This window comes from Amycolatopsis sp. NPDC003861, from assembly GCF_053605405.1.
On the sequence record NZ_JBSGJD010000002.1, the window covers coordinates 57672 to 112754 of the forward strand.

Consider the following 55083-nt stretch of genomic DNA (forward strand, 5'->3'; position numbering starts at 1 on the left):
GACGTCACCATCGAGCGGGAGGAACTCGTCGCCCACGTCGCCTCGTTCCGCCCCGCCACCGCGACCAACCGGTCCGGTGACGAGGCGAAGGCCGTCAACGCGGTCGAAAGCCTCCTCAAGGCGAAGGTCCTCGCTCGGACCAACGACCCCACCCGTTTGCGGGTCTCACCGGTCATCGCGGTGCTGCTGCCGCTGCCCCGGTTGCACGAGCTGTGGGAATGGCTCATCGACGAGAACCGTGCCGATGCCGCTGTGGCGGAGAGTGAGGTGACGTCGTGACGGCCGATGCGACCCAGCCTTCGGTCCGGTACCTGCCCGGAGCCGGTGAGGGAACGCCGCAGTGGAAAGTCGAGACGCTGCAACTGGTCAACTGGGGAGGGTTCCACGGCCACTGCACCGTCGAGTTCGCGAGCACCACGACGCTGCTCTCCGGCGCGTCGGGCACTGGTAAGTCGACGCTGCTCGACGGCTACGTCGCGCTCGTCATGGACGCGAACACGCCGTTCAACGGGGCGTCGAACGACGCCACCGTCGGCCGGGCGCGCAGCGCCGACCAACGCAGCCTAGTGTCGTACCTGCGAGGCAAACTGGACACCGGCAGGGACGCCGGCACCGGCGAGCTCTCCGACCAGGTTCTGCGCGGCCGTGACTCGGCGACCTGGGGCGCCCTCGCGGTGACCTTCATCGACGACAGCGAACGTCGCTACACCCTCGCGCGGCTGTACTACGTACCGCGGTCCGCTGCACGAGACAGCGATCTGACGCGCAAGATGTGCACCATCGACGGCGCCATCGACCTGCGGGAACTCGAGCAGTTCGCCGAGGGCAAGTTCGACAAACGTGCGGTGACCGCCCGGTTCCCGAACTTGAAGATGCACGAATCCTACGGCGCCTTCTCCCAAGCGTTCTTCACGCGGCTCGGTATCGGGGCTCAAGGTGACGGTGCCAAGGCCGTCCGGCTGCTCGCCCGAATCCAAGGTGGGCAGCAGGTTCGCACCGTCGACGACCTGTACAAGTCGATGGTCATCGAGACACCGGGAACCTACCAGGCGGCCGACGCGGCGATCGGTCACTTCAAGGACCTCGAAGACGCCTACGAAGCCATGGCGACCGAAGCGAAGAAGGCCGAGGCGCTGGCGCGGGTGCCAGAACTCTGCGAAGAACGGGAAAAAGCGCTCGCGGATGCCCGGCTCATCGACACCTTCGGGATCCACCGCACCGGGGACAGCCCGTTCGAGCTGTGGAAGCTGACCACCGAGGACGCCTTGCTGGAGGAAGCCGAGGACGGCCTTCGTGACCAGCGCAAGCGGACGTCCGAACAGAAGTCCGATGCGGAGAAGCGGGAGGCCCGGCTTCTCAAGGAGAAGCTGGCCGTCGAGGTCGACCTCGGTGACAACGAATCCCAAGCGACGCTCGAGCGGATCGATGCGGACGTCGCTGTGTTGGAGCAGGATTTCCTGGCTGCCGAAGTACAGCGTGGCAGCTTCGACCGGTTGACTGCCTGTCTCGGCGCGCGGATCGACACGGAGGCGGAATTCGGTGCGGCGCAGGAGCGAGCGAATGACTTCCTTGGCGGGTTAGGGTCTGCGCTTGAAGCAGTCGAGAAACGCCGAAGTGCGCTTTACACCGACCTGTACGAGCCCAGCAACGAGAAAAAAGAGCTCGGCGAAGAACTCAGGTCACTGCAGGATCGCGACGGCCGCATGGACCCGGGCCTGCACAAGGCCCGAATGCTGATCGCCGAAGCGACCGGCATCGAACCGAAGAACCTCCCGTTCGCCGGAGAGCTCATCGACGTCCGACCCGAGCACAAGCAGTGGCGCAAGGCCGTCGAAACGACGCTGTTCGGCGTCGCCCGGATTCTGCTCGTCGACGTACGGCACCTCGACCGGGTTTCCCGCCTGATCGACGGCATCAGACTGCCGCGGCGGGTCAACTTCGAAGGGATCGACCTCGCACAGTTCGAACCGGAGGACATGGACCCGCGGTTCGTGTCGGGCAAGCTCGCCTTCAAGAACACGCCCTTCACCACATGGGTGCAGGACCGCATCACCGCTTCGAACACGGACGCGCTGTGCGTCGAAACCGCCGAAGAACTCGGTCGCGGGGGACGCCGGGTCACGGTCAACGGCCAGACCCGGCAAGGCCGTTCCGGAGCTCATGGTGAGCTCAGCGGCCCGTATGTGATCGGATTTTCGAAGGAAGAGCGGGTCGCCGAGATCAAGCAACGGCTCGGCGAACTCGAGGGCATCCTCCATGACCTGGACCGGCGACGACAAGCCGTGGAGATCGAGTTCAACGGCCTTCACACCGAGAAGGCAGCACATGAGCTCGTGCTGGCGACCGTGTGGCGCAGTATCGATCCGGACAGCATCCGAGCGGATATCGAACGACTTCATGAGCAGAAGAAGCTTCTTCTCGAGTCGGATGACGCGCTACGGGCGCTCAGCGAGGAACTCGAGCGCCTCAAGGACGCGTTGACGAGCGTCGGCCGGGAAATTGGTGCCCTCGAAGTCGGACTCGAGAAGTTGGAAGCGGAACGCGGCAAAGTCATCAAGCGCAAGGACCACGTCGTCGGCGAGATCCAGCGCATCGAGCGTGAACAGGTCGTCACCCTGACCGAAGAACAGGCTGAGCTCCTGACCGCCGAGTTCGCGCTGGTAGCGACGGTCGATGACCGGGTCGGGTTCCAGATCGGTGCCGGCCGGCTGAAAAGCAAGCTCGCCGATCGCGGTAAGGAGGCCCGTGACAAGGCGGGCAACGCGGCCCGCTCGCTTGAGGAGACGTTCCGCAACTACCTCGAACGGTGGCCCGACCCCAGCCTCTCGACCTCGGTCGAGGACCACCCGTCGTTCCGGCGCATCCTCGACACGATCACCGCGACCGGATTGCACGAACGCCGCCGGGAGTGGACGAAGCGGCTCACCGACTGGTCCGGCCAGGACCTCGTGCCGCTCGCCGGCGCCTTCAGCCTCGCGGTCGAGGACATCCGCAACCGGCTCGAACCGGTCAACGCGATCCTCGCCCGGCTCCCGTTCGGCGCCCACCGGTACCGGCTCAAGATCGACCTCCGGGAGCTGCGCCGTGACGACGTCGTCAAGTTCAAGAGAGAACTCAACGTCCTCTCCCGGGCTGACACCGACACCTTCAGCGACGAGCAGGTCCAGAACTGGTTCACCCGGCTTCGCCGCTTCATGCGACACATCCGCACAGACGTCCCCGGCAAATCCCACCGCGACTACTTCCTCGACGTGCGCAAGCACATCGAGATCACCGCGGTGTCCTACGACGACGAAGGCCGCGAACGGTCGACCTACGCAGCTCTCGGGGGCAAGTCCGGCGGGGAGACCCAGGAACTGGTCGCCTTCATCGTCGGAGCCGCGCTCCGGTTCCAGCTGGGCGACGAAGCCTACGCCCGTCCCCGGTTCGCGCCGGTGTTCCTGGACGAAGGGTTCGTCAAGGCCGACAGCGAGTTCGCTGGCCGGGCCGTCGACGCGTGGAAGGGGCTCGGTTTCCAGCTGATCATCGGAGCGCCGTACGGCCAGTTCACCGCACTCGAACCACACGCCGACCACGTGCTCTACATGGCGAAGAGCACCAGCGGCTACTCGTCGGTGAAGCCACTGCCACCGACGACCCGCCGGGCCGTGCGTGCACTGGCGGCGGAGGAGTCCGCGTGAAGGCGCCCACCGCCGTCGCAGCTGACATCCGCAGGAGGCTCGGCAACACGTGGGCTACTGACCTCACGGGGACGACCGTGTCTTGGCCACACCGCTTCTCCCTGGGAGCGACTACGAAGACCGCGCTGGAGAACGAGTGGCAAACCACCTACGAACCGCTGCGGCGGGAGTGGCGCGAATGGGTGAGCGGTCGCCCGGCTCGGCTGCTCACGGCTCCGAAACGCGTGTACAGCACAACTCAGGACATCCCCACCCACGTCGAAATCGACTCGATCGAGGCGGCGGCCTCCGTTGCCGGGGACGGCTGGGATGTCAAGCTGCGCCGGGCTGAAGAACGGCTTGCGCGCTTGACCGACGCGTTCCCGGCGACGGAGAACCTCGCCACTGTGATCCGGGCCGTACACGAATACAGTAACGTCGACTTCGACCTGCTCCAGACCGTCGCTCGCTGGTTCCAGGTGAACGACGCCGCGGGGCTCACCCCGCGGCAAGTGCCCGTGCCCGGGGTGCATGCCAAGTGGTTGAACACCCATCAGTCCTTGATCACGGCGCTCAGCTGCCAGGAGAGCCTTGGCCTGCTGCCTCCGCATCCAGCTCGGATCCACTTCACCTACCTGGATTCTGAATACCGGAAGTCCGGCCGGCGCCACCACGACAGCGCTACGGTCGGCGACGCTTTCGCACCGCCCTACCGCCCCGAGGTCGTCGTGATCTCCGAAAACAAGGACACCGCCCTCCACTTCCCGCCGGTCGAGGGCGGTATCGCGGTGGAGGGCGACGGCTTCGGCGGCAAGACGGCGGCCGCGTTCCCATGGCTGACCGGCGCGTCCCGCCTCTGCTACTGGGGCGACATCGACACACACGGCTACGAGATCCTGAACGGCTGGCGCGAGGATGGCGTCGAGGTCGACAGCATTCTGATGGATCTGGCGACTTACGAGACCTACGAGCGATTCGGCACCGACACAGACCAGAAGGGCGTGCCGCTGAAACCGGCCACCCCCAAAGCCCTGCCGTTGCTCGCGCCGGGGGAACGCGACGTGTACAACTTGCTGTTGTGCCCCGACCTGCGCGGTCATCGGCGGGTCGAGCAGGAACGCCTACCGCTGTCGTTGGCTGCTGACGCGGTAGCGGCGCTGCGTGAGGTAGCCCGGATGCGAGCGACCTAGACCCGCCATCATGCATGACCGACGAACACCGAGCTGGCACCGGACCGCGCGGGACTTCGCCGAGGAGGTGGTACAGCTTCGGTGTCGCTTAGAGCGATACGCCAAGCGCATAATCAACCAGCTCCGGCCAGTTCACCACGACTCGGCGCGCTCGCTAGTCCAGCCGTCGGAGGAGTTCAAGGCGCTGGTCGAGTTCTCGGTGCTTGAATCGCTTGTCTATGCGGCATCGACCCGGCGGAAGTTCGATGGATCACGTCGATGGTCCCCGACGTAGTCAGGATCACTTCACGCGAAAACACACCGAAGGTCCTAGGGTCGCGACCGATACCTAGCGGTTGGGACAACTCGTGTAGCGTGAATCCGCCTTGGCATGAGCCGACATTCGAGAGGCGGGCATCGTTGTTCTCACCTGACCTGCAAGCAACGGCGGAGAAGTACTTCAGGTCGCTGGAGGTGTCGCAGCGTCTCATCGCCTTGCATCCCCGGGACGCAGGCGGTTCGGGCAACTCTGCCGCGCTTGCTCCAGCCGTGACGCTCTCGGTGATCGCCGCGTTTGAGGGCTTCGTTGAGGAGTTCCTCGCGGTTGTTCTTCTGTTGCAGGGGCACGGGTTCGCCCAGGTGGCCAAGAAAGTCACGATGAACAACCCCACCGTGCGGTTGTTCAGCTCGAAAGTTGCCGCTGAGGTCCCGGCGTTGAAATCAAAGCTGGGGCGGGACTTTTCCCTTCAGGTGTGGAACATCCCGGGCGTCAGCGGTCGCCCCGCAACCGAGACGATCGGCTGGGATGAGACCGTGTCCCGAGCAGACGGCTGGATGGAGGTGCGTCACTGCCTGACGCACGGCCTGGTCAGCGGCTGGCGCAGTGAAGTGTGGCCGGGCCCGGTGAAGGGAACCGGCGTCGCGACGGCCAGCAGTGTCTTGCGTGCCAAGCCGGGCGGGAAGCACTCCATCGGGTTGACCGGCGCGCTCTCCTGCGCCCGTATCCATTTTTACGCGGCTCGCCACATCGCCACTCTTGCCGCGGAGGAGCTGAACGAAGAGATCAACTGGTCGAACGGTCCGCTGTACCCGCTCAAGAAGGAGTGACCGGGTGACGTGTCGACCGCCGACCGCATCCCGCTGTGGCACCGGGCGATCCGGTCGACGAGCCTCGGCGTTCAGCTCAGCAGCCCGGCCGCCAGTTCGTCGGTGACGAGTTGGTCGCGCTCGGCGGGGTCGAGCCAGCGCGCCTGGCTGCCGCCTGGGGTGCGGGTGACCAGCAAGACGTCGTCGAAGTTCTCGGCGACGTCGCGCATGTGGCTGATCACGGCGACCAGCCGGCCGTCGTCGGCTTGACGGGCGAGCGCGTCGAGGGCATCTCCCAGGACGGTGGAGTCCAGGGATCCGAACCCTTCGTCGAGGAACAGGGCCTCGACGCGCCCGCCGCCCCGGGAGGTAAGTTCCACCAGCCCCAAGGCCAAAGCGAGGCTCGCCAGGAACGTTTCTCCGCCGGAGAGCGTCCGGACGTCGCGGGGCTGTGCGGTGTGGCCGTCAACGATGCGGAAGTCGGCGGAGAACGCGAACCGGTCCCTCGTCATCGATCGGAGCAGCCTCGACGCGTGTTCCAGCAACGCCCTCTGTCGCCGCTTGACGACCATCGCGGGGAACTTCCCATCGGCGAGGAGCCCGTCCAGCTCGTGCAAGCTTTCGACGACGGGCTTGGCGGTGGCGATCCGGCTGTCCAGTTCGGCGCACAGTGGTTGCAGGCCGATGGCGGTTTCCCGGTCCCGCGTGGCCTCGCGGGCGTCCGTTCGAGCGTTGGTCAACCGCCCTTCGAGCTGGGCTTCGTCGGGGAGCCCGGCCGTGGCGAGTGCCTCGGCGACGCGGGATTGTGCAGCCAGCACCTGGCCGTCCTGAGCGGCCGCCGCGCTGCGACAGCCTTCTACGATCTTCGTGGCGGCAGCCAGGACATCGCGTGCCCACTGCGCGTCGCCGAGGATCGACGGCGGAGCCGGACGGTCCCCCGGGGCGGGCATTTCGGTCAGTTCGGCCGCTGCGGCGGACCGGGTGGCGATGGTCTGCACGAGCAGGTTCAGCTGCGTGGCGGGTTGCCCCACCTCGCTGTCCCGCCTCTCGGCCAGGCCTTTCTTCTTGTCGCGCAGCAGCTTCGCCTGTTTCTGGACGGTACCGAGCCGGGTTGTGATGCGATCGAGTTCTTCCTTGCGTTGCTTGGCTTTCTCTACACCCAGGTCGATCGCCGCGTCGGTCGGCTCGGGGGCGGACCGGTAGGGTTCGGGGACGGCGGAGTAGAGCGTCGCGACCTTCTCCTTCCTGCGGTCGAGGGCCGATAGGTTCTTCTCGAGCGCTTTCTCGCGTTGCGTGACGGCCGGGTCCGTGTGGCGCAAGTAGGCGTCATTGTCCTTCATCGCATCCTGCGCCGCCTTCGCGTCGACGGCGATTGTCTCCCGGGCCTCGGCGGCGCGGCGGACCTGCTCTTCGACCTCTTGAAGGATTGTCTCGTCGTCAAGGGCGAAGTCCACCGCCCCGAGCGCTTCGAAAGCCGCCGAGCAGGCTGAGTCCCGCTCTTCACACAACTCGTCGGTGAGCTTGATCGCTTCTTCCAGGCGCACCTGGGCGGCCGTTCGCGAGTTCTGGGCTTCGACGAGTTCGGCACCTACTGCTTCGGTCTCCTGCTCGGCCTGCGTGCGTTCGGTCTTGGCTTGCTCGGTCCCAGCAGTGGTGGGAGGGGCGAAGTCAACGGGCAGGGGGCGTACGCAGATCGGGCACGGGTCGCCGGGATGGCTTTCACCGGCCGCGTGGGCCGCGGAGTTCTTACGGTGCAGGGTGTCGAGGTCTTTGGTGGCGCGACCGAGACGTTTCTTGGCGTCTTTCACGGCCTGCTCGGCGTCTGTGACATCGCTCGTACGCTCGCGCAGTGCTTGTCGGAGTTGCGGCAATGCTGCGGTCGCGTTCGAGGCCGAAGTCGTGGCGCGTCGGGCTTCGGTGAGCAGGTCGCGGCACTGGCTCAGCTTCGTCCCCGCATCGCTGTGCGCCGTTTCGGCGAGCCGTGCTTCAGCCGCGATCGTCCCGGCCTTCGTGACGAGGTCGGCGTGGCCGATGCGGCGCTCTCGCAGCTCGGCCCGGGCCGAGTCGAGCGCCGTTTTTTCCTCGGCCAGTTCGGTCTCCTGAACGGAGACCTCAGCGAGTTGGCCTCGCAGGGCCTCGAGGCCGGTCAACGTCGACGCGACCCCGGACACGCCGGTTCCGGCCAGGTCCGCTTCAGCGAGAAACGTCTGAAGACGGGTCTCTTCGCCCTCGGTCTCTTCGAGCTCCCGTTCGGCGACGGTGATTTCGCCGGCGAGTTCGGTGTCCAGCTTGATCAGGCTGGCGTAGTGGTCGGCAAGGTCCGCCGGGAGGTCGTCGGCCAGCCGCTTCGCCGCGGTCCGGTACTTGCCGGCGAGCTGAGCGTGGTCGTCGGCGTCCTTGCGGGCGAGGGTTATCACGGACGTCAGGTCGCTCAGCTGCTCGACCTGCGCCGCAGCTGCGGAAAGCCGCTCGTCGGCGTCGGCGATGGCGGCTGCGGGGTCAGCTGGCAATGGTGCGCGGCGCCGCTCCAGCTCCAGCAGCTGCGGAGCGAGCCGGTGAAATTCGGCGGCGGCTTGCCGCCGGACCTCGGCCAACTCGTCGAGGCCGAGGACGCTCTTCAGGATCGAGGTGCGTTCGGTCGCCTTGGCCTGGAGCAGTTCCTGGAACTTCCCCTGCGGCAGCACCACCGCGCGGAGAAAGGCCTTGTGGCCGAGGCCGACGAGTTGCTGGACGGCGTCATTTACGGCTTGGAATCCGACGACGTCCGAGGAGTCGCTCAGTCCTTCGAGTCGGTTCTTCGCCGGCGGCGACGAACCGGCTGACGTGGTCCGTGTGACGCGCCAGGTCTTGCCTCGGGCTCGGAAGACGAGCTCGACCCGGAGGGTGCCGTCGCCGCCGTCGGTAATCAGGTCCTTGCCGCTGTTACCGTTCCACGTGCAGACTCCGTAGAGCGCGAAGCACAGTCCTTCGAGGATCGAGGACTTGCCGGCGCCCGTGTCACCGACGATCGCCATGAGGCTTACGTCGGTGAAGTCGATCTCCTGCTCGCCGCGGTAGGAGCGCAGGCCGGCGAACTTCAGGGTCACGGGCCTCATCGCGGCACCTCCTCGGTCGTGCGGTCGGCCTCCAGCGGCGCCGTGAGCAGCGCCTTCTCCGGGAGCTCGATCGGCTGTTGTTCCTCGACGGCGGTGAGTACCCGCCCGAATGTCTCCATGACCCGGTCCGCGCCGACCTTCGAGGTGCCCACTTCGGTCAGGAAGTCGCGGAAGAGCTCCCGCATGCCGGGTTCGGCGTCGGCGGCGCCCGCCGCCGGGGAGAGCACCTCGAGCCGCTGGTCCGCGCGTACCTCGGTGACCTGGAGGACGACGGCGTCCGGGAGGAGGTCGTGGACCAGCTCAGCCAGTGCCGGCTGGTGTGTCTCGGTGTGCACGGTGACCTGGCACAACGCCCGGCCGACCGACGAGGCGAGCCCCCGAAGATCGTCTAAGGTGCCTTCGAGCAAGCGCAGAGGCCTGCCGCCGCTCAGCTCGACGGTGTCGATCTCGGCGGGACGGCCGGGCTGCAGGTCGGCGAGCACGACGCTTTTGCGTTCACCGGCCTCGCCGAAGTCCAGCTGGATCGGCGATCCGGCGTACCGGCCAGTCACGCCCTTGCCGGGCAGCTTCTGCGGCTTGTGAATGTGACCGAACGCTGCGTAGTTGACGCCCGGCAGTTCGTCGGTCGTGGTGGCGTAGTAGTCGGAAGCGTGCACCGGCCGTTCGCTGCCCGCGAAGTTCGCACCGCCAACGTGCAGGTGGGCGGCGAAGATCGCGATGTCGCGACGGTCGTCGAAGTCGCGCAGCAGCTCGGCCGCGAGGGCTCGTTCCATCCTGCCGACGCGCTCGGCGTAAGTCGCGCGCCAGCTGTCGGGGTCCTCGAAGGCATCGACGAGCCGGTTGGCGTTGACAAACGGTAGGACGGCGAGCCGCGCCACGGAGCCGCCTTCCATCGGGAAGTGGAGCACCCCGCCCTTGCGCGGGTCGCGCGGCGCGTCGACGAGCTGAATCCTGCTGCCGGGGCCCAGGATCTGTGAGAAGACTCGGAACAGCGACGGCGAGTCGTGGTTGCCGCCCACGACGACCACGGGCGCGACGATCGCGAGTTCCTGCAGGGCGGTGAAGGCCCTGCTCATGTCCACATGGGACGGCCGAGCGTGATCGAAGAGGTCGCCCGAGTGCACGATCAGGTCAGGCTTCGCGCGGTGCGTGATGTCGATCGTCTCGGCCAGCACGGCGTCGTGGTCGACGGCCCGGGGTTCGTTGTAGGTGACCCGGCCGAGGTGCCAATCGGAAATGTGGAGAAGTTTCATGGGCTATCCCGCCGTCACTCGGTGGTCGCGGAGGTGTGTGAGCATGGCCTGATTGGCTTCCCAGCCGTCTGGGAACTTCGCGGGCACACCCAGGTGCATGGGCTCGGTGGGCGGGTGCGCGTCCAGCAGTTCTTGGATCCCGGCACGGGCCACCACGATGCAGGCATGGCGGTGCCTGGAGGTCAGGACGCATAGTCGTCCGGACTCGAGGTGGAACTCGGTTGCGTCGCGGCGGCCAGACAGCGGGTGCAGCACGAGGACCAAGTCGTACTCGCTGCCCTGCAGTCGGTTCGCGGTGTCGACCTTGATCGCCGGGAAGCCGCGTGTGGTGAGGGTCCGCCGGATCGCGGCGACCTGGTCACGGTGCGCGGCGCCGATCGCGATGCGGTCGGTCGACAGTGGGGTCTCCTCCGGCGTGGCTTCGGACCAGGTGGTGGCTCCGCGCTGGAGGGCGCGTTCGGCGAGGCCGACGATCGCGTCGACGGCCTGGGTGTCGGTGCGCAGGGTGTGCCGGGCCGGCAGTTCGTGGAACGCCCACCCCGTCCGCGCCGCGGTTTCGAGCGTCTCGTCGGCCGGACCACCGAACCCCCGAGTCCGATAGTCCATGCGACGCTCGCCAGGGCCGGTAGCCGCCTGAAACCCGGTGAACGGGTAGAAGGCCGCCGACACCGGCGGGGCGGCCGACGCCGAGAGGCGCCACGAGACCGGAAGCTGGTGGACGGGCAGGTCGGGGTTGTGCCGGAGCAAGGCCGCGACAGCGCTCTGCATCGGATCCCAGGTGAGCCCGGTCCAGCGGTCGACCTCGATGATCGAGAACGGGTCGAGCTGACCGGGATCGCCGACGAACAGGGCACGCTCGAACCGGCCGGCGACGCGCAAGAGCGTGTCCGACCTCATCTGGTACGCCTCGTCGATGATCGCCCACGGCCACGGCGGGCACGTGACGTGCATCCACTTGGCTGCCGTGCCGGCCACGATGTGCGGGTCGTTCAGGTCCTCGAGCCGCCCGGCGACGGTGACCCCAGGGTGGGCGACCCGCGGTGTGGGCTCATAGGTCGTTGCGGACAACCTGCCGATCCGCAGCTCGGGTGCTTGTCGCGCGATCCGGTCGATGAGCGCGTCGACCTGCTCGTTGGTCTGGGCCACCAGCATCACGGGCTCGCCTCGGCGGCCGATCTCGACGGCGGCCCTGGCGACGAGGGTGGACTTACCGGCGCCGGGCGGGGAGTCCACGACGACGCCCCGGCCGCCACCGTTCGTGAAGTCGGACAGCACCGCGCCGACCACCTGTTCGGCCTCTTCGGCGGCATCGGTCATGACCACTCCTCGTTGCCGTCGTCGTTCCTCGGAGCCGGCGGGGCGGGCGGACCGCCGTGCGTCCACGGTGTGTCTTCGCGCGCGGGGAAGTTCCCGCGCTGCTGGTAGGAGTCGGTGAGAGAGCTGAAGCACACCTGGTCTCCGGCCAGCGGAACCGTCCCAGCCGGCGCGGTCAGGCCGCGTCCGGTCCCACCCGCCAGCTCAAGGGTGATTTCGAGGTCGCCGAGCTCGCCCGTGACGGTGAGAATCTGCCCCGCCTGCCGAGGGCGCGTCCGGTCGGTCACTGCGGCGTCGCCGGGCACGAGGCGGACCGGATCGGACGTCGACACGGTGATCAGCGGGCGGAGCTTGGCGCGTTGGCCGACACCGACCCGGCGGTCGGGCACGACCGAGGTCACGGTGCCCGCGAAGGCCTCACCCGTGATCCGGTGTTCCGCCATGACCAGCGGGTCGTCGAAGGCCCGCTGGGCGTCGTAGGCGGCCTTGTACCGCTCGAGCTCGTTGAGCCGCAACGCCGAGATCACCGCGCTGTCCCGCTTGGGCTGCGGGCGGCCACCGTCCGCGAGGTAGGTGTGGAAGCGCAGGTAGGCGTCCTTGTCCTGGTCCCAGCGGGCTGCGACGTGCCCGCCCGGCGGCAGGGCGCGGAGCAGGTCGATGGCCTGCCACAGCAGCGTCCAGGTCGGCGCGAGCTGATCCCGCAGGGCCGCCTCCAACCTGGCCGTGGCCCGGCGGTGCTGAGCGGGACCCGTCGCCCGGTCGTACTCGGCGATGGCCGGCGCGAGCACCTCGCGGTCGAACGTCGGATCCGTCGCGGGGCCTGCTGGTGGGCTGAGCAGCGGGTCCTCGGCCAGCCGGGCCGCCGCAGCGCCGGTCATCCTCGTCGGCGGGGCGATCCAGCCCAGCAGGGCGGCGAGGTTCTGGTCCTCGATCGCGCTCTGCCCGGTGGCCCAGTGCTGGGTGAGGACGTCGGTGGCGGCCAGGAAGAGCGACGAGCCGGGGTACTCGGCTCGCTCCCCGAGGAACGTGAGCCACTTGCCCACGGTCGGGACGGACAGCTCGACCGCATGCGGCCCGGTCGTGCTGCGGAACCGTGTGGAACGCCCGAGCAGCCGCAGGAAGTCGATCCCGCCGTGGTTCGGCACCCACAGCTGTGGCGCGTCGATCGGGCGGGCCTTGGGCGGGCCACCTCGCCGGGCGACGTTCTGCGTCGCGCCTGCGAAGGACCCCACGTAGTGGAGCATCACCAGCGCGAAGGAATGGACGAAGCCGAACCGCAGCGCCCGGTTGCGGGGCTGGGGGACGATCAGCACGCGGGGCGCGTCACGGTCGTCGCCGATCATGACGGCCAGCGGCGCGTTGGCCTCGCCGGCCATCGCCAGCGGCACACACACGAGCGGCCGCGCGCTGATGTGCGCGTGGCACACCGTGGCGATCGGCTGGGCGAGGCCGCGGTCGACCGCGTACGCGCGGGCGAGTGAGGTCAGTGCGCTCACGCGGCACCTCCGAGGGCTTCACGGCGCAGGCGCTCGGCGAGCTGGAGCACCCGGGCCGCCTCGAGCTCGTGTTCGCCCGGCGCGCGCGAGCCGTCGGCCAGCCCGATCGCCGCGCGGAGGCTGTCGACGCCGCCGAGATCCTCCTGGACCGAGCGGCCGAGCGCCGCGGCATGCCCCGCGGCGCCGGCCCGGCAGTACCGGGCCATCTCGCAGGTGTCCAGGCACTCCGGCGCGTACCGCGCGTCGATGGCATCCAGGGCCGTGCGCAGCTCCGCGACCGGGCGCGTCGCCACGCCCGTCTCGTCCGATCGTAGGTCCAGGGTCAAACCGGCGGGCAGCTCCGCGACGAGGCCGCCGATGTCGGCCAGCCTGGTGAGCTGGCGCCGCACCACCGTCACCTGCTTGCGCACGTCGACCAGCGCGGCCGTCGGACGGTTCGCGAAGTTCTCCGGGCACACGAGGAAGACATCGTGAGAGACGATCCCCGGATCACCTCCGAGCTCCGCGACGAGCTCGCGCAGAGCCAGGACATAGACGGCGGACTGAGTCGCGGCCGCGGCGACCTTGCCGGCGTCGGCCCGGCCGTCGATCACCGGGAACGACTTGATCTCGACGACGTGGAAGCGGCCGCGCAGACGGAACGCGACTAGGTCGGGCTCCAGGTACACCGGCTGGCCTGCAATGGTCAGCCGGAGCAATGGGTGGTCGAACAGGGTGCCGGCGTCGTCGCCGGAGCGCAGGGCACGGCTCAGCAGCTGGCGGGTGCGCAGGTGGCGTGCTTCGAGGGTCTCGCGACCACCGACGGTGTTCAGATCGTCGTAGGAAACCTCGGGCAGGGGTAGGCCGAGGTGTTCTCGCAGCAACCGCAGCAGCTCGGCGCAGCCGTGGGCTTTGACGTAGCCCTCGAAGGAGTTGCCGCGGGCGATGGCGAAGGTGGACATACCGAACGGGGCGGGATTGCCGAGGTGCTCGGACAATGCTTGCTTGTCTACTGCCGCCGCGTCGAGCACGCTCCGCCGGGCACAGCCGGGGTTGCTAGTCAGCGCGGCGATGGTCCTCGCGTTGTGGGCCTTCGGCGTGGCCGTCCCGCGGATGGCGTCCAGCCGGATGTCGATGTCGTTCACAGTTTCTTCCTCGCGGGGGAGCGCGGGCAGGAAGTCCGCTCAATCCTTGGTCTTGGTCCGGGGTAGTGCCTTGAGGGCTGAGCCGAACAGCTGATGGATCTCATCGAGCTGGGCCCGGGCCCGGTCGGCGGCCGCCTGGCGATGTGCCTGGTCGGCTTGTTCGTGGATCGCCAGTTCCGCACGCGCGGCCTCGGCGACCTTCTCCGGTCGCATGGCGCCGAACGACTCGGCCGCACCGGGGATGTTCGTGGCGAACCGCCACAGCAGGCTCAATGCCGGCAGGGTCGGTTCATTCAGCCAGCTGACTTGGTCGGCGAGGCCGATGGCTCCGGTGAGGAAGTCGACGCGCGGGCTGAGCGGGCCGATCATTCGACGGGCCGTCGGCCACGTCGACACGGCAAGCAGCCCGCGAGCCGGCACCAGCCGGTCCGCCGTCAGCGCACTGCACAGGTAATACGGGCGGGCGTGCGGTGACGACCGGAATGACCGCTCCTCGTCGCGTCGCAGGCTGGTCAGTCGCGCCGCTGCCATACCGCTGCCGAAGAAGGCGTCCTGAACGGCGACGATCAGCTTGGGCGCGGCGGGAGCGTTGAGCAGGGTGAGTGCCCGGTGTACTTGGTCGCGAAGCGGCAGTACGGATTCGCCGGGAGCGACCGGCTCGATGTCCTGCTCGGCTGTCGTGAGTGCGGAGAGTGCGTCGTCCCAGGCGAGTTCCGCCCGGCGGAGATCGGCTCGGAGAACGCGAGCGCCAGCCAGGTCGCCGGACGTCACCGCCCGACGCACCTCGGTGCGCAAGGCGTCGATCCGACGCTCCAGGTTCTCCAACGACTCCGCCATGTGGGGAGCGTAACAGAGTTCCAGTGTTTTCCAGCAATTGCCACACTTAAGAGTGATTTGGCAGGTAAACGGCCTTCCTCGATGATCGAGCTGGCCGACTTGGTCCCCGATTCCTAGGCCCGGCCCGAGTCACTGCCGACCCCAGGAGGCACCGTGCCCGACGCGCCAGCGTTGCCGAGTTATGCCTCGGGGATCTCCGATACCCCGCTTCTGGGTGACATGATCGGTGAGAACTTCGACCGCACCGTCGCCGCGTTCCCGGACCAGGATGCGCTGGTCGACCGGTATGCAAGCCGCCGGTGGACCAACCGGGATCTCGCGACCGAGGTGAACCGTCCAAGTCGCGTCGACCTCGCCAGTACCGGGCGCCGTCGGCAAGGCGGGGCCGGGCATACGCCATGACCACGGCCCCCGGCGGCGCCACCTCCCAGGACGGCATCAGCCGATGTCCCTCAGCGGCCGTCGAGGACGTTCAGCTGCCGTCGCCACGGTCGGTCGCGCCCCGGGTCAGCACGTCACATGCCGCGCTGATCCTCGCCGCCACCTGCTGGACATCTGCACCATCAACGAGAACCCACAGTTCGCCGTCCGGCCCCGCCGTAAGCGTCACCAAAACCCGGCTGGCTACCGGCGCAGCAGGCCCATCACGTCCCTCGCCCGGTCCGAGTATCGAGTCGGTCGACATTTCTTCCCAATCACCTCACCCGCGCACCCACAGGCTTCCGACGCGCGGTCACCCAGCTGGCGCTGCGCCAGGGACGGTCCCTGCGTTCATAGGGACTGTTCCAAGATCGGTGTTTCCGGCCCGACACGCCGGGCCGAGGTCCGGCGGGATGGGCACTGTGAGTGATGACATCGGAACTTGTGAGTCCACGCAAACGTGAGTCCAAGCCGGCGCGGGAGCTGTCGCCGGAGCAGGCCGCCGCGGCGGCGATGGTGGCCGAGGCGAAGGCCCGCGGGCTGGCACTGACCGGACCGAACGGGCTGCTGAAGCTGTTCACCAAGAACGTGCTGGAAACGGCGCTCAACGAGGAGATGACCGAGCACCTCGGCCATGAGAAGAACCAGGCCGACCCGGATCGTGAGTCGACGAATGTGCGCAACGGCGCCCGGCCGAAAACGGTGGTCTCGGATGCCGCGGGCGAGGTCGGGATCAATGTGCAGCGGGATCGGGAGAGCACGTTCGAGCCGCAGATCGTGAAGAAGCGACAGCGTCGGCTGACCGAGGTGGATGAGATCGTGCTGTCGCTGTATGCGAAAGGGATGACGACCGGGGATATTTCGGCGCATTTCGCCGAGATCTACGGTTCCTCGGTCAGCATGGAAACGATCTCGCGGATCACCGACAAGGTCGTTGCCGAGATGAACGACTGGGCCAACCGTCCACTGGATTCGGTGTACGTGGCCGTGTTCATCGACGCGATCCACGTCAAGGTCCGCGACGGCCAGGTCGCCAACCGGCCCGTCTACGCCGCCATCGGCGTCACCGTGGACGGCCGCAAGGACGTCCTGGGCCTGCGGATGGGCACCGGCGGCGAGGGCGCGAAGTTCTGGATGAGCGTGCTCATCGATCTGAAGAACCGCGGGGTCCGGGACGTGTTCTTCCTCGTCTGTGACGGCCTCAAAGGTCTGCCCGACGTTGTGACGAACGTGTGGCCGCGAACCGTCGTGCAGACCTGTATTGTCCACTTGATCCGCAACACCTTCCGGCTCGTGTCCCGCCGGGACTGGGATGCGGTGAAGCGCGATATCAAATCTATCTATACCGCACCGAGCCCGGACGCCGCGGCGGCCGCTCTGGATGAATTTGAGGAGAAATGGGGTGCGAAGCACGCAGCGGTGATTCGTTTGTGGCGCAACGCTTGGGATGAGTTCACGCCGTTCCTTGACTACGACGTCGAGATCCGGACGATGATCTGCTCCACGAACGCGATCGAGTCGCTGAACGCCCGCTACCGGCGGGCAATCCGTGCACGTGGACATTTCCCGACCGAGCAGGCCGCGATGAAGTGCCTGTACCTTGTGACCCGCAGCCTGGACCCGACCGGGACCGGCCGCGCTCGATGGGCGATGCGCTGGAAGCCAGTGATCAACGCGTTCGCCATCACCTTCGGTGACCGCTGGCCGGGAGCCGAAACCTACTGATCAACAACGCCGGAAACACCGATCACGGGATAGACCCCGTTCATACCCCGAAGCTGGACCGATTCCCTTTGGCACGAGGATGGCCGAGTCGGATTTTATTTGATCTTCGAAAGGGCGCACGTGGATTCGCTGGCGGGTGTGTTCAAGCGGTGCGGGTGCCGGAACCGGGAGACAGGGCGGCCAGTGGGCACGGCGTGTCCCGAGGTGGCGCGAGAAGGGCATGGGAGCTGGTACTACCGTCTCGAGGTGACACCGTGGCCGGATGGCCGGCGACGGCAACTCCGGCGTGGCGGCTTCGCCACCGCCGAGGCCGCCCGCAGCGAACGAGACCAGTTCGGCGCAACCGGCGAGCGGGGACTGGCGGACGCGACGTTGACCGTAGATCAGTGGCTGCGCCTATGGCTGGCTACCCTCGTCCACCTACGGGGCACCACCTTGTCCGCCTACCGCAGCAACGTCGAAACCTACCTGATCCCCTGCCTGGGCGGTGTCCTGGTGCGGGAACTGACCGCGGACCGGATCCAGGCGATGGTGGCCGACCTCATCCGTAACGGCGGAGTGTCCGGCCACCCGCTACGGCCGGGCACGCTGCGGCACGTCCACGCGACGTTGCGGGCCGCCCTCAACGCCGCCGTGCGGCGCGGCCTCCTCTCCACCAACCCGGCCTGGCACGTCCACGTGCCCACCGGCAAACGCCCGCACGCAGTCGTCTGGACCGCATCCCGCATCGCACAATGGAAGGCCACGGGGCAACGACCACCGGTCGCGGTCTGGACTGTCGACCAGACCCGCACATTCCTCGACCACATCCACGACCACCCGCTCTATCCCTTGTTTCATCTCATCGCATTGTTCGGGCTCCGCCGTGGCGAAGCGGCGGGGTTGCGGTGGTGCGACATCGACCTCGATCAAGGCCTACTGACCGTCTCTCACCAGATCCGCCAATACGGCCGGCACATCGAGATCGGCAGTCCGAAAAGCGAGGCCAGCAACCGGGTCATCAGCCTCGACGGCGCGACCATCGCCCTGCTCCGTCAATACCAGGAAAACACCGCCGACATCATCGACCCCGAATCCGAAGAGTTCATGTTCACGACCCGGTCCGGCGGCCTGCTCACCCCGCAACATCTGACCCACCTATTCCGCGCCCTGAACGACGAATCCGGCCTGCCACCGATCCGGTTGCACGACCTACGGCACGGCGCCGGCAGCCTTTCCCTCGCCGCCGGAAACGACCTCAAAACCGTCCAAGCCATGCTCGGACACTCCAGCATCGTCCTGACCGCCGACACCTACGTCAGCGTCCTGCCCGACCTGGCCTGCCGCGCCGCCGAAGCCACCATCCACCACGTCCTCACCGCCGCGAAAACCACCGGCGCACGGCTACGCGGCACCACCGCCGCAGCGGCTTAACCCACTGGTCACAGCCCTCTACGCGGCCGCCCGCTTACAACGACTCCGCCCCGGGCAGTCCGCAGAACCCGCGAAAGGACGGTCACTGACCCGGCGAAGGACAGGTCAGCTCGAGACCTGCCCTGGCTGCAACCTGCCCGAAAACCGATTCCCACGCCGCAGCGACACGCCCGCGACGCCGCCACGGCGGCCCCGAGCCCATCACGGGCTTACCGGGAGCCCACCCAAGATCACGCCACGGCTCGCAAGATCGACAAACAAGAACATCCCCGCTGGTCAGCGGGGATGTCGATGTGGTGGGCCGCCTGGGGCTCGAACCCAGAACCTACGGATTAAAAGTCCGCAGCTCTACCAATTGAGCTAACGGCCCGTACCCCCAGTTTAGCCAGGCCCCGGTCAGCCCCTCGCACTCCGGGTCCGGCTGACGCTCCAGCGAAGGTCAGCACGTCGTGCTCGACAGGATCGTCCGAGGGGATGTACGCCGCGTTCAGTCCGTCGAAGTGACAGCCGACGCAGTGCGCGACCGGGCCGCGTTCGTGCCCTGATCCTCTGTGGACAAACGCGCGGGGCCCGGCTGGGGCCCCGCGCGTCACGCCGTCAGCACTGGACGATCAGGCCCGTGTACGCAGTGCACTTCTTCGACGCCTTGTCGTTGGCCGCTTCCGGGTCCGCCGGTGCGCTCGCCGCTCGCTGGGCCGTCGCCGTGAACGCGCCCCATGCGAAGAAACCGCCCTCGGACGTGAACTTGACCGTGGCCGACGCGCCCGAGGCCAGGGTGCCGATCGCGCAGTTCAGCGTCGCGCCCGAGCGGGTGCAGCCCGTCGTCGACGCGACCGTGCGGCCCGCACCCGGGTTGGCCGTCACGCGGACGCCCGTCGCGGTGGCCGGGCCGGTGTTCGACACCTTGATCACGTAGTCGACGCGGGCGACCAGGCTCGCGCGCGGGGTGGCGGTCAGCGCGACCTTGACGTCGGCCTCGTCCGGCGGGGCGATCGTGACGGCCGGGCCGTCTTCCACGCTGAACGCGTAGTTGTCGCCGGCGAACTGGTGCTGGAGGGTGAACTGGCCGGGCGCGACGTCGTCCTTGACGCGCAAGGTGAACGTCACCGTCCGGCTCTCGCCCGCGCCCAGGTCGCCGACGCCGCCGCGGAAGCTGCTGAGGTAGGGCGCGCACGGTGCGATCGCGCCGGCGCAGGAGACCAGGTCCACCACGTCGGCGATCGGCTTCTCCTTCACGTAGAGCGCCGCCTTCGCGCCCGTGACCGTGAAGTCCGTCGGGTTGGTCAGCTGCTCCGTGACCGTGAACGTGGTGCCCGCACGCACGGTGGTCGCGCTGACGTCGATCGTGCTCGCGGGCGGGGCCGCGGACGCGACGGCGGGCGCCACGCACAGGGCCGCGGTCGTCAGCGCGGCCAGCACAGCGGTTCTTCGTCCGGTTCGCTGCATATTGGTGATCTCCTGGTTCCGAACCGAGGGGTGCCGCTCCGACCGGTGAAACTGGCGTGCGCAGCAGGGTGACGAAGATCAGATCGTCGCACCCCGAAATTCGTTACCGGGTTCGCGAAACCGTGCTTGAACTGGGGTTTTGCGCAGGTTGCCCGGTCACCGACCACCCGGCCGAACCGAAACTGTCGGACCCCTGTGGCACGCTCCGCTCATGACCGAACACACGATCCCGGTAACGCCTCCCCCGCGCCTGACCGGGCCCAGGACCGACCCGGCTCCGGTCGCGGACGAGCGTCAGGCGCTCACCGAGACCCTCGACTACTACCGGCGCACCTTCGAGCTGAAGTGCGCCGGTCTGAACGCGGCGCAGCTGTCCGAGCGCTCGGTGCCACCGTCCACATTGACCCTGCACGGGCTGCTGCGGCACCTCACCGGCTGCGAACGCTGGTGGTTCCGGATCCAGTTCACCGGCGAGGACGTCCCGAACCTCTACTACTCCGACGACGACCCGGAGCAGGACTTCACGGACCTCGGCGGCGACGTCGACGAGGCGTTCTCGTTGTGGCACGCCGAATGCGCGCGCTCCCGTGAGATCGTCGCGGCCAGCTCGCTGGAGCAGACAGGCACCCGGCGCAGCACCGGCGAACCGTTCACCCTGCGCTGGCTGATGCTGCGGATGATCGGCGAGTACGCGCGGCACATCGGCCAGGCGGACCTGGTCCGCGAGCGGATCGACGGCGCAACCGGCGAGTGACGGCTCAGGCGGCTGCCGACCGGCGGCGGAAGCGCGAAAGGAGGCTGACCACGAGGGGAATGACGATCCAGCACGCGTAGGCCCAGTGCGTGAAGAAGGCGACCGGGATCGAGACGGCGAAGGCGGCGGTCATCGCACCGATCCCGCGGTAGACCGCGCCGAAGAGCTCCGGCGGGGTGTCCGCGCGGTACAGGCGGTTCCGCTGGATCTGCCGGGCCATGAGAAGGAACAGCGTCAACGCGATGACCTGCACGACGGCGTAGAAGACGAACCGGAACTCGAACGCCCCGTCTTCGGCGATCACCTTGGTGGCGAACGGCATGATCACCTGCATCAGGAGCCAGCCGAAGGAGAGGCGGGCGAGGCCGCCGCCGAGCGTGGTGACGTAGTTGAACAGCCGGTGGTGGGCACGCCAGTGGCCGCCGATGACGATGAAGCTGATCAGGAAGGAGACGTATTCGGACTGGTGATGACCGAGTGACCGCAGCAGTTCGGCGCTGGTGGCGCCCTCCGGCAGCGGCAACTCGAGCGCGAGCAGCGTGATCGCGATGGCGACGACGGCGTCCGAGAAGAAGGTCAGCCGTTCGGCGGCGATGGCCCGGGATTCGGAGCCGGCGGTGTCCTCGGTGGACGGGGCGCTGGTCATGGCGGATGAGCGTGCCAGACCCGGTCGTGCGGCCGCCGCCGAGGGCGGGCGCGTGCGATGCTGACGCCATGACCGTCGACCGCGATTCGGGACTCCTGTCCCCGGTACGGGCCGGTACGCCGGCCGAAGCGTCGACCGGAGACGAGGCCTGGCTGCGCGCGATGCTCGACGCCGAGTCGGCGCTCGCGCGGGCGCAGGCGCGGCTCGGGACGGTGCCGCCGGAGGCCGCGGAGGCGATCACGGAGGCCGCGGGCAAGGCGCGGATCGACGTCGCCGAGCTGGCGCGCGGGGCGCGGGCGACCGCGAACCCGGTGGTCGGCCTGGTGAAGGCGCTGACGTCGGCCGTCGGCGAGCTCGCGCCCGGCGCTGCCGAGTACGTGCACCGCGGCTCGACCAGCCAGGACATCTTCGACACCGCGATGATGCTGGTGGCCGACCGGACGCTGCGGCCGCTCGCCGCCGACCTCGACGCCACGGCCGAGGCCCTGGCCGGGCTGGCCCGCGCGCACCGGGACACGACCATGGCCGGCCGGACGCTGACGGCCCACGCGGTGCCGACGACGTTCGGGCTGAAGGCCGCGGGCTGGCGGCAGCTGGTGCTGGACGCGGCCGTCCGCATCCGGCGCGTCTTGGACGGCGGGCTGCCGGTCTCGCTGGGCGGCGCGGCCGGAACGCTGGCGGCGTACGTCGAGTACGCACGCCTGGCCAGCGACGCGAGCGGGGGCGGGGGCGGGGGCGGGGGCGACGCCACCACACCCGCCGCGAACCGCGGCGCGCCGGGGCCTGCTCGCAGCGCGGCCATCGGCGTACCGGGGGCCGCTCGCGACGTGGACGTCGGCGACTACGCGGAACGGCTGACGGCCGCGTTCGCCGAGGAGACCGGGCTGTCCGCTCCGGTGCTGCCGTGGCACACGCTGCGGACGCCGGTGGCGGACCTCGTCGGCGCGCTCGCGTTCGCCGCCGGGGCGCTGGGGAAGCTGGCGGTCGACGTCGAGACGCTCAGCCGGACCGAGGTGGGCGAGGTTGCCGAACCGGCCGCCGATGGGCGGGGCGGATCCTCGGCGATGCCGCACAAGCGGAACCCGGTGCTCGCGACGCTGATCCGGTCGGCTGCGCTGCAGGTGCCCGTGCTGGCCGCCGGGGTGACGCAGTCGATGCTCGCCGAGGACGAGCGGTCGGCCGGGGTGTGGCACGCCGAGTGGCAGCTGGTGCGCGAGTGCCTCCGGCTGACCGGCGGCGCCGCGCACACTGCCGCCGAGCTGGCGCGCGGGCTCATCGCGGAGCCCGAGCGGATGCGGACGAACTTGGCGTCGACGAACGGGCTGATCGTCTCCGAGCGGCTTTCCGCCGTGCTCGCACCGCTGCTCGGCAAGGCGACGGCCAAGGAGCTGCTGGGCGAGGCGTCCCGGCGGGCGGTGCGCGAGGACCGGCCGCTCCGGGACGTCCTGGACGAGCTGCCCGCCATCACCGGCGTACTGACGCCGGCCGCGCTCGACGACCTGCTCGACCCGGCCGGCTACACCGGCGCGGCAGGTGCACTGGTTGACCGCGCACTCGGCGGCAGGAAGCCGGGCGGTTCGGACTAACGGCCAAAGGTCGACGCGGCCGAGCGGGACGGATCGAGAGCTCGGAAGGCGGCTCCGGCAAGCCTCGGTACGAGTGCGGCTTCACGGAGTGGGCGGCTGCCCTGCCGCTCCGCCGCGCTGTCGGCCTTGCCGGGCCGAGCGCGCTGGCCGACCGCCGCGCAGGGCCCCTGCCGTCCCGCCGCGGCAGTCGCTCGGCCGCGCAGCGCCCCTGCCGCCCGGCCCACACCCGCTGCCCGGCCGGCCTCTGCCCCGCCGCGCCAGCTTTGCCGCCCAGCCGCTCCGCCGCAGCCAGCCTTGCCCCGGGCCGCCCCGCCGCGGCAACTGCCCTGCCGCCTGGTCGGCTCCGCGCCCGCCGCTGCCAGCCTTGCCATGGTCGCCGCAGCCAGCCTTAGCCCCCGGCCGGCCGGCCACCACGCGCCCGGCCGGCACCACCCCCACGTCGCAGGTGGGCCCGCGCCTCAGCCACCTCTATCGCTGCTGACACGGGCCGCCACCCGGTCCGGGAAAATTCTTTGAACCGCCCTCGGCGGGGGTCCGTGTAGTGGGTATCAGGCAGCCGCACCGAGCGGCCGGGAAACCCCAACGGACACAAGGAGAACTTCCATGCTTCGCACGCGCATCGCCGTCTCCGTCGCCGCGGCGGCAGCCGGGCTGGCAGTGCTCACCGCTTGCTCGGGTGCCGAGACTGCCCAGCCGGTTGTCGCTCCTGCGGCGGCGGGTGGCACCGGTGGTGGCCAGGCCGCCAACAACAACGGCCAGGTCGGGAACGCCGCTCCGGCGTCGAACGAGACCAAGCTGGTCGTCGCCGATGTGGCCGATGTGGGGCAGGTGCTCACCGACCAGAACGGGATGACCCTCTACCGGTTCGACAAAGACACCGCGAAGCCGCCGAAGTCCAACTGCGACGGTGACTGCGCCAAGGCCTGGCCGCCCGTGCTGGCCACCGGGGACGTGGACGTCCAGGGGGTCGACAAGAACAACGTCGGGAAGGTGACCCGGTCCGACGGGACCGAGCAGATCACCGTCGGCGGGTGGGCGCTCTACCGCTACGCCAAGGACACCAAGCCCGGTGACGCGACCGGCCAGGGGGTCGGGGGCGCCTGGTACGCCGCGAACGCCAAGGGCGGGAAGGCCGGGCAGGCCGCGGCCGGCGAGTCCGAAGCCGGCGCCGTGAAGCTCAGTGCCAGCAAGATCGACGGCCTCGGCGATGCGATCGTCGACCAGAACGGGATGACCCTCTACCTGTTCCAGAAGGACACCAAGAAGAAGGCCTCCGCCTGCAACGGTGACTGCGCCAAGACCTGGCCGCCGGTGCTCTCCAAGGGCAAGGTCGAACTGCAGGGCATCGACTCGAAGCTGCTCGGCAGCATCAAGCGGCAGGACGGCAGCGAGCAGGTGACCATCGGCGGCTGGCCCGTCTACACCTTCTCGAAGGACACCAAGCCGGGCGATGCGAACGGTCAGGGCGTCAACGGCACCTGGTTCGTCATCGAGCCCGCCGGTTGCAAGCTCGGCAGTAACCCGAACACCGCTGCCGGCCAGCAGCAGGCTCCGGCCGGCAGCGGCGCCACGACCAACGATTCCGGTTCCGGTGGCACCACCTACTGAACCCGAACCATCCCGAACCTCTTAGTGGGCGAGGCCCGGCGGACGCTCTTCGTGAGTGACCTCCGGGCCTCGCCCCTTGTGGTCACGACGCAGGAACGACCGGCGGCGCGGTTCTTCTTCGGGAACCCGGTCGATGACCTCGGTGCGCTGCTCGGCGACGACCGGCTCGTCGGCCGTCTCGTCCTCGGGCAGCAGGATGGTGCGGCGGGCCGGCAGGACCGCGATCAGCAGGCCGAGCGCAGCGACACCGAGGTGCAGCCACGTGTCGGCGGGCTCGAGGTCCATCGGGTTGCCGGCGTTGGCGAACGGGTTGCTCGAAATGAGGCCGTCGATCATCAGGCCCCACACGAACAGCAGGCCGTAGCCGATGAACAGCAGCCAGCCGAACGCCCGCGCGCGGCCCGAGCCGAACGCGAGCAGCAGGCCGACGACACCGGTCACGACGCGGACCAGGCTCATCAGCGGGTTGGCGGAGAACCGCCAGAACCCGGCGTCGTGGTGGCCGGCGAAATCGCCGAAGCCGGTCCTTGACAGTCCGATGATGCCGACGACGAGGAACGCGATCCCGGCCAGTCCGGCCAGCACCTGCGCCGGCTGCAGGCCTCGGACCCGGATGCGTGCGCCTTTCGCGTGAACCATGACTCCAGTCCTTCCCAGCGGGTGGTGACGACCGTCACCGCGCTGGAGTACCCCGCGACCACGGTGGGTGAAACGATGGTGCTTGCCCGCAAGGCCCTCCCGCGTTCCCGATTCGGGCCCCCTTCGAGAGCTATCCCACAAAGCACCCCGTTCGGGCGAACGACGCGTGGCCTTCCCGGCAATCCAGGTCATGCGCAAGCTGAGCGGCATCTTCCTCGTGGGGCTGTGCCTGGGGGCGATCGGCGCGGTGGTGGTGACGGCGGGGCACAGCACCGCCGCGGCGCCCCAGCCACTCGCGGTCACCGAGATCGCGGCGACGACATCCGCGACGCCGACTCCGGCGGCCGCGCCCGAGAGCGAGCCGTCCGCCACGCCGGCGCCCAAGACCGAGCCCAAGACCGAGCCCAAGGCGCCGCCGGCCGAGGTGGACGCCGGCGCGCTGGCCGGGATCGTGCGCGACGGCGAGGTCAGCGCCGTCGTCTTCGATCGGGAGTCCGGCGCGGCGACCGTCTCCGTGCAGCCGAACCGCGGGTACACCTCCGCGTCGATCGTGAAGCTGCTGATTGCGCTTTCCGTGCTCGACCAGGGCGGCCCTGCGGCGGACGTCCAGCGGATGCTGTCCCGCAGCGACGACGACCTCGCGAGCCGGTTCTGGGCGGCCTACGGCGGGCCGTCGATCGTCACGCGCTGGGCCACGAAGCTCGGCCTCACCGGTACCCGGCCGCCCGCCGATCCCGGCCGGTGGGGCGACACGCGGATCACCGCGGCCGACGTCGTGAAGGTCTACCAGTACCTGCTGACCAAGAAGTCGGTCACGATCCTGAACGCGCTGCGCGACGCGACCGAGCGCGGGTCCGACGGCTTCCGGCAGTACTTCGGCATCCCGGACGCCGCCGGTGGACAGCCGTGGGCGGTGAAGCAGGGCTGGTCGTGCTGCCGGCCGACGCGGATGCTGCACACCTCGGGCGTGGTCGGCAAGGACAACCGCTCCATCGTCGTGGTGCTGACCGAGCACCCCGCCAAGGTCGACTACGCGACCGCGTCGAAGCGGGTCACGGAGATCGTCTCGAAGCTGCTCGGCTGAGCCGGCTCACTGCTCGACGTCCGCCAGCGCACCGGGCGCGCCGGAGCGCGGCAGCGGCCACGGCTGCACCCCGCCGAGGGTCTGGACCGGCCGGCCCGCCGGGGCGGGCGGCGTCGTGTGGGCGCCGATCCAGGTGAGGATGTCGGGGAGCTGGGACTTGAAGGTGTTCATGTTGTGGCCCGCGTCCGGCACCTGCCACGACTGGAAGCGGACCGGCGGGCGGACGCCGGCCTGGATCAGCCCGGCCGCCGCGCCCTCGAACTTCTCCTTCTCGCCCCAGATGGCCAGGATGTCCACCGGGGACGGGTGGAGGCGGACCGTGATGCCGACGTTGTTGGCGTCGTCGACGTCCTGGCGGCCCTTGTAGAGGTTCTCCGTCTCGGCGTCCATCTGCGCGCGGTCGTAGCCGCTGACGCTCACCGCCTGGCCGTACCACTGCGGGTGGCGGGTCACCAGGTTCATCGCGCAGTAGCCGCCGGACGACCAGCCGGCGAAGGTCCAGGCCTTCCGGTCCGCCGCGACGCCCAGCTTGTGCAGCGCCCACTCGCGCAGGTCCGCCGTCAGGTACGTGTCGTTCGCGGTGCCGTTGACCTCGTCGACGCATTCGGTGTCGTGGCCGATCTTCGGGACGCCCGTGGGGTCCGGCATGATCACCACGACCGGGGGCAGCGCGCGCTTGGCGATCGCCGCGTCGAGCTGTTCCGGGAGCTTGTACCCGTCGGTGACGACCTCGGGCCCGGACGGGTAGTTCGGGATCCACTCGACGGCCGGGAACTTGAGGCTCTTGTAGGCCGGGTCGAAGTACTGCGGCGGCAGGTACACCGTCACGTCGCGGGTGAGCTTGGTGCGCCGGCCGGTCACCTTCATGTGGACGACGGTTCCCTTGCCGTCCTTGGCGTGCGCCGCACCGACGTCCCGGACGAGGTCGAGGTTTTCGCCGTTCGCGCTCGTCTCGGCGTCGATGCTGTCGGCCGCGTAGACGCCAGTGCCGAGCAGCGAACCGAGGGTCGGGAAGAACCCGCCGATCAGGTTGCCGGCCAGGCCGGTGGTGACGACGATCGAGACGACCGCGCAGAGGATGGTGACGGTGCGCCACAGGAGCTTGCGCTTCCACCGCTCCCAGAACAGCGGGATCGCGATGATCGCCAGCAGCGTCACGACGACCACGATGACCATCGTGATCGGCGAATCGAGCCGGATGCTGCTGAGGTGCATGGGGACGGTCCTTCCGGGCGGGCAGCGGATGCGCACCCGGACCCCCCGGGACTCGCGTATATAGCACGTTTGACCCGGCTTGCACGTTGCGGACCTGTGAGTTGGCTCATAGGCCCGCAACGTGCGGCGCTCTCAGCGTTTTCTCAACTACTTCGCCAAAGCGCGCGCCAGCACCGTGACGGCCTGGGTGATCGCGGCCTCGGCGGCGTGCGTCTCGCGCAGCGCGTTCACCATGACGAAGTCGTGGATGATCCCCTGGTACCGGACGGCCGTGACGGGGACACCGGCCTGACGCAGCTTCGCCGCGTACGCCTCACCTTCGTCGCGAAGCACGTCGGCCTCGCCGGTGATCACCAAGGCCGGCGGCAGCCCGGCGAGCTCGTCGAGCGACGCGCGCAGCGGCGACGCCGTGATCTCCGCGCGCTGGGCGGGGTCCGTCGTGTACTGGTCCCAGAACCACTTCATGCCTTCGCGGCCGAGGAAGTAGCCCTCGGCGAACCGGTGGTAGGACTCGGTGTCGAAGGAAGCGTCGGTGACCGGGTAGAAGAGCACCTGCTGCTGGAAGGTGACGTCGCCGCGCTGCTTGGCCAGCAGCGTCAGCGCCGCGGTCATGTTGCCGCCCACGGAGTCGCCGGCGATCGCGATGCGCGAGGTGTCGAGGCCCTTCTCGGCGCCGTGCTGGGCGACCCACTTCGCCACGGCGTAGTTCTCCTCGATGGCGACCGGGTAGCGCGCTTCGGGCGACCGGCTGTACTCCGGGAAGACGACGGCGGCGCCGACCCCGGCCGCCAGTTCGCGGACCAGCCGCTCGTGGGTGTGGAAGTCACCGAACACCCAGCCGGCGCCGTGGATGTAGACGATCACCGGCAGCGGACCGGAAACGCCGGCCGGGCGGACGATCCGCGTCTCGACGTCGCCGTTCGGGCCGCCCGGGACGGCCAGCACCTCGATCTCGGCGGCGGGCATGGCGACCTCGCCGTCCTGGACGCCGTCGACGGCCTTGCGCCCTTCCTCCGGCGGCAGCTGGAACAGGTACGGCGGCTGGTCGGTGGCCTCCGCGAACGCCTGCGCGGCCGGTTCGAGGGCCAGGTTGTGCGGGTTGGCGGTCATGTCGTCCTCCTCGGGGGTGGAAGCTGATGCCTCGAAGGTAGCTCGCAACTCAGTTGTGCTCAACTAAATTAGACCCGATGAGATGCGGCGCACTTGAGTTGCCGCTCTCCCCGAAGTCGTGGAGCATGAAGAGTTACGAGAGAGGAGGACGCCATGGCATCGCTGCGGCTGGACGACCAGCTCTGCTTCGGGCTGTACGCGGCGTCGCGCGCGGTGACGTCGCTGTACCGGGTCGTCCTGGAGGACCTCGATCTGACCTACCCCCAGTACCTGGTCATGCTGGCGCTCTGGGAGCGGGACCACCGGCTGGTCAAGGAGCTCGGCGCGGAGCTGAACCTCGACTCGGGCACGCTGTCCCCGCTGCTCAAGCGGTTGCAGACGGCGGGCCTGGTGGTCCGGAACCGGCAGGCCGACGATGAGCGCTCGGTTCGCGTGAGCCTGAGCGACGCCGGAACGGCCTTGCGCGACAAGGCGCAGGGCATTCCCGACGTGATCGGCACGGCGATGAGCCTGGACGACGCCGGGGTGGCCCGGATGCGGGCCGAGCTGGACCGCCTGACAGAGTCGGTGAACGCCTATCGGGAGGCTCTGACACCGGCATGATCAACCACGACGACGCGCTGAAAGCCGTCGAAAGCAGTCTCGACCGGCCGTCGGCCGCGCGGATCTACGACTACTTCATCGGCGGGAACACGCACTACGCGATCGATCGCGACTTCGCCGAGAAGGTCCGCGCCCGCCTGCCGCTGATGGGCGAGTACTGCCTGACGAGCCGGCAGTTCCTGGGCCGCGCGGTCCGCCAGTGCGTCCGCGAAGGCATCCGGCAGTTCGTCGATGTCGGTTCCGGGCTGCCGACAGCGGGCAACGTGCACGAAGTCGCCGACGACGCCCGACCCGAGCTGGACACGCGGGTGCTCTACATCGACAACGAGCCCATCGCGCTGGCCCACTCGACGCTGCTGCTCGCCGACACCGCCGACCCCGAGCGCCACCACGCCATCGCCGCGGACTTCCTGCAGCCGGACGACCTCTGGGAGCGGGTGAAGGCCTCGGAGATCATCGATCCGCGGCAGCCGGTCGCCCTGGTGATCAACGCGGTCATGCACTTCATCAAGGACGAGCAGAACCCGGACCAGCTGCTGGAGTACTACCGCTCCCGGCTCGCCCCCGGTTCGCTGCTGGTGCTGTCGCAGATGACCAACGAGAACCCGGTGAACGAGGACGAGCGGCAGGCCCTGCTGGACCTGCTCGAGTACTACGAGACCACGACCAACCCGGGTTTCCTGCGGACGATGGCCGAGTTCGAACGCTTCTTCGGCGGCTGGCCGATGCTCGAACCGGGGCTCGTCTACGCGCCGGCGTGGCACCCCGACGAGCACACCGTGTTCGCCGCCTCGCCGTCCGAGTCGCGGGTGATCGGCGGCGTCGCGCGCAAGCCCTAAGAGGCTTCGCGCAGGCTCTCCAGCACGTCGAGGACAGCGCCTTTGCCCAGGTCGACGGCCTTGCGCAGCACCTCCGGGTCGCGCTCCAGCACTGCCACGTCCGGCGCACCGGCCGGCGGTCGGATGCTCAGGATGCGCGGGGCGCTCGCCAGAATTTCTTCGTCTTCGACGTCCCGCCGGTAGGTGTCCTGCCAGGCCGGGATCGCGCCGGGCGCCTGGCGGCGCAGGAACCGCGGCACCACGACGTCGTGCACGCGCGGCGGCGGCACCGGCAGCTCGTCGGCGCGGCGGGTCCGCAGCACCAGGACGTCGGTGGCGCCCTGCGCGAGCGCGGTGCGGTACGGGATCGGCTCGGCCACGCCGGCGTCGACGAACCGGCGGCCGGCCATCGGGATCGGCGGCCCGGCCAGCACCGGCATGCACGACGACGCGGCGAGCGCGACCTTGATCGCGTCGACGTCGTCGAGAAAGGGGTGCAGGTCGGTCGACTCCCCCGTGTCGGCGTCGGTCGCCAGCGGGTGGAAGGTGACCGGGTTGGCCAGGATGGCCGGGAAGTCCATCGGTTCCAGCACCGAATAGACCTGGTGGACGAGGTATTCGAGGTCGATCACCGCGCGGCCGCGCAGGGTGTGCAGCGGGTTGATGATCCGGCGCATGACGACCGGGTTCCACCAGGTCCGGACGCCGGTCGAGGAGCGGCCGCAGAGCAGCCAGGCGCCGTTCAGCGCGCCGGCCGAGGAGCCGTAGACGGCGTCGAACGCGGGGGTCACGCCGAGTTCGTCCAAGGCCAGGACCATGCCGCTGGAGTAGGTGCCGCGGCTGCTGCCGCCCTCGATGGCGAGGGCGAGACGCCGGCCGTCGGTGCGTTCGCCCGGGACACTGCCCGCCGCCATCCGTTCGGAGATCAGTTCGAGTACCGGGTGCACCCCTCCATCGTGGTCGTTTACGGGCATTAGTCGACCCGATTTATCCCACCCAGGGGGGTGAAGTGATGCGCGCCTCGTTGCACTGCAACTCGTTGCATAGCACTCTCCAATCATGGCACTGGAGCACGCGATCCTCGTCTCGCTGTCCGAGCGCGCCGGTTCGGGCTACGAGCTCACGCGCCGCTTCGAGAAGTCGATCGGGCTCTTCTGGAGCGCCACCCACCAGCAGATCTACCGCGTGCTGAAGCGGATGGAAGAGGCCGGCTGGGTGGCCGTCGACGTCGTCGCGCAGTCGGGGCGGCCGGACAAGAAGGTCTACACGGTCGGCGACGGCGGGCGCGCCGAGCTCGTCCGCTGGCTGGCCGAGCCCGATCCGGCCGCGGGGCCGGTCGAGCTGGCCGTGAAGATCCGCGGCGCGACCTTCGGCGATCCGGCGAAGGTGGCCGAGGAGATCGTCCGCCACCGCGTGAAGCACGCCGAACGCCTCGACGTCTACCGCCAGATCGAGAAGCGCGACTTCCCCGCGCCGGCCGCGCTGACCGGCCAGCACCTGCACCAGTACCTGGTCCTGCGCGGCGGCATCCGCGTCGAAGAAGGCCAGGTCGAGTGGTTCGACGAAGTCCTCGCCGCCCTCCACCACCCGAAGGACGCCTGATGAGCCCGTACCCGAACCTGCTGTCGCCGTTGGACCTCGGTTTCACGACGCTGCGCAACCGCGTCCTGATGGGGTCGATGCACACCGGCCTCGAGGACAAGGCCGCGCACTTCCCCGAGCTGGCCGAGTACTACGCCGAACGCGCCCGCGGCGGCGTCGGCCTGATCGTCACCGGCGGGTTCGCGCCGAACCGCACCGGCTGGCTGCTGCCGCTCGCGTCCAAGCTGACGACGTCCGCCGAGGCGCGGCAGCACCGGCAGCTCACCGCGCCGGTGCACGAGGCCGGCGGCAAGATCGCGCTGCAGATCCTGCACGCGGGCCGGTACGCCTACCACCCGCTGAGCGTGTCGGCGTCGAGCATCAAGGCGCCGATCAACCCGTTCCGGCCGCGGGCCCTCACGAAACACGGCGTCCGCCAACAGATCGACGCCTTCGCGAACTGCGCCGCTCTCGCGCGCGAAGCGGGCTACGACGGTGTCGAGATCATGGGCTCCGAGGGCTACCTGATCAACCAGTTCCTGGCCGAGCGCACCAACAAGCGCACCGACGCCTGGGGCGGCACGCCCGGGAAGCGCCGCCGGTTCGCCGTCGAGATCGTCAAGCGCACCAGGGAAAAGGTCGGCAACGACTTCATCATCGTCTACCGGCTCTCGATGCTCGACCTCGTCCCGGGCGGCCAGCGCTGGGAGGACGTCGTCGCGCTCGCCCAGGAGGTCGAGGCGGCCGGCGCGACGATCATCAACACCGGCATCGGCTGGCACGAAGCCCGGGTGCCGACGATCGTGACGTCGGTGCCGCGCGCCGCCTTCACCTGGGTGACCGGGAAGCTCAAGCCGCACGTCGGCATCCCGGTCGTCACCTCGAACCGGATCAACATGCCGCAGGTCGCCGAGGAAGCGCTGAGCAGCGGCGACGCCGACCTCGTGTCGATGGCCCGGCCGTTCCTCGCCGATCCCGAGTGGATCCGGAAGGCCGAGAGCGGCCGCGAGGACGAGATCAACACCTGCATCGCGTGCAACCAGGCCTGCCTCGACCACGCTTTCAAGCGCAAGCTCGTGTCCTGCATGGTGAATCCGCGCGCGGGCCACGAAACGACGCTGACGTTGTCGCCGACGCGGCGGTCGAAGCACGTCGCGGTCGTGGGCGCGGGCCCGGCGGGCCTCTCGGCGGCAACCGCGCTGGCCGAACGCGGGCACCGCGTCGAACTCTTCGAAGCCGACGACGAAATCGGCGGCCAGTTCGGCATCGCGCGGAAGATCCCCGGCAAGGAGGAGTTCGCCGAGACCATCCGCTACTACCAGCGGCGCCTGGAAGTGACCGGGGTGAAGCTGCACCTCGGCACCCGCGTGCGGGCCGCGGAGCTCACCGGCTTCGACGAGGTCGTGCTGGCCACCGGCGTCGCGCCGCGCGTGCCGTCGCTGCCCGGGATCGACCACCCGAAGGTGCTTTCGTACGTCGACGTCGTCAAGCACGGCAAGCCGGTCGGTGCGCGGGTCGCGGTGATCGGGGCCGGCGGCATCGGCGTCGACGTCAGCGAGTTCCTCACGCACACGGCGTCTCCGGCGCTGGATCGGGCCGCGTGGATGGCCGAATGGGGGGTCACCGACCCGGAACAGGCGGCGGGCGGCCTCGGCACGCCGCAGCCCGAGCCGTCGCCGCGGCAGGTGTTCCTGTTGCAGCGCAAGAAGTCCGGCATCGGCGCCGGGCTCGGCAAGACGTCCGGGTGGGTGCACCGGGCGGCGCTCAAGGCCAAGCGCGTCGAGCAGCTGCCCGGCGTCACCTACGACCGCATCGACGACAACGGCCTGCACATCACCGTCGACGGGAAGCCGCGAGTCCTGGACGTCGACACGGTGGTCGTCTGCGCGGGGCAGGAGCCGGTGCGCGACCTCGCCGACGAACTGCGTGCGGCCGGGCTGCCGGTGCACCTGATCGGCGGGGCCGACGTGGCCGCGGAACTCGACGCGAAACGCGCGATCGACCAGGGGACACGGCTCGCCGCCGCGCTGTAGCCCGCAGAGCGTCCGGCACTGGCAGGATGGGGCCCGTGCGAGACGTATGCGTGATCGGGCTCGGGCTGATCGGCGGGTCGCTGCTGCGCGCGGCGGCCGCCAGCGGCCGCACGGCGTGGGGTGCCGCGGTTTCCGAAGTGGACGCCGATGCGGCGAGCAGAGCGGGCTTCGACGTCACCACCGACGTCGAAGCGGCCCTGCACCGGGCCGCGGCCGAGGACGCGATGGTCGTGCTCGCCGTGCCATTGCCGGCCGTCGAAGACCTGCTGCGGCTGGTCAACCAGCACGCGTCGCACTGCCTGCTCACCGACGTGACCAGCGTGAAAGCGCCGGTCCTGGACGCGGTTCGCCGTCGCGTGCCCTACACGCGGTACGTCGGCGGGCACCCGATGGCCGGGACGTCGAACTCCGGCTGGCTGGCCGGGGACGCCGCGCTGTTCCAGGGCGCCGCGTGGGTGGTCGCCGTCGAGGAGGACACCGACCTCGAAGCCTGGGCCGAGGTGGCGAAGCTCGTGCTGGACGTCGGGGCGCACGTCGTCCCGCTGCCCGCGGAGTCGCACGACGAGGCCGTCGCCCGGATCTCGCACCTGCCGCACCTGCTGGCGGCGATCCTGGCCACGATCGGCGCCGAGGGCGGCCCGCTCGCGATGTCGCTGGCCGCCGGGTCCTACCGCGACGGCACGCGCGTCGCCGGGTCGAACCCGCAGCTCGTCCGCGCGATGACCGAAGGCAACCGGGACGCGCTGCTGCCGATCGTCGACGAAGCGCTCGGCCGGCTCGGCGCCGCCCGCGGTTCGCTCGCGTCGACCGGCGGGCTCGCGGCCACGATCAACGCGGGGTACGAAGGCGCGCAAGCGCTGGCCGCCAGCCTCGACGTCGAGCGGGCCGGCGTCCGGATCAGCCTGGCCGCGCCGGACGCGCGGCAAGGCCTGATCGCCCTCGGGGAACGCGGCGGCCGGATCACCGGCCTCTCGGACGGGATCGCGACCGGCGAGGTCCAGTAGCTACTGCGCCGGCGGGTTGTCCGGCGTGTCGTCGAACTTGTTGAGGAAGTCCTTCGCCTTCTCGACACCGGTGTCGATCTGGCTCTCGTGGCCGAACTTCGACTTCGCGAAGCCGGCGGCCTTGTCGAGGCCCTCCTCGATCTTGTCGTTGTGCTCGCGCAGGGCCTCTTCGGCCTTGCCCTTCAACGCTTCGAAGTCGATTCCCATGGGTGCATTGAACCGCACGGACGTCACGAACGCCGGTGGTAGGGCAGGAACCGCCGGACGAGCCCCTGGGGCGCCCGTTCGGCCAGGTCGGGGCCGCGGACGGCGTCGAACGCCGACTCCAGCTGGTCGACCACCCCGGACAGCTGCGGCGCGTCCGGCAGCGGCACCGACCGCGGCTCCCGCTGCTCCCGCACGGCCGAGGCGAGTTCCCCCAGCGCCGCCGTCAGCAGCTCGACGTCGGCCGGGGCCGGCGGCGGCACGCCCCGCCCGATCGTCACGCCGACCTCGGTGACGGCGTCCGCGACGCGCTCCTGCGCGGCGATCACCGGCCACCACGCCACCGCCTGGCGACCGTGCGCGGACGGCTCGACGACGGCCTGCTGGAACGCCGTCCGCAGGTCGGCCAGGGCCCGGTAGGCCCCGCGCCGCGCCCGCGACCGGGCCAGCCGCGCCTCCCCCGACGACGCCTCGACCAGCGCGCGCGAGACGTACTTCGCGACCGCGTCGAGGCCGTCGGCCAGCCGCCCGCCCACCCGCGGACGCCGGCTGCCCGGCCACAGCAGGTAGCCGAAGACGAGCACGATCACGCAGCCCAGCACGGTGTCGACCAGCCGCGCCAGCACCACGCTCCAGTTCCCGGTGTGGGCCAGGCCCATCTGCAGGATGATCAACGGCGTCACGAAGGCGCTCTGGATGCCGTAGTTGCGCACCTTCCCGAACGCGATGCCGCCGGCGAAGACCGCGCTGAGCACGACCAGGACCCAGCCGCTCGCGCCGAGGCCGAGCACCGCGGCGCCGATCCCGACGCCGATGACCGTGCCGATCCCGCGCAGCACCGCGCGGCCGAATACGGACCCGAAGTCGGGCTTGAGCACGATCCCGACGGTCAGCGTGAGCCAGTACGACCGCTCCAGCGGCACGAGCAGGCCGACGACCTCGGCGATCGCGACGCACAGCGTCAGCCGCAGCGCGGCGACCCAGGTCAGCGGGCCGGACGCGAGCGAGGCCGCCCACTCGCGCAGGCGGCGGTGCCACGGCGTCGGCGCGCGGCGCTTGCGGTCGTCACCCTTGCCGATCCGGACCAGGCCCGCGTAGAGCGCGGCGAGCACCGGGTCGGGGTCGCCGGGCGGCGCGAGCGGCGGGGGCGGCAGCGGCTGGCCGGCCAGCACCGCGGCGGAAAGCGCGACGAAGTGGTCGATGACCTCGCTCTCCGGGCGGCGGCCGGCGTTGACCATCGCCACCGACGCCTCGACGGCGGGCGTCGTCGCCGACAGCAGGTTGAGCAAGTGGCGATAGGCGGCGTCGCGGCCGGACAGCCAGGACCGCGCGGTCAGCAACTGGTCGTAGGCGGTGTTCATCGCCGTGGTCAGCCGGTGGCGGGCCACCCGGGAGACGGCTTCGTCGCTCGCCGACAGCATCGCGGCCAGCTCGACGTAGACGTGCGCGACGGCGGTGCGTTCGGGGCTGGTCGCGCGGACCGTCCAGGTGACGAGCGCGACCAGGAAGCTCCAGGCCGCGCCGAGGCAGAAGCAGCCGAAGAGGATCTCGACGCGGACGCCGGTCGCGTGCTGCCCGGTGGCGAGCACACAGAAGACGAACAGCTGCAGCCCGGCCACCGAGGCGTTGCTGCCGGCCGCGCTGATCACCGCGGACACCGCGGCGACCAGGATCACTGTGGGCACCGACAGCGCCGGGGTGCCGCCGGTGAGCAGGCCGGCGAGGTACCCGGCGGTCGCGGCGAGCGTCGCCCCGCCGAGGCGGCGGGCGCGGTAGCGGTAGGGCCCGGCCGATTCGGACAGCACGGCGGGCAGGGCGCCGGTCGAGATGAGCGCGCCGACGGCGATGTCCCCCGCCGCGTAGGCGATGGCGAGCGGCACGGCCAGCGCGACCACGGCCCGGGCGACCATGTTCCACGGCACCGGCACCGGCGTGCTGCGCAAGAGCTGGACGAGCCAGTGCGGCGCGGCGAGGTCGGGGCGCGGCGTGCTCACCCCTTCATCTTGACCTACGCCGCCGGACGCGATTAATTATCAACCTGTCAACAACGCAGGAGGTACCGGTGGGTAGGAAGTACTCGTACGAGGTCAACCGCACGAGCACCGCTTCGCCGGAGGCGTTGTTCGCCCTCGAAGCGGACGGCCCGCGCTGGGCGGAGTGGGGAAAGCCACTGATCGTCAAGGCCCGCTGGGCGCGGCCGGGCACCGAGGAGCCCGAAGGCGTCGGCGCGGTCCGCGAGGTCGGCATGTGGCCGGTCCTGATCCGCGAAGAGACCCTCGAGTACGAGCCCGGCCGCAAGCACGTCTACGCCTTCGCCGCGGGCAAACCGCTCAAGGACTACCGCGCCGAAGTGCTCTTCACGCCGACCCCCGGCGGCGGGACGCACCTGCGGTGGACGGGCTCGTTCACCGAGCCGGTGCGCGGGAGCGGACCGGCGCTGGCCGCGACGCTCCGGGCGGTCATCCGGCTGTTCTCGGCGAAGCTGGTCAAGGCGGCCGAAACCGGGCGCTGACCTGGGTGCGCCGCACCACACAAGATCGTCCGGCGCAACTTCGGCCCGTCCCTCGACGTCACTCTTTCGGGTGGTCTTTTCGATCACCTGTGAGAGAGGGGGCGCGGGATGAAGCGAGTGGTGGCGGGCTTGGCCGTGGCGATGGTGGCGCTCACGGCCTGTTCGACGCACGAGCCGGACCAGCGGGAGTTCGGCACGAGCCAGCCGAACCCGGCACCGCAGGGCTCCAGCCCCGACGTGAAGACGTCCGGTCCCTACCCGTTCGGCACCGTCCAGCAGAAGGCGCCCCCGATCGAGAACGGCCAGGTGCCGGTCATCCGCCGGATCACCACCGACAAGCCGTACGTGTTCCTCACCATGGACGACGGCGCCGTGCAGGACCCCGGCGCGCTGAAGCTGATGCAGCAGAACGGCACCCACCCGGTGCTGTTCCTGAACCAGAAGTACGTGAAGGGCCACGAGGCCTACTTCAAGCAGATCCTGGACGCCACCGGCGCGACGCTCGGCGACCACACGGTCGACCACCCGAACCTCAAGGGCAAGCCGTACGAGTTCCAGCGCAAGGAGATCTGCGACGACGCCGACGACTTCCAGAAGAGCCTCGGCGTCCGCCCGTCGCTGTTCCGCCCGCCGTTCGGCAACTACGACCAGAACACCCTGAAGGCGGCGGCCGCCTGCGGCATGCGCGCCTCGGTGCTGTGGACGGCCGCGGTCAACGACGGCGTCGTCCAGTTCCAGTCCGGCGACAAGCTCAAGCCGGGCGACATCGTGCTGATGCACTTCCGGAAGACGTTCGCCGAGGACTACACGGCGTTCGTCGAGCGGGCCGAGAAGGACGGACTGACGCCCGTCCCCCTGGCCGACTTCCTCGGCTAGAGCACGACCGTCGGCGTCACGACCGTTCGCCGGCAGGACACGTCACCCAGGTGCACGAGGATCTGCGTCGTCCCGCGCGGCACGTTGTCGAGCACGAACCGGCCGCCCTCGTCCGCCATGGTCGACGACGTCCCGTGCTCGGCCACCCGCACCTCGACGCCGTACTGGCCCGCGGGTACCAGCCAGCCGTCGATGCGGTGGAGCTTGCCCATCTTGGTCAGGTTGATCATCACCGTCAGGTCGCTGACGGTGAACGTGATCGTGCCGGTGCCGCCGCCGCGGACGCCGGCCAGGTTGTCCAGCCGTTCCCAGCGGGCGACCTCGACGTCGAGGTCCTCCAGGGCGAGCGCGAATTGGACCCGCTGCACCAGGTCTCCCGGTGGCGGGTCCAGCTCGTCGAGGAAACGGCCGATGTCGGCCAGCAGCACGTCGTCACCGAAGGAGGCTTGGCCCCCCGGCGCCCCGAGGTCGTTCATCGGCTTCCCCCTTCACTGGCGAGGAGATCGCGCATCTGGTCGAGGCAGCGACCCCTGGTCGGTCCGACGCTGCCGCGCGGCATGCGCAGCGCCTCGGCGACGAGCTGGTACTCCGCCCGACCCGCGAGCACGGTCAGCCGGAGCAGTTCCTGACAGCGGTGGGGCAGCCGGACGAAGGCGCGCCAGACCCGGCGGTCGCGGTCGGCGCGGACGGCTTCGTCCTCGGGTGCCGGTTGGGTGCTCGGCATCGCCTCGGCCACCTCGTCGCTCAGCGGCACCGGCTGCATGCGGCGGCCGAACGGGTGGGTGGCCTCGCGGCGGGTGGTGGTGATCAGCCAGGCGGCGAGGGCTTTGGGGTCGCGGAGCTTGCCGAGCTGGCTGAACAGCGCGAGCCAGACGGTCTGGACGACGTCCTCGGCGACCGCGCGGTCGAGCCCGTTGGCCCGGGCGACGTGCCAGACGAGCGGGGTCAGCTCTTCGACGAGGCGGGCCATCGCCCGGCGGTCACCGTCTCTGGCGGCCTGCATGCACGCAGCGTGCAGTTCGGCGCCGGTCAGGCCCTCCCACGGCGGATCTACCTCTGTGGTTTGCACGTCGGTCACCGTATCTGCCCCTCTTCGGAAGAGTCTTCGAGTCGGCGTTGGCAGTATCGCGGGTCCTTCGGGGGGAAGGAGCGTGCAGGTGGATCTCGGATACATCAAGGTCACTTACTTCGTCGGTCGTGCACTACCGGTCAATGGCAAATCCGTGAGGTACCGGCCGGCGCGCGTGGACCCGCACCGGCCGGTACTCCCCTCCCTCAAGGACCCGCTCCCCAACGGGCCCCCGCCGGATGTCCCCTCCCCCGAAGGGCACCCGGCCGACGGTGTCCGGAAGCCCCCTCGGCTCCCGGCCACCGCGATCACTGCGAACGCGACACCCCCTGTCGTGTTCCTCCGTGCTTGGCTGCTCCACAGGACGCAGTGAGGGCGCCGCCAGATACCCGAATCGCCGATTTTTTTTGAAGATCGACGCAGAGCTGCTAACTGATCACCGCGTGTGCCAGCGTTCCGGCCCAGCGGGCGTAGCCGGCCGGTCCCGGGTGGAACCGGTCGCTCGCGAAGGCGGCCGGGTCCAGCAGCGCGGGATCCATCGGCAGGTGCCGGACGCCGGGGACCCTCCCGAGCGTCGCGGCGGCCTTGTCCAACGCGGTCGAACGAGCCGCAAGGACGTCACGCAGCGGGCGGGGCAGGGCCGGGAAGCGGGACATCGGCGGCACCCCGGCCAGCAGGACGTCGACCGGCCCCAGCCGCCCGCGCAGGTCGAGCACCAGGCGCAGGAGGTCGCGGCGGTAGGCGGGGGCCGTCCGGAGCTCGATGGTGTCGTTGACGCCGAGGGCGATCACGACCAGGTCGGCCGGGCGGACCAGCGGGACGAGCTCGGCGCGGACCACCCGGGCGTTGGCGCCGGTCCGGCCGACCGCCTGCCAGCGCACCGCCCGGCCGTCGCGGGCCAGCTCGCGGGCGAGGCAGCCGGTGAGCGCTTCCCCGTGGTCCGCCGCGCCGACGCCGTCCACTGTGGACTCGCCGAGCACGGCGAGCCGGAAGGGCTCGCCGGCACCCGGGACGAGCCCGTCCGCCGGCCCCGCCGCGCCGGGGAGCCGCGGGGTCTTGCGCTTGACGTACAGAGCCTGAGCGAGCAGCACCATCCCTTGACGCTAGCCGTGCGCGATCGAAACCTTCTGCCTGATCAGCGTGGGGTCGGCCACGGCGTCGAGCAGGTAGGCGGCGACGTCGGCGCGGCGGATGGTGAACGTGCGGACGTTCCCGTCGAGCCGGCTCCGCACGGCCCCGGTCCGCGGGCCGCCGAGCAGCATCGGCGGGCGGACGATCGTCCAGTCCAGGTCGGTCGCCTCGACCACGGCCTCCATCGCGAGCATGTCCGCCCAGCCGTGCTTCAGGAAGGTGTTGAGCAGCGGCTTCACCAGCGAGCGCGTGAAGAAGCCGTCCCCTTCCGTGTGCATGCCGCTGGCGCTGACGACCAGCAGGCGCTTCGCCCCGGCCCCGATCGCCGCGCGGGCACCGTCCGCGCAGACCGTGGTCGGCCCGCGGTCGCGGGAGCCCACCGCCGAGATGACGGCGTCCCGGCCTTCGACGGCGGCCGCCAGCTTCTCCCGGTCGTGCAGGCCCGCGACGACGACTTCGGCCGGCAGCGCGAACCGGGCGGGGTCGCGCACCACCGCCGTCACGTGCCAGCCGCGGTCCAGTGCCTGCTTGACGACCTCGCCGCCGACGCCGCCAGTGGCGCCCAGCACGGTGATCCTCATCGGTTTCCTCCTCGGTTAGTGAACACTCACCAGGTAGGGTGAGTGTTCACTAACCACGCTGAGAACGCACTCAGGGAGCCGCTATGGGAAGCCGCGAAGAGATCGTCGCCGCGGCCGCGAAGGTGATGCGCGAGCAGGGCTACGCCCACGCGACGACGAAGGTCATCGCGCAGACCGCGGGTTACTCGGAGGCGATGCTCTACAAGCACTTCCGCGACAAGACCGACCTGTTCCGCAGCGTGCTGGCCGAGGAATTGCCCGCGCTGGGCACCCTCCTCGCCGAGCTGACCGCGGACCCCGGGCGGGCGCCGCTGCGGGACAACCTCGTCCGCCTGACCCGGCTCGGCCTGGCGTTCTACGTCGACAGCTTCCCGATCGCCGTCTCGATGTTCTCGTCGAAGGAACTGCTGCGCTCCCACCGCGAACGGTTGCGGGGACACGGCCCGCACCTGCCCCTGCGCGGGGTCGCGGACTACCTGCGGGCGGAGCGGGCCCTGGGCCGGATCAAGGCGGAGGCCGACGTCGAGGCGGCCGCGGCCCTCCTGCTGGGGGCCTGCTTCCAGCAGGCGTTCCTGGCCACGTTCGAAGAGCGCGAGCCCGCCGACTTCGCCGAGCGGCTGGCGGACACGTTGCTCGCCGCGTTGTAGCGGCTGCCGCCGGATGGTGGCTGGAGTGGATCAGACCACCCTGCCAGCTGGCTCGGCCAAAGTCATGCTCCGGTGCGTGGCGACCCGGCGCGATCAGGCGTTCTTCTCCTCGCGCATCTTGTGCCAGCGCTCGTACATGTTGTTGAGCTCCTCGAGCATGAACGACAGGAAGTCCCGCATCTCGGCGAGCCGCTTGCCCGACGGGGTGTCCTCGCCGAGGGCGTCGATGCCGTTCTCGGCCGCGTCTCGCCACATGATGATCATGCGGTCGCGCTTCATGAACGTGGCGTACCAGAGGTCGTCGTAGAGGCGGTAGTGGTCACGGCGCTCGCCGGGCTCGCGCTCCTTGGCGACCAGGCCGATCTGCTCGAGGTAGCGGACCGCGCCGGACACCGCGGCCGGGCTGACCGACAGCTGGGCGGCCAGGTCGGCGGCGGTCAGCCGGCCCTCGTCGGTGGTCATCAGCGCGGCGAACACCCGCGCCGGCATGCGTTGCATCCCGATCTGCGACAGCACGAGCCCGAGGCTCTCGACGTACCGGCGGACGGCGTCTTCATCTCGCTGCACTTCAGGCGTCGTCATCGGCCCATCCTTCCGTACCCGTCCCCCATGATCACTCGATCTAGATATTTTCTTAACTTCACAACTTCGTGAAGCGAGTGTAGCTTCCGAACCATGGAAAACGCCATTTCGGTCACCGGCCTGCACAAGTCGTTCGGCCGGACCAAGGCCCTCGACGGCCTGGACCTGCAGGTACCCGCTGGGGAGGTGCACGGCTTCCTCGGCCCCAACGGCGCGGGGAAGTCGACCACCGTCCGGGTGCTGCTCGGCCTGCTCCACGCGGACTCGGGGGACGTCCGGCTGCTCGGCGGCGACCCCTGGAAGGACGCCGCGAGCCTGCACCGCCGCCTGGCCTACGTGCCCGGCGACGTCAACCTCTGGCCCAACCTCTCCGGCGGCGAGGTGATCGACCTGCTCGGGCGCCTGCGCGGCGGCCTGGACGAGAAGCGCCGCGCGGACCTCATCGAGCGCTTCGACCTCGACCCGAAGAAGAAGGGGCGGACGTACTCGAAGGGCAACCGGCAGAAGGTCGCCATCGTCGCCGCCCTCGCCTCCCGCGTGGACCTGCTGATCCTCGACGAGCCGACGTCCGGCCTCGACCCGCTGATGGAGGCGACCTTCCAGGACGCCATCCAGGAGGAGCGCGAGCAGGGCCGGACCGTGCTGCTCTCCAGCCACATCCTCGCCGAGGTCGAGGCGCTGTGCGACAAGGTCAGCATCATCCGCAACGGCCGCACGGTCGAGTCGGGCACGCTCGCCGAGCTGCGGCACCTGACCCGGACGTCGATCACCGCCGAGCTCGCCGGGCCGCCGAACGGGCTCACCGAGCTGGCCGACATCCACGACCTCAAGGTCGAAGGCAACCGCGTCCGCTTCGACGTCGAGACGCGCTCGCTCGACGAAGCTCTCCGGCAGCTCACCGAGGTCGGCGTCCGGAGCCTGGTCAGCCAGCCGCCGACGCTGGAGGAACTGTTCCTGCGCCACTACACGACCGAAGCGGGTGCGAAATGACCGCGACGCTCACCCGCCCCGAAGCCGCGGTGGCGCCCGCGCACGAACTGGCCGGCACCGGGCACCTCACCCGGCTCGCACTGCGCCGCGACCGCGTGGTCCTGCCGATCTGGATCGTCCTGCTCAGCGTCGTCCCGGCGAGCACGGTCAACACGTTCGCGCAGTTCTACCCGACCGTCGCCGACCGGCTCGCCCTGCAGGCGGGCGCGAACGCCAACCCGTCCTACGCGCTGCTCTACGGCCCGCCCTTCGACCTGACCACGGCCGGCGGGTTCATCGCCTGGCGCATGTGCGGGTTCCTGGCGCTGCTCACCGGGCTGATGGTCGTCTTCACGGTCACCCGGCACACCCGCGCCGAGGAGGACACCGGGCGCGCGGAACTGCTCGCGTCCGCGGTGGTCGGCCGGTACGCGGCGCTGACGACGGCACTGGTGGTGGCCGGCGGCGCGAGCGTGCTGACCGGGCTGATCCAGGCGGTCACGCTGATCGGCGCCGGCCTGCCCGCGGCCGGTTCGCTCGCCTTCGGCGCGGCGGAAGCCCTGGCCGGGCTGGTGTTCACGGCCGTCGCGGCGGTCGCCGTCCAGCTGGCCGAGTACTCCCGGACCGCCAACGGCATCGGGACCGCCGTGGTCGGCGCCGCGTTCCTGCTCCGCGGCGCCGGGGATTCCACTGTGGACGCCCGCTGGCTGTCCTGGCTGTCGCCGATCGGCTGGGTGCAGCAGGTGCGGGCGTTCGCCGGGGAACGCTGGTGGGTGCTCCTGCTGCCGGTGGGGTTCGCGCTGGTCGTCGGCGCGGCCGGGTACTGGCTGCTGCCCCGCCGCGACGTCGGCGTCGGCATCCTGCCGCCCCGCCCGGGTCCGGCCCGCGCCGCGGCGAGCCTGCGCTCCCCGCTCGCCCTCGCCTGGCGGCTGCACCGGGGTCCGCTGCTGGGCTGGCTCATCGGCACGGCCGTGGTCGGCGCGGTGTTCGGCTCGATCGCCAGCGGCATCGGCGACCTGGTCGGCTCGAGCCCGCAGGCGCAGCAGATCTTCGAGCGGCTCGGCGGCAGCCACGCGCTGACGCAGGCGTTCCTCGCCGCGATGGCCGGGATGTTCGCCATGGTCGCGTCGCTCTACGGCGTCCAGGCGGTGCTGCGGATGCGCGGCGAGGAGACCGCGATCCGGCTCGAACCGGTGCTGGCCACCAGCGTCGGGAAGCTGCGCTGGGCGGGCGGCCACCTGGTGTTCGCCTTCTTCGGCACGGCGGCGCTGCTGCTGTCCGGCGGGGTGTTCATGGGCCTGGCGAACGGGCTGCGCACCGGCGACGTCGGCGGCTCGCTCGCGGACACCCTGTCCGGGATGCTCGTCCAGCTGCCCGCGGCCTGGGTGGTGGTCGCGCTCGCGGTGACGATCTTCGGGCTGCTGCCGGGCTTCTCGGCGGCGGCGTGGGCGGTCGGGGCGCTGGCGCTGCTGCTGAGCCTGTTCGGCCCGATCGTCAACCTGCCGCAGGTGGTGCTGGACGTCTCGCCGTTCCAGCACCCGCCGAAGATCCCGGGCCAGGAGTTCACCGCGACGCCGCTGGTGTGGCTGGTGGCGGTGGCCGTCGTCGCGCTGGTCGCCGGGCTGACCGGCTGGAAGCGCCGGGACGTCGGCTAACGCACCCGCAGCTCGTGGTCGGGACCGGCCACGAGCTGCGCCTGCGGGCCGCCCTTCCCGCAGCCGGGCCCGTTCGCCTCGACGAAGGCCGGCGTCACCTCGATGGTGTGCGGTTTCCCGTCGTCGAACCGGACGGTGACCCGGACCGGTTCGGCGGGCAGGCCGGGGAGGTCCGCGAAGCCGTGGAGCCCGCCGGTCGGGACCATCGACGTGCCGCACGAGCTGTCCGGGCCGGTGCCGGTGCAGGTCGTCGCGCCCGCCGACGTCTCGGGGTAAAGACCGAGGTCGCGCGTCAGGCACTGGCCGCGCCAGCAGGCTTCGAGGGCGGCTTTCGCGATGCCGTTGGGGGCCGGGACAGACAGGCTGATGCCGATCGGGACGCCGATGGCCGTGCAGGCGAGCTCCGGCCCGGCACAACCCGCCGTCAGGAGCATCGCGAACCCCAGTGCGTAACGCATGCCGACCAGACGGAACCGGCGGCCGCCGGGTTGCATCCTCAGTCGCGCCATCCGCTGGTGAACGGCAACACGGGCGTCTGCGAGGTGGGGGTGGCCGAGGGCGTCGGCTCCACAGTGACCTCGACGAAGCTGGTGGTGGTCGTCGGCGGAGAGATCTCCACGGACGTGACCGTGGACGGCGGCGCGGAGGTGGTGACGGTGACGGGAACCGCGGCAACGGTCTTGGTCGGCGGCGTGATGGTGTCGACGGTGCGAGGCGTGCTCCGCCCGGCGATGAGCAGCGCGGCGACCAGCAAGCCGGTGGCGAACCCGGCGAGCCCCGTGACCGCGGCGGAGCCCCAGGTAGGTCGGCCGCTCATCCGGGCACCCCCTCGCCACGCGCAGCGCAGGTACGAGGACTAACTCGCGTTGATCTTACGTCGTGTTACCCGATGCGCACCCCGGAGATTTCCCGGCCTGCACGGCTTGCAGGCCGTCGACGACCACCCGGACCAGGTGCGCGCTGCCCGGGGCGTACCGCTCGACGGCGAGGCAACCGACGATGAGCGCCCGCAGGTCGTCGCCGTCGATGTCGGGGCGGATGGTGCCGCTCGCCTGCGCCCGGGCGAGCAGCTCGGCCAGCGCGGCGCGGAACTCCTCGCCCGCGCCGGCCTTGAAGGCGTGGCCGCCGGCCTCGGCCAAGGCGTCGCAGATCGCCCGGTTGAGGGACGCCTGCTTGATCACCCGGACGAAGTAGTCGACGAAGACCTCGCCGGGGTCCTCCGCAGTGGCGAGCGCGCGGGCTTCCTCGGCGAACTGCTGGATCCGTTCGAGGACCACGGCCTGGAACAGGGCTTCCTTGCTGGGGAAGTGCCGGTAGACGGTCCCGGCCCCGACGCCCGCGAGCCGCGCGATGTCGTCGAGCGGCACGGCGAGGCCGTCCAGCGCGAAGGCCTCCTCGGCGGCGGCCAGCACCTTGGCCCGGTTGCGCCGGGCGTCGGCGCGCATCTTCTCCATCAGTTCTCCTCGTTGACAACCGGAACGATCGCTCCGTATCGTCCTAAGCGGGCCCACCGTTCCGATTCAACGCCCAGTTTGGCAGGAGAATTCCGATGCCGCAGACCACCCCCGAAATCGCCGCCCTGGTCCGCGAGGGGATGGCCACCTTCGACGCCTCCCGGTTCGCTTCCCTGATCGCCGCCGACGCGGTGTTCGAAGTGCCGTTCCGGGGACAGCGGATCGAAGGACGCGAGGCCGTGGTGTCGACGTTGACCGACGGCGGCACCCGGGCCCGGGCGGCCGGCCTGACGGGAGCGCAGGTCACGACCACCCTCTCGGAGTCGGGGTTCGTGGTGGAAGTGGTCGTCTCGGGCCCCGGTGTGGAGTTCCCGTCCTCGGTCGGGATCGTGACGGTCGCGGACGGCGAAATCACGTCCTACCGCGACTACCCGAACGTTTCGGCCGCTTCGAAGCTCACGCGGGCGGTGTTCGACCGGTTCCTCGCCGCCTCGGTGGAGAACCGCTGGGACGACCTCGCCGACCTGTACGCCGAAGACGTCGTCCTCGAGATGCCGTTCACCCTCCCGGGCGTGCCTCGCGTGACCGAGGGCCGCGAAGAGCTGCGCCGCCGTTTTCGCGCCGCCGCCGAGTCGCGGCGGATCACCAAGGCCGAGAACGTCGTGGTCCACGAGACGAACGACCCCGGCACCCTGGTCGCCGAGTTCGACCTGCACCAGGAAGTCCGCGGCACGGCCTTCGCCGTCTCCTACGTCATGGTCCTCACCGTCCGGGACGGGCGGATCGCCCGCTCCCGCGACTACACCGACACCGCCGCCGCGGCGGAACGGTTCAAGGCGTGGTCGCCCGCTGGCTCGTCGGCGGGATGAACAGCCGCTCGAACGTGCTCACCGTGTGCTCCCACACGCCGGGCACCAGCAGCACCCCGAGCAGCGCGAACACCGGAAAGATGAGCCGCTTCTCGACCTTCTTGCCGGTCCGGAAGCGCAGCACCCGCGGCGGCCGGATCTCGTACCACGTCTCGCCCGCGATGGGGATCGGGAACAGGAACGGGCACCCGGCCTCGGTCAGGGCGTCGCCCAGGCAGTGGGTCAGGCACCCGGCCGCCACCGCGATCCCGAGCCAGCCCGAAATGGACTCCAGTTCACCCGCCCGATCGGGCGGGGCCGTGAAGAACCACCACGCCACCGCCGCTCCGCTCACCGGCAGGAGCCAGTCGCCCAGGGCGCCTTCGGCCAGCATCAGGCCGAAGACGACCACGCCGACGACCGCCCACGGGCCGCCTTCCGTCGTGCCCCACGACGTCAGCAGGCCGAGGCCAGCCGCGAACAGGACCGTGTGGGACAGGTGGCGGTGCTTGCCGGAGACCTTCTCGTCCCGCGGGCCCTTCGTCAGCGCGTAGAAGCCCGCCGAGACGCGGCGCAGCACCCAGGACAACGCGCCCGTCAGCCAGCCGAGGAGGCGGGACGCGCTCGCCCCGGGGTGGTCGAGGTCGGGCAGCAGGGCGAACCCCGCCGTGGTCGCCGCGAAGACGACCGCCTGGTGCACCGAACCCGCCCCCACCGCGGGCGCCAGGGCCAAGCCCGCGCACCAGCCGGTCAGGGCGTGCGTCCGCCCCATCATCGTGCCGCCCCCAGGTCCGCGAACGAAATCAGTCCGCGGAACCGTAGCGGGCGGTCAGGCTTGGGGGTCTTCCGACACGCTCAGGTGTTCGGCCACGCCGGTGAGCTCGATCACGCGGCTCACCGCGGGGCTCGGGACGACCGCGAGTTCGACATCCTGCTCGCCGGCCTGGCGTTGTGCGCGGAGCACCACGTTCAGCGCTGAGGAATCGAAGAAGGTCACCCCGGTCAGATCGGCCACGACCCGCTGCGCGCGCTTGTCCGCGATCAGCCCCGCCAGGGCCTCCTGCAGCTGCGGGCTGGTCAGCAGGTCGAGCTCGCCGGTGACCACCACCCGGGGTTCCGTCGCGTCGGTGTCCAGCGTGATGCCGAACCCGGGCGGGGTGGCGTTCTGGTCGGCTGCGGGCATGCAGTTTCTCCTCGTCAGGCGCTGCTCCTGCGCCGGGTACGCGCCTGTTGTCTCAAGCGGCAACCGTGTCACCGTGCCTTTCCAAAGCTCGCGCCTGGCACGGTCAAGGCAACTCCGGGGCCAACCCTAACCCAGGAAGCGACCGCACCCGCCACGGCCGCCGCCCTTTCGCGTGTACTGCTCACCGGCGATCAAATCCTGCCTGCTCAGCGCTCTGCTCAGTGCGCACCGACGGCCTTCCGCGCCGCCCTGCGCTGGCGCAGGAACAACTGCCGCCGTTCGATCTCGCCGAGGCCGCCCCAGATGCCATACGGCTCCTGTACGGTCATCGCGTGCGTGCGGCACTGGGCCAGGACCGGGCAGGTCTGGCAGATGGCCTTGGCGCGCGACTCCCGCCGCTCCCGCGCCGAGCCCCGCTCGTTGTCCGTGTGGAAGAACAGGCTGCTGTCCGCACCCCGGCAGGAGCCGCGCAGCTGCCATTCCCACTCTTCAGCAACCACGTTGGGCAGCCGGCTCACGTCAGCCATGTCGTCCCCGCCTTTCCCAGGATCTCCCGTGTCGACCGCTACATGCCCGCCGGTGGAGCGGATCAAACCCGGGTTTGGTTTGCTCACCCCACGGGCATCTCGCTGACCGGGCGTGGCAGAGACCGCCGATCCCCGGCAGCGCGAGTGCGGAGAAAGGAACAAACGTGGAGGACAACGCCCCGCTCGTCCCGGAAGGCGCGCAGGTCATCGAGGTGCGGACGGCCGCGATCCCGCACGTCGTGCCCACGCTGCGGACCATCGTGGCCGACATCGCGATGCGCCAGGACTTCGACCTCGACGCCGTCGAGGACCTCCGGATGGCGGTGGACGAGGCGTGCTCGTTGCTGCTCCCCGCCAGTTCGGACGGCCGGCTGACCTGCGTCTTCTCCTGGAACGGGCCGCGCATCGAGGTCTCGGTGTCGGTACTGGCCGACAGCGCCGACCACGAGGACGACGCCGGCCTGTCGTGGCAGCTGCTGACCGCGCTCGCGACGTCGGCCGAGCGCACGATCACGCCGGAGAACGGCGGCTACCTGTCGCGAGTGGACCTCGTCCGGGAGAGCCAGGCGGCGGACTCGTGAGCGATCCCGCCGGGAGCAGCGAGGGCGACCTCGACGTCGGCGCGCTGTTCCGCCAACTCGCCGCCGCGGCGGCGGGCTCGCCGGAGCGCGAGCGCATCCGCGACACCCTCGTGCGCGCGCACCTGGAGCTGGCGCGGAACCTGGCCCGGAAGTTCCGCAACCGGGACGAGGCGATGGAGGACCTGATCCAGATCGCCACGGTCGGGCTGATCCACGCCGTCGACCGGTTCGACCCCGAACAGGGAACGGACTTCCTCGCGTTCGCCGTCCCCACGATCTCCGGGGAGCTGCGGCACCACTTCCGGGACAACAGCTGGTCGGTGCGGGTGCCGCGGCGGCTCAAGGAGCTGAACGCGAACATCTCCGCGGCGCGCGAGGAGCTCACCGTGCAGCTCTCGCGCGCGCCGAAGCCGAGTGAGATCGCCGCGCGGCTCGGGGTGCCCATCGAGGACGTCTACGAGGGACTCCGCGCCGGTCAGGGCCGGTACGGCGCGTCGCTGGACCACCTGCTGGAGAACGCGGCGCACACGCGCTTCGGGGCGCCGGACGCCGAGCTCGGCCAGGCCGAGCTGCGCGAGGCGCTGCGCCCGATGCTGGAGAGCCTGCCGGAGCGGGAGCGCAAGATCGTCGCGCTGCGGTTCGGCTCGGGGATGAGCCAGTCGGACATCGCGCGCCGTGTCGGGGTGTCCCAGATGCAGGTGTCGCGGCTACTGGCCGCGACGCTGAAGAAACTGCGGTCCGGCCTGGACGAATCCGAGCTGGCCGACGGCACCTGATTAGCCCATCCGCCACTTGGGTACTTGGCGGGCGGTACCGAACTCACTGGGAGGGGGACCGGATGACGACGTCGAGAATGCCGCAGCGTTCCGCCGCGGCGGCCGCCTCGCTGAGGGTGCTCCTCCCGGCCGACGTCACGGCTCCGGCACTGGCCCGGCACGAGGTCCGGACGGCGCTGCTGCGCCTCGGCGTGCGGGAGCAGCAGCTCGAAGACGTCCTGCTGGCGACGTCGGAGCTGGTCACCAACGCCTTCGAGCACGGTGACCGGCCCCAGCGGCTCGAGCTGGAGTACGCCGGCGGCCGGCTGACGCTGCGGGTGCACGACACCGGCCGGATGCTGCCCGAGCTGCGCGCGCCGTCCCCGGCCGAGGCGCGCAGCCGGGGGCTCGTCCTGGTCCAGGCGCTGTCGCTGGACTGGGGCTTCGAACGCTGCCCCGGCGGCAAGTACGTCTGGGCCGTGTTCGCGCTGCCGGACGCCTGATCAGCGCAGTTCGCGCGCGGCGTCGGTCTCCCCGATCCGCTCCCGGAACGGCTTGCGCTCCAGGGCCGCGGTGAGCGCGTCCAGCAGGGCCCGCAGCGAGTACGGCAACTCGGCTTCCAGCGCCTCCGTGGCCTCGGTGGTCGCCGTCCACTCCGCCTCGATCAGCGGCAACAGCTCGCGCGTCCGCGGCGTGAGCGACACGATCCGCTGGCGGGCGTCGGCGCCCGGCTCCAGGCTGACGAACCCGGCCCGGCTCATCTGCGCGACGGTCTGGCTGGCCGCCGAGTGCGTCACGCGCATCTCCCCGGCGAGGTCGCGGATGGCCAGCGGGCCGCGCGCGAGCAGCGCCCGCACCACCGGCGAGTACCGCGGCCGGTAGTCGTCGAGGCCGATGTCGGCGAGGAACTTCGCGATGTCGCCGTCGAGGACCTCGAGGACGTGACGCATCCGGGTCCCCAGTCCTTCCGGACCCGCAGTCATGGCCATGACGGCCGATCATAGGCGCCGGTCGTGTGCTTGGATCGCGGCATGGAGAACCGGAAGATCGCCCGCCTGGGCCGTGAGGTGTCCGTCGTCGGGCTCGGCTGCTGGCAGCTCGGGGCGGACTGGGGCGAGGTCGACGAGAACGACGCGCTGGCCGTGCTGCACGCGGCCGCCGACAACGGTGTCACCTTCTTCGACACCGCCGACGTCTACGGCGACGGCCGCAGCGAGCGGCTGGTCGGCCGGTTCCTCGCCGAGCGCGGGGGCATCTTCGTGGCCACCAAGATGGGCCGCCGGGTCGAGCAGGTGCCGGAGAACTACGTCGCCGCCAACTTCCGCGAGTGGAACGACCGGTCGCGCCGCAACCTCGGCGTCGACACGCTCGACCTGGTCCAGCTGCACTGCCCGCCGACGCCGGTGTACTCCTCCGACGCGGTGTACGACGCCCTCGACGCGATGGTCGACGAGGGCCGCATCAAGGCGTACGGCGTCAGCGTCGAGACCTGCGAAGAGGCGCTGACCGCGCTGGCCCGGCCGAACGTGGCGTCCGTCCAGATCATCCTCAACTGCCTTCGGCTCAAGCCCCTGGAGCGGGTGCTGCCCGCGGCGGCGGAGGCGGGCGCCGGCATCATCGCGCGCGTGCCGCTGGCGTCCGGCCTGCTGTCCGGCCGCTACACCGCGCAGACGACGTTCGCCGAGAACGACCACCGCAACTACAACCGCCACGGCGACGCCTTCGACGTCGGCGAGACGTTCTCCGGCGTGCCCTACGAGGTGGGCCTGGAGGCCGTCGAACGGCTGCGCGGGCTCGTGCCGTCCGGCCAGACGCTCGCCCAGTTCGCGCTGCGCTGGATCATCGACCAGCCGGGCGTCAGCACGGTCATCCCGGGCGCCCGCAACGCCGGGCAGGCGGAGGCGAACACCGCGGCGGCATCGCTGCAGTCGTTGTCCTCCGAGGCGCAGGCGGGCGTGCGCGAAACCTACGACGAGCTCATCCGGCCGCTGGTGCACGATCGCTGGTGAGCCCGGCATGATGGGCCGATGATGACGCCCGAAGAGCTGCTGACCACGACCAGGACCGTCCGCAAGCGCCTCGACCTCGAGCGCCCGGTGCCGCTCGACCTGGTCAAGCACTGCGTGCAGGTCGCGCTCCAGGCGCCGAGCGGCTCGAACACCCAGCGGTGGCAGTGGCTGGTCGTCACCGACGCCGGCCGGCGGGCGGCGCTCGGCGAGATCTACCGCCGGGCGTGCCACGAGTACCTCGAGTCGCCGAACGCCGCGGGCAAGCTGTTCGCGGACGACCCGGCGCGGGCCGCGGTCCAGCAGCGGGTCGGCGACAGCGTCGCCTACCTGGCCGACCGGATGGGCGACGTCCCGGTGCTGGTCGTCCCCTGCCTGGAAACGCCGTCGTCGGAACTGCCGGCCGGCAACCAGGCGGGGCTGTGGGCGTCCCTGCTGCCGGCGGTGTGGAACTACATGCTGGCGGCCCGCTCGGTGACGCTCGGGACGGCGTGGACGACGCTGCACCTGAAGTACGAGCAGGAGGCGGCCGAGGTGCTGGAGCTGCCGAAGAACGTCCACCAGGCGGCGTTGATCCCGACGGCGTTCTACACGGGCGAGACGTTCAAGCCGGCGGCGCGCCAGCCCCTCGAAGAGGTCCTGCACCTCGACCGCTGGTAAACCCGTGAAAGCCTCCTTGCCGGGGCAGATGGGGGACGTCGGCAAGGAGGCCGTCACGGCCTTTCGGCGGTCAGGTGGTCTACCGCACGGTGAGGGTCAGCCGTTGGATGCCCCAGGCGTCGGCCTGGGACCCGGGCAGCCAGACGTCGACGATGTCGTCCTTGATCCAGCTCCCGATGTCGGCCGCGTAGCACTCGCCGTAGCCGGGCACGGAGAACCGGGTGCCCCACGGGACGATCCGGGCGTCGACGGCGCAGAAGCCCGGACCGGCCTGGTAGCCGAGGGCGGTCTGGGCGACGTCGTTGTACGCCGTGACGCGGTAGTTCAGCGTGGTGCCGGCCGGGATCCGGTAGGCGGCGAGCCGGTTCGCGCCGTCGAGGCGGTAGGCGGTGGAGATCTGGCCGAGCGAGCCCGGAGAGTTGTCCTCCGCCGTCATCGCGTAGAGCTGGTAGTTCGCGTTCTGGCAGGGACTCGCGTCGGTGACGGTGAGCGTCGGCTGGCCCCAGTCGCTGATCCACTGCAGGGCTTGACCGTTGCGGAAAGCCCGGTAGGCCTTCGCGCCGGCGACCCGGGCGAACGTGAAGGTGACCCTGCCGTCGCTGCCCAGTCCCCCGCTGACCGAGCCGGGCGCGGGCAGCCGGTTGCCGACGTCGACGGCGCCGACGAGCGTGCCGGGGCCGTGCCCGCCGGTGACCGGGCGGTCGGGGATCGGGCCGGAATAGAAGTGCTGGCACGCGGGCAGGGTCGCGGCTTCGGCGGAAGGGGCGACGAGGAGGCTGCCGGCGGCGAGGGCCGTCAGGGCGAGGACGTGCGCGAGACGCATGGAACCTCCGTGGTGGGGACCGGGTGGAGGTGACGCGAGCGGGTTCGCCGCTGGTCCAGACCGTAAGTGGCCTGGACCACACAGTCAATAGGTCTAGACCTTTAAGCGCCGATCGGCGCAATCAGAGGTAGCTCACCAGGCGGTCGGCCAGTGGACCGGGGTGGCTGAGCGGTACGCAGTGCGGGCCGTCGAGCTCGTCCGGCTCGATGCCGAGGCGCTCGCGGGCCACCCGCCGCTGGAAGTCCGGGACGAAGAACCGGTCGTCGCGGGCCAGCAGCACCCGGGTCGGCACGTCCGGGTGGGCCGGGAGCGGCCACGGCTCGTCCCACTCCTTGCTGACCTGCTCGCGCCCGTGCGCCTGGCACGCCTCGGCCAGTTCCGCCGGGACGCCGTTGAAGAACTGCTCGGTTTCGGTCAGGCCCTTCGGCGACTCGAAACCGGTGTTGCCCCACCACTGCCCGGGCTGCTCCCCCGGCGCCGGGACCATCCCGGCCAGGTACACCAGCAGCCGCGCCCGGACCTTCGCGGCGACCAGCGGCGCGGTGAACCCGCCGTACGAATGGCCGACGACGGCGACGTCCGTGCGGTCGCCCAGCGCGGCCAGGACCGTCTCGGTGAACTCGGCCAGCCCGGCCGCGCGGTCGGTGATCGGCAGGTCGGGGGCAACGGCGTCGTGCCCGCGGGCCTCGAGCTCCGGGATGAGCAGGTGGAAGTCCCAGCCGCTGCCGCCGCCTCCGTGGATCAGCGCGAAAGTCGTCACGCGGCCCAGCTCAGCAGCGGCGCAGCATGTCGGTCAAGGCGGTCTTCTCGGCCTGCGTGATGGTCAGCCCGTAGTAGTGCTTCACGACGATCCAATCCGTCGCGTAGGTGCACCAGAAAGCCACCAGCGGCGGCTTCCACTGGTCGGGCGCCTTGTCGCTCTTCTGCTGGTTGACGTTGTCGGTGACGGCGAACAGCTGCGGCCGGGTCAGGTCGTTGGCGAACTGCTCGCGCTTCTCGGTCGTCCACGACTTCGCGCCGCTCGCCCACGCCTGTCCGAGCGGGACCATGTGGTCGATGTCGAGGTCGGTCGCCTTGGTCCAGGTCTCGTCGTCGTAGACGCTGGTCCAGGTGCCGGACAGCGCCTTGCAGTCCTTGTCGGTCTTGACGTCCTTGCCGTCGCGCTTGAGGACGACTTCGCGGGTGTCACAGCCTGACCCCTGGCTGTCCCAGTGCGGGAACTTCTCCCGCGAATAGCCGTCCATGGACGTCCGCGCGGCGATGGTCAGCTCGCCGAGCTGCTTCTGCGCATCGGCCGCACTG

At 70.3% G+C, this 55083-nt stretch carries 55 protein-coding genes, 1 tRNA gene and 1 pseudogene (2 of these 57 running past the window's edge); 27 read left to right on the forward strand and 30 right to left on the reverse strand.

Annotated elements, in window-relative coordinates; all coding sequences use genetic code 11:
- The 4 genes from ACWEVN_RS00935 to ACWEVN_RS00950 form a co-directional block, all read left to right on the forward strand.
- Positions 1-279, forward strand: partial view of a DUF4194 domain-containing protein gene (locus tag ACWEVN_RS00935; protein ID WP_452049763.1) — the end only. The gene continues 447 nt to the left of window position 1, outside the view; the window shows 279 of its 726 coding nt (coding positions 448-726); its start codon lies beyond the left edge, outside the window; the stop codon is at positions 277-279.
- A complete protein-coding gene (locus ACWEVN_RS00940) occupies positions 276-3680 on the forward strand; it encodes an ATP-binding protein (protein ID WP_452049764.1) in 3405 nt (1134 codons plus the stop codon). Before ACWEVN_RS00935 ends, ACWEVN_RS00940 begins: the two co-directional genes overlap by 4 nt.
- Positions 3677-4849: a Wadjet anti-phage system protein JetD domain-containing protein gene (locus ACWEVN_RS00945; RefSeq protein WP_452049765.1), complete on the forward strand. Its 1173-nt coding sequence runs from the start codon at positions 3677-3679 to the stop codon at positions 4847-4849. Before ACWEVN_RS00940 ends, ACWEVN_RS00945 begins: the two co-directional genes overlap by 4 nt.
- Before the next feature lie 399 nt (positions 4850-5248).
- Positions 5249-5935 carry a hypothetical protein gene (locus tag ACWEVN_RS00950; RefSeq protein ID WP_452049766.1) on the forward strand — a complete coding sequence of 229 codons (687 nt, stop codon included), beginning with the start codon at positions 5249-5251 and terminating at the stop codon, positions 5933-5935.
- Positions 5936-6006: 71 nt separating this feature from the next.
- Here ACWEVN_RS00950 and ACWEVN_RS00955 read toward each other — a convergent pair whose 3' ends face one another.
- From ACWEVN_RS00955 to ACWEVN_RS00980, 6 genes are read right to left on the reverse strand one after another with little or no spacing between them, the layout of a single operon-like run.
- Positions 6007-9000, reverse strand: a complete 2994-nt coding sequence (locus tag ACWEVN_RS00955) for an AAA family ATPase (protein ID WP_452049767.1) — start codon at positions 8998-9000, stop codon at positions 6007-6009.
- Positions 9001-9005: 5 nt separating this feature from the next.
- Positions 9006-10262, reverse strand: a complete 1257-nt coding sequence (locus tag ACWEVN_RS00960) for a metallophosphoesterase family protein (protein ID WP_452049768.1) — start codon at positions 10260-10262, stop codon at positions 9006-9008.
- Between the two features lie 3 nt (positions 10263-10265).
- Positions 10266-11579 carry an AAA family ATPase gene (locus tag ACWEVN_RS00965; protein ID WP_452049769.1) on the reverse strand — a complete coding sequence of 438 codons (1314 nt, stop codon included), beginning with the start codon at positions 11577-11579 and terminating at the stop codon, positions 10266-10268.
- Positions 11576-13072 carry a hypothetical protein gene (locus tag ACWEVN_RS00970; RefSeq protein WP_452049770.1) on the reverse strand — a complete coding sequence of 499 codons (1497 nt, stop codon included), beginning with the start codon at positions 13070-13072 and terminating at the stop codon, positions 11576-11578. Before ACWEVN_RS00970 ends, ACWEVN_RS00965 begins: the two co-directional genes overlap by 4 nt.
- Positions 13069-14196: a hypothetical protein gene (locus ACWEVN_RS00975; protein ID WP_452049771.1), complete on the reverse strand. Its 1128-nt coding sequence runs from the start codon at positions 14194-14196 to the stop codon at positions 13069-13071. Before ACWEVN_RS00975 ends, ACWEVN_RS00970 begins: the two co-directional genes overlap by 4 nt.
- A 39-nt stretch (positions 14197-14235) precedes the next feature.
- Complete coding sequence (locus ACWEVN_RS00980; RefSeq protein ID WP_452049772.1) at positions 14236-15033, reverse strand: hypothetical protein; 798 nt, start codon at positions 15031-15033, stop codon at positions 14236-14238.
- Between the two features lie 153 nt (positions 15034-15186).
- Between ACWEVN_RS00980 and ACWEVN_RS00985 the strand changes: the two are divergent.
- From ACWEVN_RS00985 to ACWEVN_RS00995, 3 genes and pseudogenes are all read left to right on the forward strand, one after another.
- Positions 15187-15366 (forward strand): annotated as a pseudogene (locus ACWEVN_RS00985) (AMP-binding protein); the annotation flags it as partial.
- 516 nt (positions 15367-15882) lie between these two features.
- Positions 15883-17178, forward strand: coding sequence for an IS256 family transposase (locus ACWEVN_RS00990; protein ID WP_452049773.1), 1296 nt, complete (start codon positions 15883-15885; stop codon positions 17176-17178).
- A gap of 246 nt (positions 17179-17424) precedes the next feature.
- A complete protein-coding gene (locus ACWEVN_RS00995) occupies positions 17425-18591 on the forward strand; it encodes a tyrosine-type recombinase/integrase (RefSeq protein ID WP_452049774.1) in 1167 nt (388 codons plus the stop codon).
- A gap of 294 nt (positions 18592-18885) precedes the next feature.
- Here ACWEVN_RS00995 and ACWEVN_RS01000 read toward each other — a convergent pair.
- Positions 18886-18961 (reverse strand) — tRNA-Lys (locus tag ACWEVN_RS01000).
- A 227-nt stretch (positions 18962-19188) separates the two neighbouring features.
- Positions 19189-20037, reverse strand: a complete 849-nt coding sequence (locus ACWEVN_RS01005; protein WP_452049775.1) for a hypothetical protein — start codon at positions 20035-20037, stop codon at positions 19189-19191.
- A 211-nt stretch (positions 20038-20248) separates the two neighbouring features.
- Between ACWEVN_RS01005 and ACWEVN_RS01010 the strand changes: the two genes are divergently transcribed.
- The gene (locus ACWEVN_RS01010; RefSeq protein WP_449684851.1) at positions 20249-20791 is read left to right on the forward strand and encodes a DinB family protein; all 543 of its coding nucleotides are present in this window, start codon (positions 20249-20251) and stop codon (positions 20789-20791) included.
- Positions 20792-20795: 4 nt separating this feature from the next.
- Here ACWEVN_RS01010 and ACWEVN_RS01015 read toward each other — a convergent pair whose 3' ends face one another.
- Positions 20796-21437 carry a TMEM175 family protein gene (locus ACWEVN_RS01015; protein ID WP_449684852.1) on the reverse strand — a complete coding sequence of 214 codons (642 nt, stop codon included), beginning with the start codon at positions 21435-21437 and terminating at the stop codon, positions 20796-20798.
- A gap of 68 nt (positions 21438-21505) precedes the next feature.
- On the opposite strand from ACWEVN_RS01015, the gene ACWEVN_RS01020 reads away from it, so the two are divergent.
- Positions 21506-23023, forward strand: coding sequence for a class-II fumarase/aspartase family protein (locus ACWEVN_RS01020; protein WP_452049776.1), 1518 nt, complete (start codon positions 21506-21508; stop codon positions 23021-23023).
- A gap of 603 nt (positions 23024-23626) precedes the next feature.
- Complete coding sequence (locus tag ACWEVN_RS01025; protein ID WP_449687792.1) at positions 23627-24631, forward strand: SCO0930 family lipoprotein; 1005 nt, start codon at positions 23627-23629, stop codon at positions 24629-24631.
- Positions 24632-24652: 21 nt separating this feature from the next.
- Here ACWEVN_RS01025 and ACWEVN_RS01030 read toward each other — a convergent pair whose 3' ends face one another.
- Positions 24653-25270, reverse strand: coding sequence for a DUF4383 domain-containing protein (locus tag ACWEVN_RS01030; protein WP_449687793.1), 618 nt, complete (start codon positions 25268-25270; stop codon positions 24653-24655).
- Between the two features lie 190 nt (positions 25271-25460).
- Between ACWEVN_RS01030 and ACWEVN_RS01035 the strand changes: the two genes are divergently transcribed.
- A complete protein-coding gene (locus tag ACWEVN_RS01035; RefSeq protein ID WP_452049777.1) occupies positions 25461-26354 on the forward strand; it encodes a hypothetical protein in 894 nt (297 codons plus the stop codon).
- 6 nt (positions 26355-26360) lie between these two features.
- Here the strand turns inward: ACWEVN_RS01035 and ACWEVN_RS01040 are convergent, their stop codons facing one another.
- Together ACWEVN_RS01040 and ACWEVN_RS01045 are read right to left on the reverse strand one after the other, a co-directional pair.
- On the reverse strand, positions 26361-27569 hold the full coding sequence (locus tag ACWEVN_RS01040) for an alpha/beta hydrolase (protein WP_452049778.1): 1209 nt from the start codon (positions 27567-27569) through the stop codon (positions 26361-26363).
- 147 nt (positions 27570-27716) lie between these two features.
- On the reverse strand, positions 27717-28679 hold the full coding sequence (locus ACWEVN_RS01045) for an alpha/beta hydrolase (protein WP_452049779.1): 963 nt from the start codon (positions 28677-28679) through the stop codon (positions 27717-27719).
- Between the two features lie 153 nt (positions 28680-28832).
- Between ACWEVN_RS01045 and ACWEVN_RS01050 the strand changes: the two genes are divergently transcribed.
- Both ACWEVN_RS01050 and ACWEVN_RS01055 read left to right on the forward strand, forming a co-directional pair.
- Complete coding sequence (locus tag ACWEVN_RS01050) at positions 28833-29282, forward strand: MarR family winged helix-turn-helix transcriptional regulator (protein WP_449687797.1); 450 nt, start codon at positions 28833-28835, stop codon at positions 29280-29282.
- Positions 29279-30121: an SAM-dependent methyltransferase gene (locus ACWEVN_RS01055; RefSeq protein WP_452049780.1), complete on the forward strand. Its 843-nt coding sequence runs from the start codon at positions 29279-29281 to the stop codon at positions 30119-30121. The genes ACWEVN_RS01050 and ACWEVN_RS01055 overlap by 4 nt, the downstream gene beginning before the upstream one ends.
- On the opposite strand, the gene ACWEVN_RS01060 is transcribed toward ACWEVN_RS01055, so the two are convergent.
- Complete coding sequence (locus ACWEVN_RS01060; RefSeq protein ID WP_452049781.1) at positions 30118-31047, reverse strand: patatin-like phospholipase family protein; 930 nt, start codon at positions 31045-31047, stop codon at positions 30118-30120. The genes ACWEVN_RS01055 and ACWEVN_RS01060 overlap by 4 nt on opposite strands.
- Positions 31048-31159: 112 nt before the next feature.
- Between ACWEVN_RS01060 and ACWEVN_RS01065 the strand changes: the two genes are divergently transcribed.
- The 3 genes from ACWEVN_RS01065 to ACWEVN_RS01075 are packed head-to-tail and all read left to right on the forward strand — an operon-like array spanning position 31160 to position 34718.
- On the forward strand, positions 31160-31702 hold the full coding sequence (locus ACWEVN_RS01065; protein ID WP_452049782.1) for a PadR family transcriptional regulator: 543 nt from the start codon (positions 31160-31162) through the stop codon (positions 31700-31702).
- A complete protein-coding gene (locus ACWEVN_RS01070; RefSeq protein WP_452049783.1) occupies positions 31702-33714 on the forward strand; it encodes an FAD-dependent oxidoreductase in 2013 nt (670 codons plus the stop codon). Before ACWEVN_RS01065 ends, ACWEVN_RS01070 begins: the two co-directional genes overlap by 1 nt.
- 50 nt (positions 33715-33764) lie before the next feature.
- Positions 33765-34718, forward strand: coding sequence for a prephenate dehydrogenase (locus tag ACWEVN_RS01075; protein WP_310968498.1), 954 nt, complete (start codon positions 33765-33767; stop codon positions 34716-34718).
- On the opposite strand, the gene ACWEVN_RS01080 is transcribed toward ACWEVN_RS01075, so the two are convergent.
- Positions 34719-34925, reverse strand: a complete 207-nt coding sequence (locus ACWEVN_RS01080) for an antitoxin (RefSeq protein WP_449687802.1) — start codon at positions 34923-34925, stop codon at positions 34719-34721.
- Between the two features lie 23 nt (positions 34926-34948).
- Positions 34949-36916 carry an FUSC family protein gene (locus ACWEVN_RS01085; RefSeq protein ID WP_452049784.1) on the reverse strand — a complete coding sequence of 656 codons (1968 nt, stop codon included), beginning with the start codon at positions 36914-36916 and terminating at the stop codon, positions 34949-34951.
- A 68-nt stretch (positions 36917-36984) separates the two neighbouring features.
- Here ACWEVN_RS01085 and ACWEVN_RS01090 point away from each other — a divergent pair, with 68 nt between their 5' ends.
- Both ACWEVN_RS01090 and ACWEVN_RS01095 read left to right on the forward strand, forming a co-directional pair.
- Positions 36985-37434, forward strand: a complete 450-nt coding sequence (locus ACWEVN_RS01090) for an SRPBCC family protein (RefSeq protein WP_452049785.1) — start codon at positions 36985-36987, stop codon at positions 37432-37434.
- A 108-nt stretch (positions 37435-37542) separates the two neighbouring features.
- Positions 37543-38310, forward strand: a complete 768-nt coding sequence (locus ACWEVN_RS01095; protein ID WP_452049786.1) for a polysaccharide deacetylase family protein — start codon at positions 37543-37545, stop codon at positions 38308-38310.
- On the opposite strand, the gene ACWEVN_RS01100 is transcribed toward ACWEVN_RS01095, so the two are convergent.
- From ACWEVN_RS01100 to ACWEVN_RS01115, 4 genes are all read right to left on the reverse strand, one after another.
- Positions 38307-38786 carry a carboxypeptidase regulatory-like domain-containing protein gene (locus tag ACWEVN_RS01100; RefSeq protein WP_449685561.1) on the reverse strand — a complete coding sequence of 160 codons (480 nt, stop codon included), beginning with the start codon at positions 38784-38786 and terminating at the stop codon, positions 38307-38309. The two genes, ACWEVN_RS01095 and ACWEVN_RS01100, sit on opposite strands and share 4 nt — an antisense overlap.
- Positions 38783-39388 carry an RNA polymerase sigma factor gene (locus ACWEVN_RS01105; RefSeq protein WP_176173576.1) on the reverse strand — a complete coding sequence of 202 codons (606 nt, stop codon included), beginning with the start codon at positions 39386-39388 and terminating at the stop codon, positions 38783-38785. Before ACWEVN_RS01105 ends, ACWEVN_RS01100 begins: the two co-directional genes overlap by 4 nt.
- Before the next feature lie 419 nt (positions 39389-39807).
- Positions 39808-40473, reverse strand: coding sequence for an SGNH/GDSL hydrolase family protein (locus tag ACWEVN_RS01110; RefSeq protein WP_452049787.1), 666 nt, complete (start codon positions 40471-40473; stop codon positions 39808-39810).
- Positions 40474-40482: 9 nt separating this feature from the next.
- Positions 40483-41091: an NAD(P)-dependent oxidoreductase gene (locus ACWEVN_RS01115; protein ID WP_452049788.1), complete on the reverse strand. Its 609-nt coding sequence runs from the start codon at positions 41089-41091 to the stop codon at positions 40483-40485.
- An 83-nt stretch (positions 41092-41174) separates the two neighbouring features.
- Between ACWEVN_RS01115 and ACWEVN_RS01120 the strand changes: the two genes are divergently transcribed.
- A complete protein-coding gene (locus tag ACWEVN_RS01120) occupies positions 41175-41738 on the forward strand; it encodes a TetR/AcrR family transcriptional regulator (RefSeq protein ID WP_449685558.1) in 564 nt (187 codons plus the stop codon).
- 93 nt (positions 41739-41831) lie between these two features.
- Here the strand turns inward: ACWEVN_RS01120 and ACWEVN_RS01125 are convergent, their stop codons facing one another.
- Positions 41832-42320 carry a GbsR/MarR family transcriptional regulator gene (locus tag ACWEVN_RS01125; RefSeq protein WP_310968076.1) on the reverse strand — a complete coding sequence of 163 codons (489 nt, stop codon included), beginning with the start codon at positions 42318-42320 and terminating at the stop codon, positions 41832-41834.
- A 93-nt stretch (positions 42321-42413) separates the two neighbouring features.
- Between ACWEVN_RS01125 and ACWEVN_RS01130 the strand changes: the two genes are divergently transcribed.
- Positions 42414-43310, forward strand: coding sequence for an ABC transporter ATP-binding protein (locus ACWEVN_RS01130; RefSeq protein WP_449685557.1), 897 nt, complete (start codon positions 42414-42416; stop codon positions 43308-43310).
- Positions 43307-44944: an ABC transporter permease gene (locus ACWEVN_RS01135; RefSeq protein WP_452049789.1), complete on the forward strand. Its 1638-nt coding sequence runs from the start codon at positions 43307-43309 to the stop codon at positions 44942-44944. Before ACWEVN_RS01130 ends, ACWEVN_RS01135 begins: the two co-directional genes overlap by 4 nt.
- Here the strand turns inward: ACWEVN_RS01135 and ACWEVN_RS01140 are convergent.
- The 3 genes from ACWEVN_RS01140 to ACWEVN_RS01150 are packed head-to-tail and all read right to left on the reverse strand — an operon-like array spanning position 44941 to position 46398.
- Positions 44941-45402: a hypothetical protein gene (locus ACWEVN_RS01140; protein ID WP_449685555.1), complete on the reverse strand. Its 462-nt coding sequence runs from the start codon at positions 45400-45402 to the stop codon at positions 44941-44943. The genes ACWEVN_RS01135 and ACWEVN_RS01140 overlap by 4 nt on opposite strands.
- Before the next feature lie 38 nt (positions 45403-45440).
- Positions 45441-45761, reverse strand: a complete 321-nt coding sequence (locus tag ACWEVN_RS01145; protein ID WP_449685554.1) for a hypothetical protein — start codon at positions 45759-45761, stop codon at positions 45441-45443.
- Between the two features lie 55 nt (positions 45762-45816).
- Positions 45817-46398, reverse strand: a complete 582-nt coding sequence (locus tag ACWEVN_RS01150; RefSeq protein WP_452049790.1) for a TetR/AcrR family transcriptional regulator — start codon at positions 46396-46398, stop codon at positions 45817-45819.
- Between the two features lie 95 nt (positions 46399-46493).
- Here ACWEVN_RS01150 and ACWEVN_RS01155 point away from each other — a divergent pair, with 95 nt between their 5' ends.
- Positions 46494-47267: a nuclear transport factor 2 family protein gene (locus ACWEVN_RS01155; RefSeq protein ID WP_452049791.1), complete on the forward strand. Its 774-nt coding sequence runs from the start codon at positions 46494-46496 to the stop codon at positions 47265-47267.
- Here ACWEVN_RS01155 and ACWEVN_RS01160 read toward each other — a convergent pair.
- The 3 genes from ACWEVN_RS01160 to ACWEVN_RS01170 all read right to left on the reverse strand — a co-directional run bounded on the left by ACWEVN_RS01160 (position 47230) and on the right by ACWEVN_RS01170 (position 48956).
- Positions 47230-48018 carry a metal-dependent hydrolase gene (locus tag ACWEVN_RS01160; RefSeq protein ID WP_310968499.1) on the reverse strand — a complete coding sequence of 263 codons (789 nt, stop codon included), beginning with the start codon at positions 48016-48018 and terminating at the stop codon, positions 47230-47232. The two genes, ACWEVN_RS01155 and ACWEVN_RS01160, sit on opposite strands and share 38 nt — an antisense overlap.
- 57 nt (positions 48019-48075) lie before the next feature.
- Positions 48076-48429 carry an STAS domain-containing protein gene (locus tag ACWEVN_RS01165; protein WP_003078104.1) on the reverse strand — a complete coding sequence of 118 codons (354 nt, stop codon included), beginning with the start codon at positions 48427-48429 and terminating at the stop codon, positions 48076-48078.
- 218 nt (positions 48430-48647) lie between these two features.
- On the reverse strand, positions 48648-48956 hold the full coding sequence (locus ACWEVN_RS01170) for a WhiB family transcriptional regulator (protein WP_400865238.1): 309 nt from the start codon (positions 48954-48956) through the stop codon (positions 48648-48650).
- A gap of 164 nt (positions 48957-49120) precedes the next feature.
- Here ACWEVN_RS01170 and ACWEVN_RS01175 point away from each other — a divergent pair, with 164 nt between their 5' ends.
- From ACWEVN_RS01175 to ACWEVN_RS01185, 3 genes are all read left to right on the forward strand, one after another.
- Entirely contained in the window at positions 49121-49537 is a 417-nt protein-coding gene (locus ACWEVN_RS01175; RefSeq protein ID WP_449685551.1) for an anti-sigma factor, read from the forward strand.
- Positions 49534-50313: a SigB/SigF/SigG family RNA polymerase sigma factor gene (locus ACWEVN_RS01180; protein ID WP_449685550.1), complete on the forward strand. Its 780-nt coding sequence runs from the start codon at positions 49534-49536 to the stop codon at positions 50311-50313. The genes ACWEVN_RS01175 and ACWEVN_RS01180 overlap by 4 nt, the downstream gene beginning before the upstream one ends.
- 62 nt (positions 50314-50375) lie before the next feature.
- Positions 50376-50795, forward strand: coding sequence for an ATP-binding protein (locus tag ACWEVN_RS01185; protein ID WP_449685549.1), 420 nt, complete (start codon positions 50376-50378; stop codon positions 50793-50795).
- On the opposite strand, the gene ACWEVN_RS01190 is transcribed toward ACWEVN_RS01185, so the two are convergent.
- Entirely contained in the window at positions 50796-51242 is a 447-nt protein-coding gene (locus ACWEVN_RS01190) for a MarR family winged helix-turn-helix transcriptional regulator (protein WP_452049792.1), read from the reverse strand.
- Between the two features lie 81 nt (positions 51243-51323).
- On the opposite strand from ACWEVN_RS01190, the gene ACWEVN_RS01195 reads away from it, so the two are divergent.
- Both ACWEVN_RS01195 and ACWEVN_RS01200 read left to right on the forward strand, forming a co-directional pair.
- Positions 51324-52301, forward strand: coding sequence for an aldo/keto reductase (locus ACWEVN_RS01195; RefSeq protein WP_452049793.1), 978 nt, complete (start codon positions 51324-51326; stop codon positions 52299-52301).
- Between the two features lie 18 nt (positions 52302-52319).
- The gene (locus tag ACWEVN_RS01200) at positions 52320-52958 is read left to right on the forward strand and encodes a nitroreductase family protein (protein WP_452049794.1); all 639 of its coding nucleotides are present in this window, start codon (positions 52320-52322) and stop codon (positions 52956-52958) included.
- Between the two features lie 79 nt (positions 52959-53037).
- Here the strand turns inward: ACWEVN_RS01200 and ACWEVN_RS01205 are convergent, their stop codons facing one another.
- The 3 genes from ACWEVN_RS01205 to ACWEVN_RS01215 all read right to left on the reverse strand — a co-directional run.
- Positions 53038-53781, reverse strand: a complete 744-nt coding sequence (locus tag ACWEVN_RS01205) for a 3D domain-containing protein (protein ID WP_452049795.1) — start codon at positions 53779-53781, stop codon at positions 53038-53040.
- 121 nt (positions 53782-53902) lie between these two features.
- Entirely contained in the window at positions 53903-54541 is a 639-nt protein-coding gene (locus tag ACWEVN_RS01210) for an alpha/beta fold hydrolase (RefSeq protein ID WP_449685546.1), read from the reverse strand.
- A 10-nt stretch (positions 54542-54551) separates the two neighbouring features.
- Positions 54552-55083 carry the 3' portion of an HNH endonuclease family protein gene (locus ACWEVN_RS01215; RefSeq protein WP_452049796.1) on the reverse strand. 140 nt of this gene lie beyond the right edge of the window, so the window shows 532 of its 672 coding nt (coding positions 141-672); the start codon falls outside the window, past its right edge; it ends in the stop codon at positions 54552-54554.

What these genes read in the sequence shown, in the direction of transcription:
- ACWEVN_RS01110 (WP_452049787.1), bottom strand. Translation starts at nt 40,473, where the DNA reads ATGGTGCTGCTCGCTCAGGCTCTGTACGTCAAGCGCAAGACCCCGCGG.
- ACWEVN_RS01010 (WP_449684851.1), top strand. Translation starts at nt 20,249, where the DNA reads ATGACCGAACACACGATCCCGGTAACGCCTCCCCCGCGCCTGACCGGG.
- ACWEVN_RS00980 (WP_452049772.1), bottom strand. Translation starts at nt 15,033, where the DNA reads ATGGCGGAGTCGTTGGAGAACCTGGAGCGTCGGATCGACGCCTTGCGC.
- ACWEVN_RS01035 (WP_452049777.1), top strand. Translation starts at nt 25,461, where the DNA reads ATGCGCAAGCTGAGCGGCATCTTCCTCGTGGGGCTGTGCCTGGGGGCG.
- ACWEVN_RS00990 (WP_452049773.1), top strand. Translation starts at nt 15,883, where the DNA reads ATGACATCGGAACTTGTGAGTCCACGCAAACGTGAGTCCAAGCCGGCG.
- ACWEVN_RS01145 (WP_449685554.1), bottom strand. Translation starts at nt 45,761, where the DNA reads ATGAGCGGCCGACCTACCTGGGGCTCCGCCGCGGTCACGGGGCTCGCC.
- ACWEVN_RS01155 (WP_452049791.1), top strand. Translation starts at nt 46,494, where the DNA reads ATGCCGCAGACCACCCCCGAAATCGCCGCCCTGGTCCGCGAGGGGATG.
- ACWEVN_RS01045 (WP_452049779.1), bottom strand. Translation starts at nt 28,679, where the DNA reads ATGACCGCCAACCCGCACAACCTGGCCCTCGAACCGGCCGCGCAGGCG.
- ACWEVN_RS01055 (WP_452049780.1), top strand. Translation starts at nt 29,279, where the DNA reads ATGATCAACCACGACGACGCGCTGAAAGCCGTCGAAAGCAGTCTCGAC.
- ACWEVN_RS01070 (WP_452049783.1), top strand. Translation starts at nt 31,702, where the DNA reads ATGAGCCCGTACCCGAACCTGCTGTCGCCGTTGGACCTCGGTTTCACG.
- ACWEVN_RS01030 (WP_449687793.1), bottom strand. Translation starts at nt 25,270, where the DNA reads ATGGTTCACGCGAAAGGCGCACGCATCCGGGTCCGAGGCCTGCAGCCG.
- ACWEVN_RS01150 (WP_452049790.1), bottom strand. Translation starts at nt 46,398, where the DNA reads ATGGAGAAGATGCGCGCCGACGCCCGGCGCAACCGGGCCAAGGTGCTG.
- ACWEVN_RS01115 (WP_452049788.1), bottom strand. Translation starts at nt 41,091, where the DNA reads ATGAGGATCACCGTGCTGGGCGCCACTGGCGGCGTCGGCGGCGAGGTC.
- ACWEVN_RS01100 (WP_449685561.1), bottom strand. Translation starts at nt 38,786, where the DNA reads ATGAACGACCTCGGGGCGCCGGGGGGCCAAGCCTCCTTCGGTGACGAC.
- ACWEVN_RS01065 (WP_452049782.1), top strand. Translation starts at nt 31,160, where the DNA reads ATGGCACTGGAGCACGCGATCCTCGTCTCGCTGTCCGAGCGCGCCGGT.
- ACWEVN_RS01140 (WP_449685555.1), bottom strand. Translation starts at nt 45,402, where the DNA reads ATGCGTTACGCACTGGGGTTCGCGATGCTCCTGACGGCGGGTTGTGCC.
- ACWEVN_RS00960 (WP_452049768.1), bottom strand. Translation starts at nt 10,262, where the DNA reads ATGAAACTTCTCCACATTTCCGATTGGCACCTCGGCCGGGTCACCTAC.
- ACWEVN_RS01020 (WP_452049776.1), top strand. Translation starts at nt 21,506, where the DNA reads ATGACCGTCGACCGCGATTCGGGACTCCTGTCCCCGGTACGGGCCGGT.
- ACWEVN_RS01080 (WP_449687802.1), bottom strand. Translation starts at nt 34,925, where the DNA reads ATGGGAATCGACTTCGAAGCGTTGAAGGGCAAGGCCGAAGAGGCCCTG.
- ACWEVN_RS01195 (WP_452049793.1), top strand. Translation starts at nt 51,324, where the DNA reads ATGGAGAACCGGAAGATCGCCCGCCTGGGCCGTGAGGTGTCCGTCGTC.
- ACWEVN_RS01165 (WP_003078104.1), bottom strand. Translation starts at nt 48,429, where the DNA reads ATGCCCGCAGCCGACCAGAACGCCACCCCGCCCGGGTTCGGCATCACG.
- ACWEVN_RS01190 (WP_452049792.1), bottom strand. Translation starts at nt 51,242, where the DNA reads ATGCGTCACGTCCTCGAGGTCCTCGACGGCGACATCGCGAAGTTCCTC.
- ACWEVN_RS01125 (WP_310968076.1), bottom strand. Translation starts at nt 42,320, where the DNA reads ATGACGACGCCTGAAGTGCAGCGAGATGAAGACGCCGTCCGCCGGTAC.
- ACWEVN_RS01025 (WP_449687792.1), top strand. Translation starts at nt 23,627, where the DNA reads ATGCTTCGCACGCGCATCGCCGTCTCCGTCGCCGCGGCGGCAGCCGGG.
- ACWEVN_RS01170 (WP_400865238.1), bottom strand. Translation starts at nt 48,956, where the DNA reads ATGGCTGACGTGAGCCGGCTGCCCAACGTGGTTGCTGAAGAGTGGGAA.
- ACWEVN_RS01160 (WP_310968499.1), bottom strand. Translation starts at nt 48,018, where the DNA reads ATGGGGCGGACGCACGCCCTGACCGGCTGGTGCGCGGGCTTGGCCCTG.
- ACWEVN_RS00965 (WP_452049769.1), bottom strand. Translation starts at nt 11,579, where the DNA reads ATGACCGATGCCGCCGAAGAGGCCGAACAGGTGGTCGGCGCGGTGCTG.
- ACWEVN_RS01050 (WP_449687797.1), top strand. Translation starts at nt 28,833, where the DNA reads ATGGCATCGCTGCGGCTGGACGACCAGCTCTGCTTCGGGCTGTACGCG.
- ACWEVN_RS01040 (WP_452049778.1), bottom strand. Translation starts at nt 27,569, where the DNA reads ATGCACCTCAGCAGCATCCGGCTCGATTCGCCGATCACGATGGTCATC.
- ACWEVN_RS01095 (WP_452049786.1), top strand. Translation starts at nt 37,543, where the DNA reads ATGAAGCGAGTGGTGGCGGGCTTGGCCGTGGCGATGGTGGCGCTCACG.
- ACWEVN_RS01200 (WP_452049794.1), top strand. Translation starts at nt 52,320, where the DNA reads ATGATGACGCCCGAAGAGCTGCTGACCACGACCAGGACCGTCCGCAAG.
- ACWEVN_RS01130 (WP_449685557.1), top strand. Translation starts at nt 42,414, where the DNA reads ATGGAAAACGCCATTTCGGTCACCGGCCTGCACAAGTCGTTCGGCCGG.
- ACWEVN_RS01120 (WP_449685558.1), top strand. Translation starts at nt 41,175, where the DNA reads ATGGGAAGCCGCGAAGAGATCGTCGCCGCGGCCGCGAAGGTGATGCGC.
- ACWEVN_RS01205 (WP_452049795.1), bottom strand. Translation starts at nt 53,781, where the DNA reads ATGCGTCTCGCGCACGTCCTCGCCCTGACGGCCCTCGCCGCCGGCAGC.
- ACWEVN_RS01015 (WP_449684852.1), bottom strand. Translation starts at nt 21,437, where the DNA reads ATGACCAGCGCCCCGTCCACCGAGGACACCGCCGGCTCCGAATCCCGG.
- ACWEVN_RS01005 (WP_452049775.1), bottom strand. Translation starts at nt 20,037, where the DNA reads ATGCAGCGAACCGGACGAAGAACCGCTGTGCTGGCCGCGCTGACGACC.
- ACWEVN_RS01135 (WP_452049789.1), top strand. Translation starts at nt 43,307, where the DNA reads ATGACCGCGACGCTCACCCGCCCCGAAGCCGCGGTGGCGCCCGCGCAC.
- ACWEVN_RS01185 (WP_449685549.1), top strand. Translation starts at nt 50,376, where the DNA reads ATGACGACGTCGAGAATGCCGCAGCGTTCCGCCGCGGCGGCCGCCTCG.